Annotated in this window: 54 protein-coding genes (2 of these 54 running past the window's edge); 30 read left to right on the top strand and 24 right to left on the bottom strand. The window is 70.8% G+C overall.

Annotated features, from left to right (window positions below):
* The 3 genes in view from AC3RX1_RS00530 to AC3RX1_RS00520 are tightly spaced (each overlapping or abutting the next) and all read left to right on the top strand, a layout consistent with a single transcriptional unit that may run on beyond the window.
* Positions 1-673, top strand: the 3' portion of a protein-coding gene (locus tag AC3RX1_RS00530; RefSeq protein WP_491499276.1) for a helix-turn-helix transcriptional regulator. Its footprint begins 5 nt before the window's first position; only the last 673 of its 678 coding nucleotides appear in the window; its start codon lies off the left edge, out of view; the stop codon is at positions 671-673.
* On the top strand, positions 670-1,839 hold the full coding sequence (locus AC3RX1_RS00525; protein ID WP_491499275.1) for a DUF8744 domain-containing protein: 1,170 nt from the start codon (positions 670-672) through the stop codon (positions 1,837-1,839). Before AC3RX1_RS00530 ends, AC3RX1_RS00525 begins: the two co-directional genes overlap by 4 nt.
* On the top strand, positions 1,836-4,481 hold the full coding sequence (locus AC3RX1_RS00520) for a multicopper oxidase domain-containing protein (RefSeq protein WP_491499274.1): 2,646 nt from the start codon (positions 1,836-1,838) through the stop codon (positions 4,479-4,481). Before AC3RX1_RS00525 ends, AC3RX1_RS00520 begins: the two co-directional genes overlap by 4 nt.
* A gap of 104 nt (positions 4,482-4,585) precedes the next feature.
* On the opposite strand, the gene AC3RX1_RS00515 is transcribed toward AC3RX1_RS00520, so the two are convergent.
* Genes AC3RX1_RS00515 through AC3RX1_RS00505 form a run of 3 tightly spaced genes read right to left on the bottom strand, consistent with a single transcriptional unit; the run spans position 4,586 to position 6,227 of the window.
* Positions 4,586-5,254, bottom strand: coding sequence for an FtsX-like permease family protein (locus AC3RX1_RS00515; protein ID WP_491499273.1), 669 nt, complete (start codon positions 5,252-5,254; stop codon positions 4,586-4,588).
* Positions 5,255-5,283: 29 nt separating this feature from the next.
* A complete protein-coding gene (locus tag AC3RX1_RS00510) occupies positions 5,284-5,595 on the bottom strand; it encodes an ATP-binding cassette domain-containing protein (RefSeq protein WP_491499272.1) in 312 nt (103 codons plus the stop codon).
* A complete protein-coding gene (locus tag AC3RX1_RS00505; RefSeq protein WP_491499271.1) occupies positions 5,592-6,227 on the bottom strand; it encodes a PadR family transcriptional regulator in 636 nt (211 codons plus the stop codon). The genes AC3RX1_RS00510 and AC3RX1_RS00505 overlap by 4 nt, the downstream gene beginning before the upstream one ends.
* Positions 6,228-6,577: 350 nt before the next feature.
* Between AC3RX1_RS00505 and AC3RX1_RS00500 the strand changes: the two genes are divergently transcribed.
* The 3 genes from AC3RX1_RS00500 (at position 6,578) to AC3RX1_RS00490 (ending at position 11,376) form a co-directional block, all read left to right on the top strand.
* On the top strand, positions 6,578-7,114 hold the full coding sequence (locus AC3RX1_RS00500) for a hypothetical protein (RefSeq protein ID WP_491499270.1): 537 nt from the start codon (positions 6,578-6,580) through the stop codon (positions 7,112-7,114).
* Positions 7,115-7,270: 156 nt separating this feature from the next.
* Positions 7,271-10,099 (top strand): preprotein translocase subunit SecA, encoded by a 2,829-nt coding sequence (gene secA / locus AC3RX1_RS00495; protein WP_491499269.1) that lies wholly within the window; start codon positions 7,271-7,273, stop codon positions 10,097-10,099.
* 53 nt (positions 10,100-10,152) lie between these two features.
* Positions 10,153-11,376: a pyridoxal phosphate-dependent aminotransferase gene (locus AC3RX1_RS00490; RefSeq protein ID WP_491499268.1), complete on the top strand. Its 1,224-nt coding sequence runs from the start codon at positions 10,153-10,155 to the stop codon at positions 11,374-11,376.
* Positions 11,377-11,379: 3 nt separating this feature from the next.
* Here the strand turns inward: AC3RX1_RS00490 and AC3RX1_RS00485 are convergent, their stop codons facing one another.
* The gene (locus AC3RX1_RS00485) at positions 11,380-11,805 is read right to left on the bottom strand and encodes an Rv3235 family protein (RefSeq protein WP_491499267.1); all 426 of its coding nucleotides are present in this window, start codon (positions 11,803-11,805) and stop codon (positions 11,380-11,382) included.
* 168 nt (positions 11,806-11,973) lie between these two features.
* Between AC3RX1_RS00485 and AC3RX1_RS00480 the strand changes: the two genes are divergently transcribed.
* Positions 11,974-12,579 (top strand): hypothetical protein, encoded by a 606-nt coding sequence (locus AC3RX1_RS00480; protein ID WP_491499266.1) that lies wholly within the window; start codon positions 11,974-11,976, stop codon positions 12,577-12,579.
* A gap of 33 nt (positions 12,580-12,612) precedes the next feature.
* On the opposite strand, the gene AC3RX1_RS00475 is transcribed toward AC3RX1_RS00480, so the two are convergent.
* Positions 12,613-12,894, bottom strand: a complete 282-nt coding sequence (locus AC3RX1_RS00475; protein WP_491499265.1) for a helix-turn-helix domain-containing protein — start codon at positions 12,892-12,894, stop codon at positions 12,613-12,615.
* A 98-nt stretch (positions 12,895-12,992) separates the two neighbouring features.
* On the opposite strand from AC3RX1_RS00475, the gene AC3RX1_RS00470 reads away from it, so the two are divergent.
* The 3 genes from AC3RX1_RS00470 to AC3RX1_RS00460 are packed head-to-tail and all read left to right on the top strand — an operon-like array spanning position 12,993 to position 16,555.
* Complete coding sequence (locus tag AC3RX1_RS00470) at positions 12,993-13,787, top strand: SAF domain-containing protein (RefSeq protein WP_491499264.1); 795 nt, start codon at positions 12,993-12,995, stop codon at positions 13,785-13,787.
* Complete coding sequence (locus tag AC3RX1_RS00465; protein WP_491499263.1) at positions 13,784-15,052, top strand: CpaE/TadZ family protein; 1,269 nt, start codon at positions 13,784-13,786, stop codon at positions 15,050-15,052. The genes AC3RX1_RS00470 and AC3RX1_RS00465 overlap by 4 nt, the downstream gene beginning before the upstream one ends.
* Before the next feature lie 9 nt (positions 15,053-15,061).
* The gene (locus AC3RX1_RS00460) at positions 15,062-16,555 is read left to right on the top strand and encodes a sensor histidine kinase (protein ID WP_491499262.1); all 1,494 of its coding nucleotides are present in this window, start codon (positions 15,062-15,064) and stop codon (positions 16,553-16,555) included.
* A gap of 49 nt (positions 16,556-16,604) precedes the next feature.
* Here the strand turns inward: AC3RX1_RS00460 and AC3RX1_RS00455 are convergent, their stop codons facing one another.
* On the bottom strand, positions 16,605-16,853 hold the full coding sequence (locus AC3RX1_RS00455) for a WhiB family transcriptional regulator (protein WP_039397845.1): 249 nt from the start codon (positions 16,851-16,853) through the stop codon (positions 16,605-16,607).
* A gap of 265 nt (positions 16,854-17,118) precedes the next feature.
* Here AC3RX1_RS00455 and AC3RX1_RS00450 point away from each other — a divergent pair, with 265 nt between their 5' ends.
* Positions 17,119-17,520, top strand: a complete 402-nt coding sequence (locus tag AC3RX1_RS00450; RefSeq protein WP_491499261.1) for a histidine kinase — start codon at positions 17,119-17,121, stop codon at positions 17,518-17,520.
* 30 nt (positions 17,521-17,550) lie between these two features.
* Here the strand turns inward: AC3RX1_RS00450 and bcp are convergent, their stop codons facing one another.
* The 3 genes from bcp to aroA form a co-directional block, all read right to left on the bottom strand.
* Positions 17,551-18,018 carry a thioredoxin-dependent thiol peroxidase gene (gene bcp / locus AC3RX1_RS00445; RefSeq protein ID WP_491499260.1) on the bottom strand — a complete coding sequence of 156 codons (468 nt, stop codon included), beginning with the start codon at positions 18,016-18,018 and terminating at the stop codon, positions 17,551-17,553.
* Between the two features lie 169 nt (positions 18,019-18,187).
* Positions 18,188-19,228: a ribosome small subunit-dependent GTPase A gene (rsgA, locus tag AC3RX1_RS00440; RefSeq protein ID WP_491499259.1), complete on the bottom strand. Its 1,041-nt coding sequence runs from the start codon at positions 19,226-19,228 to the stop codon at positions 18,188-18,190.
* Positions 19,229-19,240: 12 nt separating this feature from the next.
* Positions 19,241-20,599 (bottom strand): 3-phosphoshikimate 1-carboxyvinyltransferase, encoded by a 1,359-nt coding sequence (aroA, locus tag AC3RX1_RS00435; protein ID WP_491499258.1) that lies wholly within the window; start codon positions 20,597-20,599, stop codon positions 19,241-19,243.
* 36 nt (positions 20,600-20,635) lie between these two features.
* On the opposite strand from aroA, the gene AC3RX1_RS00430 reads away from it, so the two are divergent.
* Positions 20,636-21,301: a sigma-70 family RNA polymerase sigma factor gene (locus AC3RX1_RS00430; protein ID WP_491499257.1), complete on the top strand. Its 666-nt coding sequence runs from the start codon at positions 20,636-20,638 to the stop codon at positions 21,299-21,301.
* Positions 21,298-21,543 carry a zf-HC2 domain-containing protein gene (locus AC3RX1_RS00425; protein WP_491499256.1) on the top strand — a complete coding sequence of 82 codons (246 nt, stop codon included), beginning with the start codon at positions 21,298-21,300 and terminating at the stop codon, positions 21,541-21,543. The genes AC3RX1_RS00430 and AC3RX1_RS00425 overlap by 4 nt, the downstream gene beginning before the upstream one ends.
* Before the next feature lie 247 nt (positions 21,544-21,790).
* On the opposite strand, the gene AC3RX1_RS00420 is transcribed toward AC3RX1_RS00425, so the two are convergent.
* Positions 21,791-25,498 (bottom strand): multifunctional oxoglutarate decarboxylase/oxoglutarate dehydrogenase thiamine pyrophosphate-binding subunit/dihydrolipoyllysine-residue succinyltransferase subunit, encoded by a 3,708-nt coding sequence (locus AC3RX1_RS00420; RefSeq protein ID WP_491499255.1) that lies wholly within the window; start codon positions 25,496-25,498, stop codon positions 21,791-21,793.
* Between the two features lie 174 nt (positions 25,499-25,672).
* On the opposite strand from AC3RX1_RS00420, the gene guaB1 reads away from it, so the two are divergent.
* A complete protein-coding gene (guaB1, locus tag AC3RX1_RS00415) occupies positions 25,673-27,130 on the top strand; it encodes a GMP reductase (protein ID WP_491499254.1) in 1,458 nt (485 codons plus the stop codon).
* Positions 27,131-27,381: 251 nt separating this feature from the next.
* On the opposite strand, the gene AC3RX1_RS00410 is transcribed toward guaB1, so the two are convergent.
* Complete coding sequence (locus AC3RX1_RS00410) at positions 27,382-28,341, bottom strand: hypothetical protein (protein ID WP_491499253.1); 960 nt, start codon at positions 28,339-28,341, stop codon at positions 27,382-27,384.
* A 470-nt stretch (positions 28,342-28,811) separates the two neighbouring features.
* On the opposite strand from AC3RX1_RS00410, the gene AC3RX1_RS00405 reads away from it, so the two are divergent.
* Positions 28,812-30,128, top strand: coding sequence for a hemolysin family protein (locus AC3RX1_RS00405; RefSeq protein ID WP_491499613.1), 1,317 nt, complete (start codon positions 28,812-28,814; stop codon positions 30,126-30,128).
* Positions 30,125-31,195, top strand: a complete 1,071-nt coding sequence (locus tag AC3RX1_RS00400; RefSeq protein WP_491499252.1) for a hemolysin family protein — start codon at positions 30,125-30,127, stop codon at positions 31,193-31,195. The genes AC3RX1_RS00405 and AC3RX1_RS00400 overlap by 4 nt, the downstream gene beginning before the upstream one ends.
* An 85-nt stretch (positions 31,196-31,280) precedes the next feature.
* Here AC3RX1_RS00400 and AC3RX1_RS00395 read toward each other — a convergent pair whose 3' ends face one another.
* Positions 31,281-32,351, bottom strand: coding sequence for an NADH:flavin oxidoreductase/NADH oxidase (locus tag AC3RX1_RS00395; RefSeq protein ID WP_491499251.1), 1,071 nt, complete (start codon positions 32,349-32,351; stop codon positions 31,281-31,283).
* Between the two features lie 44 nt (positions 32,352-32,395).
* On the opposite strand from AC3RX1_RS00395, the gene AC3RX1_RS00390 reads away from it, so the two are divergent.
* From AC3RX1_RS00390 to AC3RX1_RS00370, 5 genes are all read left to right on the top strand, one after another.
* Entirely contained in the window at positions 32,396-33,298 is a 903-nt protein-coding gene (locus tag AC3RX1_RS00390; RefSeq protein ID WP_491499250.1) for an ADP-dependent NAD(P)H-hydrate dehydratase, read from the top strand.
* A gap of 70 nt (positions 33,299-33,368) precedes the next feature.
* The gene (locus AC3RX1_RS00385; RefSeq protein WP_491499249.1) at positions 33,369-34,607 is read left to right on the top strand and encodes a glycosyltransferase 87 family protein; all 1,239 of its coding nucleotides are present in this window, start codon (positions 33,369-33,371) and stop codon (positions 34,605-34,607) included.
* A 24-nt stretch (positions 34,608-34,631) separates the two neighbouring features.
* Complete coding sequence (locus AC3RX1_RS00380; protein ID WP_491499248.1) at positions 34,632-34,946, top strand: thiamine-binding protein; 315 nt, start codon at positions 34,632-34,634, stop codon at positions 34,944-34,946.
* 30 nt (positions 34,947-34,976) lie between these two features.
* Positions 34,977-35,723 (top strand): NUDIX domain-containing protein, encoded by a 747-nt coding sequence (locus AC3RX1_RS00375; protein WP_491499247.1) that lies wholly within the window; start codon positions 34,977-34,979, stop codon positions 35,721-35,723.
* Positions 35,723-36,475, top strand: coding sequence for a class I SAM-dependent methyltransferase (locus AC3RX1_RS00370; RefSeq protein ID WP_491499246.1), 753 nt, complete (start codon positions 35,723-35,725; stop codon positions 36,473-36,475). The genes AC3RX1_RS00375 and AC3RX1_RS00370 overlap by 1 nt, the downstream gene beginning before the upstream one ends.
* Here the strand turns inward: AC3RX1_RS00370 and metX are convergent.
* Positions 36,472-37,680 carry a homoserine O-acetyltransferase MetX gene (gene metX, locus AC3RX1_RS00365; RefSeq protein ID WP_491499245.1) on the bottom strand — a complete coding sequence of 403 codons (1,209 nt, stop codon included), beginning with the start codon at positions 37,678-37,680 and terminating at the stop codon, positions 36,472-36,474. The genes AC3RX1_RS00370 and metX overlap by 4 nt on opposite strands.
* Before the next feature lie 107 nt (positions 37,681-37,787).
* On the bottom strand, positions 37,788-38,684 hold the full coding sequence (locus AC3RX1_RS00360) for a glucose 1-dehydrogenase (protein ID WP_491499244.1): 897 nt from the start codon (positions 38,682-38,684) through the stop codon (positions 37,788-37,790).
* 173 nt (positions 38,685-38,857) lie between these two features.
* On the opposite strand from AC3RX1_RS00360, the gene AC3RX1_RS00355 reads away from it, so the two are divergent.
* Positions 38,858-39,826, top strand: coding sequence for a hypothetical protein (locus tag AC3RX1_RS00355; RefSeq protein ID WP_491499243.1), 969 nt, complete (start codon positions 38,858-38,860; stop codon positions 39,824-39,826).
* A 110-nt stretch (positions 39,827-39,936) separates the two neighbouring features.
* On the opposite strand, the gene AC3RX1_RS00350 is transcribed toward AC3RX1_RS00355, so the two are convergent.
* Entirely contained in the window at positions 39,937-41,259 is a 1,323-nt protein-coding gene (locus AC3RX1_RS00350; RefSeq protein WP_491499242.1) for a bifunctional o-acetylhomoserine/o-acetylserine sulfhydrylase, read from the bottom strand.
* Between the two features lie 154 nt (positions 41,260-41,413).
* Between AC3RX1_RS00350 and AC3RX1_RS00345 the strand changes: the two genes are divergently transcribed.
* From AC3RX1_RS00345 to AC3RX1_RS00325, 5 genes are all read left to right on the top strand, one after another.
* Complete coding sequence (locus AC3RX1_RS00345; RefSeq protein WP_491499241.1) at positions 41,414-42,187, top strand: SDR family oxidoreductase; 774 nt, start codon at positions 41,414-41,416, stop codon at positions 42,185-42,187.
* Positions 42,184-42,903, top strand: a complete 720-nt coding sequence (locus AC3RX1_RS00340; protein ID WP_491499240.1) for a type 1 glutamine amidotransferase family protein — start codon at positions 42,184-42,186, stop codon at positions 42,901-42,903. The genes AC3RX1_RS00345 and AC3RX1_RS00340 overlap by 4 nt, the downstream gene beginning before the upstream one ends.
* 78 nt (positions 42,904-42,981) lie before the next feature.
* Positions 42,982-44,886 carry a transketolase gene (locus AC3RX1_RS00335; RefSeq protein WP_491499239.1) on the top strand — a complete coding sequence of 635 codons (1,905 nt, stop codon included), beginning with the start codon at positions 42,982-42,984 and terminating at the stop codon, positions 44,884-44,886.
* The gene (locus AC3RX1_RS00330; protein ID WP_491499238.1) at positions 44,883-45,209 is read left to right on the top strand and encodes a hypothetical protein; all 327 of its coding nucleotides are present in this window, start codon (positions 44,883-44,885) and stop codon (positions 45,207-45,209) included. The genes AC3RX1_RS00335 and AC3RX1_RS00330 overlap by 4 nt, the downstream gene beginning before the upstream one ends.
* A gap of 22 nt (positions 45,210-45,231) precedes the next feature.
* On the top strand, positions 45,232-45,924 hold the full coding sequence (locus AC3RX1_RS00325; protein WP_491499237.1) for a uracil-DNA glycosylase: 693 nt from the start codon (positions 45,232-45,234) through the stop codon (positions 45,922-45,924).
* Positions 45,925-45,928: 4 nt separating this feature from the next.
* On the opposite strand, the gene AC3RX1_RS00320 is transcribed toward AC3RX1_RS00325, so the two are convergent.
* The 8 genes from AC3RX1_RS00320 to AC3RX1_RS00285 form a co-directional block, all read right to left on the bottom strand.
* On the bottom strand, positions 45,929-46,201 hold the full coding sequence (locus AC3RX1_RS00320) for a protealysin inhibitor emfourin (protein WP_491499236.1): 273 nt from the start codon (positions 46,199-46,201) through the stop codon (positions 45,929-45,931).
* 34 nt (positions 46,202-46,235) lie between these two features.
* On the bottom strand, positions 46,236-47,333 hold the full coding sequence (locus AC3RX1_RS00315) for a M4 family metallopeptidase (RefSeq protein WP_491499235.1): 1,098 nt from the start codon (positions 47,331-47,333) through the stop codon (positions 46,236-46,238).
* Positions 47,334-47,394: 61 nt separating this feature from the next.
* Positions 47,395-48,228, bottom strand: coding sequence for an ABC transporter ATP-binding protein (locus AC3RX1_RS00310; RefSeq protein WP_491499234.1), 834 nt, complete (start codon positions 48,226-48,228; stop codon positions 47,395-47,397).
* On the bottom strand, positions 48,225-49,013 hold the full coding sequence (locus tag AC3RX1_RS00305) for an ATP-binding cassette domain-containing protein (RefSeq protein ID WP_491499233.1): 789 nt from the start codon (positions 49,011-49,013) through the stop codon (positions 48,225-48,227). Before AC3RX1_RS00305 ends, AC3RX1_RS00310 begins: the two co-directional genes overlap by 4 nt.
* The gene (locus AC3RX1_RS00300; protein WP_491499232.1) at positions 49,010-49,903 is read right to left on the bottom strand and encodes an ABC transporter permease; all 894 of its coding nucleotides are present in this window, start codon (positions 49,901-49,903) and stop codon (positions 49,010-49,012) included. Before AC3RX1_RS00300 ends, AC3RX1_RS00305 begins: the two co-directional genes overlap by 4 nt.
* A complete protein-coding gene (locus tag AC3RX1_RS00295; protein WP_491499231.1) occupies positions 49,900-50,850 on the bottom strand; it encodes an ABC transporter permease in 951 nt (316 codons plus the stop codon). Before AC3RX1_RS00295 ends, AC3RX1_RS00300 begins: the two co-directional genes overlap by 4 nt.
* Positions 50,847-52,352 (bottom strand): ABC transporter substrate-binding protein, encoded by a 1,506-nt coding sequence (locus AC3RX1_RS00290; protein ID WP_491499230.1) that lies wholly within the window; start codon positions 52,350-52,352, stop codon positions 50,847-50,849. Before AC3RX1_RS00290 ends, AC3RX1_RS00295 begins: the two co-directional genes overlap by 4 nt.
* Before the next feature lie 98 nt (positions 52,353-52,450).
* Positions 52,451-53,398 carry an alpha/beta fold hydrolase gene (locus AC3RX1_RS00285; RefSeq protein WP_491499612.1) on the bottom strand — a complete coding sequence of 316 codons (948 nt, stop codon included), beginning with the start codon at positions 53,396-53,398 and terminating at the stop codon, positions 52,451-52,453.
* A 95-nt stretch (positions 53,399-53,493) separates the two neighbouring features.
* Here AC3RX1_RS00285 and AC3RX1_RS00280 point away from each other — a divergent pair, with 95 nt between their 5' ends.
* The 3 genes from AC3RX1_RS00280 to AC3RX1_RS00270 are packed head-to-tail and all read left to right on the top strand — an operon-like array spanning position 53,494 to position 55,173.
* Positions 53,494-53,964 (top strand): carboxymuconolactone decarboxylase family protein, encoded by a 471-nt coding sequence (locus AC3RX1_RS00280; RefSeq protein ID WP_491499229.1) that lies wholly within the window; start codon positions 53,494-53,496, stop codon positions 53,962-53,964.
* Positions 53,961-54,674 (top strand): tyrosine-protein phosphatase, encoded by a 714-nt coding sequence (locus tag AC3RX1_RS00275; RefSeq protein ID WP_491499228.1) that lies wholly within the window; start codon positions 53,961-53,963, stop codon positions 54,672-54,674. The genes AC3RX1_RS00280 and AC3RX1_RS00275 overlap by 4 nt, the downstream gene beginning before the upstream one ends.
* Before the next feature lie 34 nt (positions 54,675-54,708).
* The gene (locus AC3RX1_RS00270; protein WP_491499227.1) at positions 54,709-55,173 is read left to right on the top strand and encodes an SIP domain-containing protein; all 465 of its coding nucleotides are present in this window, start codon (positions 54,709-54,711) and stop codon (positions 55,171-55,173) included.
* A gap of 3 nt (positions 55,174-55,176) precedes the next feature.
* Here AC3RX1_RS00270 and AC3RX1_RS00265 read toward each other — a convergent pair whose 3' ends face one another.
* A protein-coding gene (locus tag AC3RX1_RS00265) for a Fe-S oxidoreductase (RefSeq protein ID WP_491499226.1) crosses the window boundary here: on the bottom strand, positions 55,177-55,340 show its 3' end. Its footprint extends 295 nt past the window's final position; only the last 164 of its 459 coding nucleotides appear in the window; the start codon falls outside the window, past its right edge; it ends in the stop codon at positions 55,177-55,179.

Below are 55,340 nucleotides of genomic sequence, written 5' to 3'. Positions count from 1 at the left end.
AAATCGCGCGGTGCGCCCGGAGAGCAGGATCCGTCCCGGCGACCGTCGGCGTACCGCGGCCGGCCGGCGCCACTCGTCGACCCGGGAGATGCTGCTGCGCATGGTGGAGGCGCAGACGGCGCCGGTGTCGACGGCCGCGCTGGTCACCGCATCCGGTCTGCACGAGAACACCGTCCGCGCGCACCTCGAGCAGCTGCGCGACGATGGGTACCTGCACCGCGAGCGCCAGCAGATCTCGGGCCGAGGCCGGCCCGCCTGGCTCTGGCAGGCCGTGCGGCCTGATGCCGTCAACCCGTACGCCGGTCTCGCCTCCGCTCTCGCCGAGACCCTCGCCCGCTCCGGCGACGACGCGATCGCGCACGCCCGGGCAGCCGGAGCCGAATGGGGTGCGCAGATCGCGGCATCCCGCATCGACGAGGCGGGAACGGCGAACCAGACCGTCATCGGCGTGATGGAGGAGCAGGGCTTCGCGCCGACCGCCGCCGGCGACGTCGTGCTGCTGCGACGCTGCCCGCTCATCGAGGCTGCGACGCGGCATCCCGAGATCGTGTGCGCGGTGCACCGCGGCATGATCGACGGGGTTCTGCGCGCCCGCGGCGACGACTCCGAGAGCGATCTCGTGCCGTTCACCGGGCCGGGGGAGTGCACTCTGCGCCTGCGGGCAGCACGGTGAGCGCCGCGTCGCGCCGGCGTCCCTCGTGGCGTCTGGTCTGGATCCTGCCAGCGGGCCTCTCGCTGCTCGCGGGACTCGACGCGGCGCTCCTGCTGCTCGCGCTCCCGGCTCCCGTCACGACCGTGCGTCTGCCCGAGGTGCACGGCCCGCTTATGGTGCTGGGGTTCGTCGGCACGCTCATCGCCCTCGAGCGGGCGACGGCGCTGGGGAGATGGTTCGGTTTCACGGCGCCGGCACTGCTCGGCCTCGGCGGCATCGCTCTGCTGGCGGACGCGGTTCCGCTCCTGGCGGCGAAGGCCCTTCTCACCGCGGGCATGGCGGCCTTCGTGCTGGTCTACGTGCCGCTGTGGCGCCGCCAGTACGACGCGGCGCTGCTCGTGCAGCTGCTCGGGGCGGGCGTCGGCCTCGCCGGCGCCGTGATCTGGCTCGGCCAGAGCAGCCTCGACCGCGTGCTGCCGTGGCTCATCGGCTTCGTCGTGCTCACGATCGCGGCCGAGCGGGTCGAGCTCGCACGCATCACGATGGGTCCGCGGGCGGGCACCCGGCTGCTCGTGCACGGGTGGACGATCGCCGGGGCGCTTGTCGTGGGGATCCCCTTCCCGGATGCCGGCGCGATCCTCCTCGGGCTCGCTCTTCTCGCGCTCGTCGGCTGGCTCCTCGAGCACGATGTCGCCCGGCGTACGATCCGGGCGCAGGGGGCGAGCAGGTACATGGCGGCGTGCATCCTCGCCGGTTATGCGTGGCTCGCGGTCGCCGGTGTCGCGCTGCTGTTCGGCGAGCCGGCGGCGCAGCCGGTCTACGACGCCGTGGTGCATGCCGTGTTCCTCGGGTACACGATCTCGATGATCATGGCGCACGCGACGACGATCCTCCCCGCCGTGCTGCACATCGCGCTGCCGTATCGCGCGGCGTTCTGGGTGCCGGCCGCGCTCGTCCAGCTCAGCCTCGTCGTGCGCCTGTGGATCGGCGACGCGCTCGGCCGGCCCGCCGGATGGCAGATCGGCGGCGTGCTCGGCGTCGCCGGGCTGCTGCTGTTCGTCGTCGTCGCCGTGGCGAGTGCCGTCCTCGGCCCCGTGAAGCGCCCGGCGAGGGCCGCCGCCACAGCTCCGTCGAATGACCGCGCCGCTGCCCGTGTCCGCACGATCCCCACCCGAGGAGACGAATGACCGCCCCGACAGTCCGCCCCGACGACAAGGCGCCGAATCGCGGATTCTGGGCGCTGCGCGACATCCCGACCCTCGTCTGGCTGCTGCTCGTCGTCGCGGCGGTGATCGCCCATCGTGCGCTTCCCGAGCCGCGGTGGCTCATGATCCACCTACTGCTGCTCGGTGCGATCACGCACGCGATCCTCGTGTGGAGTCAGTACTTCTCGTATGCGCTGCTGCGCAGTGCACCCACCGTGCGCGATCGCAGGCGGCAGACGATCCGGCTGCTGCTGTCGAACGGCGGAGCGCTCCTCGTGATCCTCGGGGTGCCGACTCGTGTCTGGGTGCTCACGGCGGTGGGCGCCGCATCCCTCATCCTCGCCGTCATCTGGCATGGCGCCAGCCTCTATGCCCGGTCGCGGCGGAGCCTGCCCGGCCGGTTCGGTCGGACGATCCGCTATTACATCGCCGCCGCGGCGATGCTGCCGCTCGGTGCGGCGCTCGGGGCGTGGCTCGCGCACGACGACGCGTCGGCGAACCTCGTCCTCGCGCACGCGCTGCTGAACGTGCTGGGGTGGGTCGGCCTGACCGTCGCCGGGACGCTCGTGACGCTCTGGCCGACGATCCTGCGCACGCGTGCCGACGAGCACGCTGCGGCCGGAGCCGCCCGCGCGCTACCGGTGCTCGCCACCGGGGTGCTCGTCGCGGCGGTCGGCGCGGCGGGAGGATGGCTGCCGGTTCTCGCCGTCGGCCTCGTCGGCTACGCCGCGGGCCTCGGGATCATCGCGGTCTCACTCGCGCGCGCTGCGCGGCAGTCGCCGCCGCGCAGCTTCGCCGCGATGTCGGTCGGCACGGCGTTCCTGTGGTGGGTCGGATGCGTCGTCGCCTTCATCGTCGGAATCGTGGCGAGCGTCCTGAACGGCGCCGGGCTCGCCGGGGTGCAGGAGTCGCTCGACGCCATCGTGCCGTTCCTCGCGGCGGGATTCGCCGCGCAGGTGCTCATCGGCGCGCTGAGCTACCTCATCCCCGTCGTGCTCGCCGGCGGTCCGACACCGGTGCGCATCGGGACGGCGGCATTCGACCGGCTCGGCCCGCTGCGGGTGACGACGGCGAACGCGGCGCTCGTGGTGTGCGCGCTGCCGGTCACGAGCCTCATGCGCGTGGTGGCGTCGCTGCTGTACTTCGTGGCCGTCGCGTCGTTCCTCGTGATGATGCTGCTCGGGATGCGCGCGCAGCGGCGCGGAAAGGCGGCCGGCGCGACCCTCGCCGAGCACGGCCACGGGCCCATCGTGCCCGAGGGCACCGGACGAGGGCGGGCCGGGCAGGCGGTCGCGGGGCTGCTCGCGGTCGTGCTCGCCGTCGCGGTCTGCGTCGCCGTGGATCCGCTCCCGCTCGGCGGGGGAGCTCCTGCGGCGGGCGACCCGAACGCGCCGGTGAAGGTCGTGCAGGTGAGCGCGGCGAACATGAGGTTCGCGCCGAACCGCATCGAGGTGCCCTCCGGCACGCGGCTGAAGATCGAGCTCACGAACACCGACGTCAGCCAGGTGCACGACCTCGTGCTCGCGAACGGCGTGGCGGGCGCTCGGCTCGCCCCGGGCAGGAGCGAGACGATCGACGCCGGCGTGATCACGAGCGACGTCGACGGGTGGTGCTCGGTCGTCGGACACCGGCAGATGGGGATGACCCTGACGATCGTCGTGACGGGCGCCCCGGGTGGGGCGGCTGCGCCGGCGCCGAGCGCGAGCGCCATGCCCTCGATGCCGGGGATGCCGGGGATGGATGACGGCGCGAGCGCGACGCCGAGCGCGGGGTTCCGTCCGTACGACGCCACGCTCGCACCGCTGGCAGAGGCCGGTCGTCCGGTGACCCGTCGCGTCACGATGACGGTGACGGATAAGAAGATCGAGGTCGCCCCCGGCGTCACGCAGACGCTGTGGGTGTACAACGGCACGGCACCCGGGCCGGTGCTGCACGGGCGGGTGGGCGACACGTTCGTCGTGACGCTCGTGAACAAGGGCACGATGGGCCACTCGATCGACTTCCACGCCGGGGAGGTCGCGCCGGACGAGCCGATGCGGACGATCGCGCCGGGCGAGAGACTCACCTACACGTTCACGGCCGGCCGCGCCGGGATCTGGATGTACCACTGCTCGACGATGCCGATGACGGCGCACATCGCGAACGGCATGTACGGGGCCGTCGTGATCGAGCCGAAGGATCTGCCCGCGGTGGATCGCTCATACGTGCTGGTGCAGGGGGAGTACTACCTGGGCTCGCACGACGGCGGGGAGGTCGACACCGGCAAGATCGCTGACGACAAGCCCGATCTCGTCGTGTTCAACGGATACGCCGACCAGTACGACCACGCGCCGTTGACGGCGGCCGTGGGGGAGCGGGTGCGCGTGTGGGTGCTGGATGCCGGGCCCGACCGCGCGTCGAGCTTCCATGTGGTGGGCGGGCAGTTCGACACGGTGTGGAGCGAGGGACGATACCTGCTGAACCGCTCGGAGACGACGGGTTCGCAGGCCCTCGCGCTCGCACCGGCGCAGGGCGGGTTCGTCGAGCTGACGTTCCCCGAGGCTGGCCACTACCCGTTCGTGTCGCACTACATGATCGACGCCGAGCGCGGCGCCCACGGTCTGTTCGCCGTGACCGCGAAGTAAGGGCTGCGGCGCCCGCGGCCTCGCGAAGGACGGAGATCTCGCGAAAGGCGGAGCGAATCCGGCCGAAGGCTCCGCCTTTCCGCAGGTCTCCGCCCCTCGTCCGGCTACGCGATCGCGGTGCGGCGGGTGAGGTCCGGCTTCCGGGGAGGCACGAGCCAGGCCACCAGTGCGATGGCGACGGGAAGCCCGATCGCGAGGAGCGTGAGCCACGGCCACGGGACGTCGGCGAAGTACATGTAGTCCTGGCTCGTCTGCGTGATCCCCCAGGCCGGGATGAGCGCGGCCGCCGTTCCCACGACGGTGCCGATGCCCACCACGATCAGTGCCTGCCACGCGTTGATGCCGCGCCGGACGGAGTCGTTCGCGCCGACGGCAGCGAGTGTCGCGTCGTCGGGCCGTCGTTCGAACCGCGCCAAGCCGAGACATACGGCGCCGGCGCCGAGCACGAGCACCATCGCGCCCGCGGAGATCGCCCACAGGACGGGACTGATCGGATCCGGCCCCTTCTCGATCGCGACTGAAAGGGAGCCTCCCCCCACCCGCGTGTTGTCGGCAGCGAGCGTGAGCGCATCCATGGTGGCCGTGGACGGCGGCTCGGAATAGGCGCCGTACAGCATCTGCGGGACGAGCGGCATGCCGAGCGTTCGGGCGGTCGCCGGCGTGATCACCAACTGGATCTGGGACTGGGCGTGCGTGCCGGTGAAGACGGCGACCGGCAGCTCGTGCGATCGCACCGGCGTCGGCAGGTCCGCGGCATTCCCGCTCCCGGACATGTACGCGCTGGATGCGTCGCTGTACGCTGTCAGACCCGCATACGTCCACTCGCTGATCCGGATGTCCCGCCCGCCAGGGAACGCCGCCGCAGCAACGCGAGTTCGCGCGGCGACACGGTGGAGAGGTGACGCCCCTCGACGATGACCTCGCCGGAGGTGGGATGCTGCAGCCCGCCGGCGATCGACAGCAGCGTCGACTTGCCCGACCCCGACGCGCCCATGATCGCGACGAGTTCGCCGCGCGCCACCTCGAGGTCGACGCCGGACAGGGCCGACACGGATGTCTCACCGACGCCGTACTGCTGCGTGACGCCGACCAGGCGCAGCACCGATTCGCTCATCGTGAGACTCCCGTCGGCTCGACCCGCTGCGCTCGCCCGGCGGCCGGGGCCGCCGCCGGCCGGCCTCGCTTCGGCCTCTCGGTCGACAGCTCCAATGCCAGGGCGTGCCGGGGATGCAGCGCCAGCCGCTGCTCGGTGTGGTCGAGCCAGCGCACCTCGGCCTCCGCCGCGAAGATCATCGAATCGACCACGAGCGACCACGCCAGCTCCTCAGGCCCGTCGGGATCGGAGCCGGCGTACTTCGCGCGGTTCAGCTCCTGCAGCTGCGCGAGCGACGCTCGGCGCTGCCGTTGGATCACCTCGGCGACGTCCACGCCGGGAAGCGTCGCGGCGAGGGCGAGCTTGATCGCGAGCTCGTCGCGGGTTCCCTGACCGCGCTCGACGGGGGAGTCGAGCCAGGAACGGACCTCCGCCATCCCGGCATCCGTGATCTCGAAGAACACGTGCCCCTGCTCGTCGACCTCGCCCTTCGCGACGAGCCCGTCGCGCTCGAGGCGCTCGAGCGTGTTGTAGATCTGCCCGACGTTGAGGGGCCACGTCGAGCCGGTGCGCCGGTCGAACTCGTGCCGCAGCTGGTATCCGTAGCACGGACCCTGATCCAGGATCGCCAGCAGGCTCTGTTTGACCGACATCCGCGTCTCCTTCGGTGCATTCCGAGTATGTAATTGCCGAGTATATACATACTGAGAAACGCGGATGCGTCAGCCGTCGCTGGCGTGTCGCGAATTCAGGCGTCGGCGCGGCTCAGAGCCGGCACCGAGGGAGGAGACGGCACGGAGGCAGGTGAAAATCACCACGCTCGTCCTCCCTCGGAGTTTTCGCCTCCGCTGGACCGGCGGAGGACGGCACGAGCCGATAACGTGACGGCATGGATGCTCCTGCTCCAGAGTCGCAGTCGCCTCGCGTCGTCCGTCCGACCTGGGTGTGGGGCGGCATCTGCCTGACGGCCAGCGTGGTGCCCGGGCTCCTCTGGCAATCCACGGTGGCGATCGGCCTGTCCGTCGCGCTGGGCTATCTGGAGAAACTGCTGTGGTGCGCAGCGCTCGTGTTGTTCGCATTCGGGCGCGACAGCGTCGTCGCGCGCCGTGGGCTCGGTGTCGTGGCGCTCTGCGCGCTTGGCGTGTGGCCCTTGGTCGCCACTGTCGCGGTACCGGCGCTTCCGGTCTTCGCGGACGGCGATGGGCCCGGTGACCTCGCCGGCGCGGTTCTCACCTCGGTGGCGATCGGGCTGATCCCAGTCGTATTTTCGCTGGTGGCGGTCGTGCAGGTGTGGCGGGCCGATGCGATCCCGCGCGCGTTCCGCTGGGCACCGACGGCGGCGCTCGTGCTGTGCGTCGTGCCGGCAGCGCTGCAGTACATGCCATTCGTCTTCTCAACCCCGGCTGGTGCTTCGATCATCATGAGCGTGACGCCGTTGTTCCGTGTGGCTGCCGTCATCGGACTCGGTGTGATCGCGATCATCGCCGGGATGCAGCCACGGGCGGCCGAACCCATCTCGGTGTATTCGTCGGGGGAGTGAGCAGCGCGGGGTCGAGGCATCCGTCGTCGCCTTCCCTCCGCACGGCGGCTGAGGAGCCGATCTGCCAGCCACCTCAAAGGCGGCCGATGGATAACATGGGTGGATGTGCCCGGGCGCGAGCCCGCCGCACGCTGACCCGATAGATGGAGATCCTCCGTGGCCAACCCCCTCGAGAAACTGCTTCGCGCCGGTGAGGGCCGCCTCCTACGGCGGCTCGGCCAGGTCGTGAAGGCCGTGAACGCCCTCGAAGACGAGTACGCGGCGCTCACGGACGACGACCTGCGAGGCGAGACGGCGCACTTCCGCGAGCGCTACGAGAACGGCGAGTCGCTCGACAAGCTCATGCCGGAGGCGTTCGCCGCCGTGCGCGAGGCAGCCAAACGCACCCTCGGCCAGCGCCCGTACGACGTGCAGCTCATGGGTGGCGCCGCCCTCCACCTCGGGAACATCGCCGAGATGAAGACGGGTGAGGGCAAGACCCTCGTCGCGACCCTCCCCGCCTACCTCAACGCGATCGCAGGCAAGGGCGTCCACGTCGTCACCGTGAACGACTACCTCGCGAGCTACCAGTCGGAGCTGATGGGCCGCGTGTTCCGCGCGCTCGGCATGACGACCGGCACGATCGTCTCCGGGCAGACGCCCGAGGTGCGGCGGGAGCAGTACAACGCCGACATCACGTACGGCACGAACAACGAGTTCGGCTTCGACTACCTGCGCGACAACATGGCGTGGCAGAAGCAGGACCTCGTGCAGCGCGGCCACTTCTATGCGATCGTCGACGAGGTCGACTCCATCCTCATCGACGAGGCGCGCACCCCGCTCATCATCTCCGGTCCGTCGTCGGGCGAGGCGAACCGCTGGTTCACCGAGTTCGCCAAGATCGCTCGCACCCTCGAGGCCGGCGTCGACTACGAGGTCGATGAGAAGAAGCGCACCGTCGGCGTGCTCGAGCCGGGCATCGAGAAGGTCGAGGACTACCTCGGCATCGACAACCTCTACGAGTCGGCCAACACCCCGCTGATCTCGTTCCTCAACAACTCGATCAAGGCGAACGCCCTGTTCAAGCGCGACACGGACTACGTCGTCATGAACGACGAGGTCATGATCGTCGACGAGCACACCGGCCGCATCCTCGTCGGCCGCCGCTACAACGAGGGCATCCACCAGGCCATCGAGGCCAAGGAGGGGGTGCCGGTCAAGGCCGAGAACCAGACGCTCGCCACCGTCACGCTGCAGAACTACTTCCGCCTGTACGACAAGCTCTCCGGCATGACCGGCACCGCCGAGACCGAGGCCGCCGAGTTCATGTCGACGTACAAGCTCGGCGTCGTGCCGATCCCGACGAACAAGCCGATGATCCGCAAGGACCAGCCCGACCTCGTCTACAAGAACGAGCAGGCCAAGTTCGTGCAGGTCGTCGAGGACATCGCCGAACGCCACGCCACCGGACAGCCGGTGCTCGTCGGCACGGTGAGCGTCGAGAAGAGCGAGTACCTCTCGCGCATGCTCGCGAAGAAGGGCATCAAGCACGAGGTCCTGAACGCGAAGAACAACGCGCGCGAGGCCGAGATCGTCGCCCGTGCGGGTCGCCTCGGCGCCGTCACCGTCGCCACGAACATGGCCGGCCGCGGCACCGACATCATGCTCGGCGGCAACGCCGAGTTCATGGCGGTGCAGGAGATGAAGGCCAAGGGTCTCGACCCCGAGGAGACTCCCGAGGAGTACGAGGCGGAGTGGGATGCCGTCTACGCCGCCGTCAAGGAGAAGGTGGATGCCGAGGCCTCGACGGTCGTCGAAGCCGGCGGCCTCTACGTCCTCGGCACCGAGCGTCACGAGTCGCGCCGCATCGACAACCAGCTGCGCGGCCGGTCGGGCCGTCAGGGCGACCCGGGCGAGAGCCGCTTCTACCTGTCGCTGACCGATGACCTCATGCGGCTGTTCCAGTCCGGCGCCGCCGAGGCCATCCTGTCTCGCACGAACTTCCCCGACGACGTGGCGATCGAGTCGAAGATGGTCTCGCGCGCGATCAAGAGCGCGCAGTCGCAGGTCGAGGCGCGCAACGCCGAGATCCGCAAGAACGTCCTGAAGTACGACGACGTGCTGAACCGCCAGCGCGAGGCGATCTACACCGACCGCCGTCACATGCTCGAAGGCGACGACATCGCCGACCGCGTGCAGCACTTCATCGAAGACACGGTCAACACGATCATCGACGACCACACCTCGGTCGGCCACACCGAGAGCTGGGACTTCGACGCACTCTGGACCGAGCTGAAGACGCTCTACCCGGTCAGCGTGACGATCGACGAGGTCGTCGCCGAGGCGGGGACCAAGGGGCGCATCACCTCGGAGGGCCTCAAGCGCGAGATCCTCTCCGACGCCAAGATCGCCTACGACCGCCGCGAGGAGTCGCTCGGCGAGCCTGCCATGCGCGAGCTCGAGCGCCGCGTCGTGCTGCAGGTGCTCGATCGCCGCTGGCGCGACCACCTCTATGAGATGGACTATCTCAAGGACGGCATCGGCCTGCGCGCGATGGCGCAGCGCGACCCCCTCGTCGAGTACCAGCGCGAGGGCTTCCAGATGTTCCAGACCATGATGGGGCAGATCAAGGAGGAGTCGATCGGCTACCTCTACAACCTCGAGGTCGAGGTGCGTCGCGAGGCGGAGGGTGAGCTGGATGTCGAGGCAAAGGGCCTCGTCGCGCCGGCGCAGGACAACCAGCGGCTCGAGTACTCCGCGTCGAACGACATCGGCGAGGTCGAGGTGCGCAACGACCGCGGACAGGTGCAGCAGGCGGCCACGAACCGCCTTCGCCAGGCGGCCGCCGCCGCTGCTGCGGCCAGCGAGCAGGCTCCGCAGCAGGCACCGGCCGAACCGGTCGCCCGCGGGGCGTTCGGTCAGCCGACCTCTGCCCCGTCCGGCCAGAACAACGGCCCCGCGCCGCAGAACCGTGCGGAGCGCCGCGCTGCCGGCAAGCGCAAGTAGCCGCATCCGACGCGTGCGACGAGGCGGGGTCGTCCGGGCAGTATTCTGAACGGATGACCCCGCGCCCGCTCGACCAGTCGTCCAAGCTCAAAGACGTCCTCTACGAGATCCGCGGGGCAGCACTCGTCGAGGCAGGCCGCCTGGAGGCCGACGGCCACAAGATCCTGAAGCTCAACACCGGCAACCCCGCGATCTTCGGTTTCGACGCCCCGTACCAGATCGTCCGCGACATGATCGAGGCGGTGCCGTACGCGCACGGGTACAGCGACAGCCGCGGCATCATGTCCGCGCGCCGCGCCGTCGTCTCGCGCTACGAGCAGATCCCGGGTTTCCCCCACTTCGACCCCGACGACGTGTTCCTCGGCAACGGGGTGTCCGAGCTCATCACGATGACGATGCAGGCCCTGCTCGACACGGGCGACGAGGTCCTCATCCCGTCGCCCGACTACCCGCTCTGGACGGCGATGACGAGCCTCGGCGGTGGCACGCCCGTGCACTACCGCTGCGACCCCGACGGCGACTGGCAGCCCGACCTCGACGACATCCGCAGCAAGGTCACCGAGCGCACCAAGGCGATCGTCGTGATCAACCCGAACAATCCGACCGGCTCGGTGTACACGCGCGAGACGCTGCAGGGCATCGTCGACATCGCCCGCGAGCACTCACTGCTGCTGCTCGCCGACGAGATCTACGACCGCATCCTTTACGACGGGGCCGAGCACATCAGCCTCGCCACGCTCGCCCCCGATCTGCTGTGCCTGACCTTCAACGGCCTCTCGAAGACGTACCGGGTGGCCGGGTACCGCAGCGGCTGGCTCGTGATCACCGGTCCCAAGGAGCACGCGCGCGGGTTCCTCGAGGGGATCACGCTGCTCGCGTCGACGCGCCTCTGCCCGAACGTGCCGGCGCAGCACGCCGTGGCGGCCGCGCTCGGCGGCGTGCAGTCCATCGATGCGCTGATCGGTCCGACCGGGCGGCTGCACGAGCAGCGTGACGTGGCGTGGGAGGGGCTGGAAGCGATCCCCGGCGTCACCTGCTACAAGCCGCAGGGGGCGCTGTACGCGTTCCCCCGGCTCGACCCGAACGTGTACGAGATCCACGACGACGCCAAGCTCATCTACGACCTGCTCGTCGCCGAACACGTGCTGGTCGTGCAGGGCACCGGGTTCAACTGGCCGACGCCCGACCACTTCCGGATCGTGACGCTGCCTGAATCGCGCGTGCTCGCCGACGCCGTGGAGCGCATCGGGAACTTCCTGAGCTCGTACAAGCAGTAGGAGTCACAGCAGGGCGATGGAGGTCGCCCGCCAGCGGTGATCCATGCCCTCGAGCCGGATCGCGGCGGCGCGAGTGCGAGCGGGACCGCCGATGACCACGACGGCCTCGACGACGCCGTCCGCCGGGTTGGTGCGATGCACCGAGCGGATGGCGTGCACAGGCCGCACCGCGGTCACGCCGCGTGCACTCCGGGCGCGCGTGGCGAGCGCTGCCCGCATGGCGAGGGAGCGGAACGCATCCTCCGTCATCCACCGCGCCAGCTGATTGACATCGCGCACCCCGGCGAGCACCTCCAGCACTCCCTGCGTGAGATTTCGCAGCAGCGGATCAGGATCAGGGAGGCAACTGGCCGACGTGTGTTCCGGCGCTGTCAGATCGCTGTCACGGTCGTCGTGTTCGGGCCGCCATGCGCCCTGTGCCATCGCCATCGAACCGCCTCTTCCCGTCTCCCGGCCCCACAGCCCGGCGCATCCTCGCGCCGGTGGCCGTCAGGTCCCGCGAATCAGTAGAGCACACAGCCAACTCTCAGCCTCATGAGAAGCCTCTCACTGTGGATAACTCCTGACGGCGAGAGGTGATCGCGTACTGTCACCGGAGTGCGATGGGATCGCTTCTTCGAAGACCTCGAGGATCAGCTCGACTCCGAGTGGGAGGCCGAGCGTGCTGCCCTCGATTCCGAGGCGGAGCGGCTGCGTCTCGCCCGCCTGCCGCTGAGCGAACGACTGCGTGCGCTCGCCGTCGACGACACGCCCGCGCTCGTCGTGGAGCTTGTCGACGGCAGCGCACTGTCGGGCAGGATCAGCGCGGTCGGCGCCGACTGGTTCGGGGTCAGCCTCGCCGACGTCCGCGGCGGAGTGGCGGTGGTGCCGAGCGATGCGCTCGTGGCGATCGGGATGCCGGAGGCAGACGTGCTGCGCAGCGCCCGGGCGGGTGCGGGCACCGCGACGCGTGGGCTCAGCGAACGGATGACCCTGGGCTTCGTGCTGCGCGACCTCGCCCGGCGCCGGCTGCCGGTGACCGTGTGCACGCGGTCGGGCCGTGCCCTCGCCGGAACGATCGACCGTGCCCTCGCCAACCATCTCGATCTCGCGCTCCACGACGTGGGTACGCCACGACGGGCGGGAGCAATCACGGGGCTGCGCATCCTGCCGTTCGCCGCTCTCGCGTGGGTGCGGCTGGAAGACCCGATCGCCACGCTCTGACGGGTCCGTTCGCCGGAACCAGGTTCACGGCTGTCAGTCGGGCCGGCGGACGTTCCCCCTGCCCCACAGCTCGGGGAAGCTCGCCGCGTTCGACTGGCGCCACAACGCCATGAGGCGCGTCTGCTCGGTCTGCTCGTCGAGGTAGGCGGTGACGCTGTCCTCGGCGATCCGCCACTGCGGCGGCGTGCCCACGCGCACCCCGCGCAGCTGTCCCTCCATCGCCAGGGCGATCACCTCGTCGACGGAGACGCCGAGGGCCTCCGCGACCTGGGCAGGGGCGACGAGACGTGCCTCGGGAACGGGGGAATCGGGCATGACTCGATTATGACGGGGATGCCTCGGCCCGACGCCGTTCCACGCACCCTGTGGATAACTTCCGACGCCGATGCGGCAGGTGGGCCACGATGGAGGGCATGACTGCACTCCACGGTGCTCACTCCGGCGGCGCCGACCGTGCTCACTTCGGCGGCGCCGATCGCGCTCACTCCGTCCGCGCCGACCGTGCCGCCGGCGGCTGGGACGATCGGGCCGGCGCGACGGCCGGCGGCGCCGGTGGTGCGGACGGCCCGTACGGCGCGGGAAGCGACCGCAGACCGGCGACCCGTCCGCGCCGCCGCGGCTTCTGGACCGACACGCGGTTCTTCCTCGGGATCGTGCTCATCGCCGCATCCGTCGCGGGTGTGTGGGCCGTCGTCGCGCTGTCGCGGCAGACCGCTCCGATCTACGCGGCCGCCCACACGATCGTGCCCGGCCAGGCGATCACCGCGGGCGATCTCACCGTCGTCGACGTCGCCCTCGGCCACAGCGCCGAGGCGTACCTCGCAGCCGGTGGCGCGCTCGACGACACCGTGGCGACCCGCACGATTGAGGCGGGCGAACTCGTGCCGGCTTCGGCCACGATCGCCGCGGCCGACTCGGAGGTGACGACCGTCGTCGTGCACAGCAGCGTCGACGTGCCGAGCAGTGTGAAAGCCGGCGCCGTCGTCGAGCTCTGGGCCGCCGCGCAGAAGGACCGCGGGGTGTACGACGCTCCGCGCATCCTCATCCCGAATGCCACGGTGGTGACGGTCACGCGCGACGATTCGATGATCGGCGGGGGACAGGCGGCGCTCGAGCTCGTGATTCCGCGCGCGGATGTCGCGGCGACCCTTGCGGCGATCTCGGCGGAGTCGGCGCTGTCGGTCGTGCCCGGAGGAGGGAACGGATGAGCGGGGTCGTCGTCGCCGTCGCGTCGCCCCGCGGGGCGGCCCTCGGCGAGCACCTCGCACGCGCCGGGGTCGCGGTGGCCGCTGTCGTACCGCCCGAGGCACCGGTCGACGGCACCGTGAGCGCCCTCCTCGACGCCGCCGACGCGCTCGTGCTCGAGGTGACGCGGCGCACCCTGACCGCCGAACTCGTCGCCGGATGCGACGCGAACGGCGTGCGCATCGTTCCGCTGTGCGCCGGCGACGCAGACGTGCGCCTCGCCGCGGCGTTCGGCATCGGACCGGAGCTGCCGGTCGACGCCGACGCCTGGGCAGTCGTCGACGCCCTCGCGGCCCCGGCAGCCCCGGCGGCCGCGCGCCCCGGACCGGCGGACGACTCCGCTTCCGGCCCCCGCATCATCGCGGTGTGGGGCACGGCCGGAGCACCGGGGCGCTCCACACTCGCGATCGAACTCGCCGCCGAGCTCAGCCGGGGCGGCAGGCACGTGTGCCTCGCGGATGCCGACACCCGCGCACCGTCGGTCGCGCTCATGCTCGGGCTCGCCGACGAGGGCCCGGGGTTCGCCGCAGCATGCCGACAGGCCGAGCGCGGCAGCCTTGACATTGCCGAGCTCGACCGCATCAGCACACCTGTCGGCGTCGGCGACGGACGCATCGACGTCCTCACCGGACTGAATCGTCCCTCCCGATGGCCGGAGCTCAGCGAGCGGCGGGTCACGGCGGCCCTCGCCGTCTGCCGGGACTGGGCCGCACACACGGTCGTCGACGTCGCCGACAGCATGGAACGCGACGAGGAGATCGTGAGCGACCTGGTCGACGGTCCGCGCCGCAACGCCGCCACCCTCGGGACGCTGCGCGCCGCCGATCTCATCGTCGCCGTGGTCGGGGCGGACCCCGTCGGCATCGCGCGCTTCCTGCGCGCACACGCCGAACTGCGCGCGACCGTCGGCGCGACGCCGGTCGCCGTGGTGGCGAACCGGCTTCGCCCCGGCACCCTCGGCATCGACGCGCACGGTCAGGTGCGGCGCACGCTCGAGCGTTTCGCCGGCATCCGCGATGTCTGGTTCGTCCCGCAGGATCCGCGCAGCGTCGACGCGGCCCTGCTCGCGGGTCGCCCGGTGGCCGACACGGCGCCGAAGTCGCCGCTCACGCTCGCCGTGCGGCGACTGGCGGCGGAGGCGGTCTCACCGCCGCCGTCGGCGAAGCGGACGGCCCGGCGGCGGGCCCGGGCCCGTGGTGTCACGGTCGACGCCGCAGTCGCCCCGTAGGCTGAGGGGGTGTCGACCCTCACCGATCTCGTCTACGCCCAGGGCCTCTCGAACGAGGACGACGTCGAGTGGCTCCATCGCCTCGCCGGCGACGCCCAGCTGCTCGCCGATCTCGCCTTCGCCGACGTCGTGATGTGGGTGCCGACCGGCGACGACTCGTTCACCGCCGTGTCGCACACCCGGCCCGGGGGAGCGGCGACGCTGTTCTACCGCGACATCGTCGGCGAGAAGGTGCGTCCGCAGTGGCGCGCGCAGGTCCGCGCGGCGTTCACCGGGGGCCAGATCGTCGACTCGGCCTCACCCGACTGGTTCGAGGAGACGCCCACCCGCGTGCGCGCCGTGCCGATCGTGCGCGAGCATGCGCGTGCGGGGGAGAAGCCGCACGTGATCGGCGTGCTGACCCGGCACACCAACCTCGGCGAGACCCGCACTCCGTCGCGTCAGCAGATCACGTTCAACGACTGCGCCGACGATCTGTTCGGGATGGTCGCCTCCGGCGACTTCCCCGACCTGTCCGCTCCGACGGGCCCGCGGCGCGGGGCGCCGCGGGCCTCCGACGGGCTCATCCGCCTCGACGTCGACGGGATGACGACGTTCGCGAGTCCCAACGCGCTGTCCGCGTTCAACCGGCTCGGGTTCGACGACGAACTGGAGGGGGTGCCGCTGGTCGAGGTGGTCACCGCGATCCTGCCGGAGAAGCGCCAGTTCGACGAATCCCTGCCTCTCGTGGTGACCGGCCGTGCACCCTGGCGGGCCGACATCGACGCCCGGGGCGTCACGATCTCGCTGCGCACGATTCCGCTGCGCGATCACGGCACGCGCATCGGCGCGATCGTGCTGTGCCGCGACGTCACCGAGATGCGCCACCAGGAGCAGGAGCTCATCACCAAGGACGCGACGATCCGCGAGATCCACCATCGCGTCAAGAACAACCTCCAGACGGTGGCCTCACTGCTGCGCATCCAGGCCCGCCGTACCCACTCCGAGGAGGCGCGCGAAGCGCTCACCCAGGCGATGCGGCGTGTGTCGGCGATCGCCGTCGTGCACGACACCCTCGCCCAGGGGCTCGCACAGAACGTCGACTTCGACGAGGTGTTCCAGCGCGTGCTGAAGCTCGTCGCCGAGGTCGCCGCGGGCGCCGGCACCCACGCGCGCACGCACACGACGGGATCGTTCGGCACGCTGCCCAGCGAGTACGCGACACCGCTCGCGCTGGCGCTCACCGAGCTCGTCACGAACGCCGTCGAGCATGGGCTGGCGGGCAAGGAGGGCGACGTCGAGATCGACGCGTCGCGCACCGACGAGCGCCTCGAGGTGAGCGTCCGCGACAGCGGCGTGGGGCTTCCCGAGGGTCAGGTCGGACGGGGGCTGGGCACGCAGATCGTGCGCACCCTCATCCAGGGTGAGCTCAGCGGCTCGATCGACTGGCACACGCTGGCGGGCCAGGGCACCGAGGTGACGATCGAGATCCCGCTGCGCTACATCGAGCGCGAGGCCGGCTGACGCGGAAAGACCCGGCGGGCGCCGGGTCTTTCTCCAGGGTGCGGGACCATCAGGAGGCGCGGCGCGCGCGAGCGGCGCGCCGCTTGAGGGCGCGGCGCTCGTCCTCGCTCAGACCGCCCCAGACGCCCGAGTCCTGACCGGTCTCGAGGGCGTACTGCAGGCAGATCTCGGTCACCGTGCAGCGTGCGCAGACGGCCTTCGCCTTCTCGATCTGGTCGACGGCCGGCCCGGTGTTCCCCACGGGGAAGAAGAGTTCCGGGTCGACGGTAAGGCAAGCGGCTTTGTCGCGCCAATCCATTGCAGAGTGCTCCTTGACTGAGAGATGTCAACGTCGTGTCGGGTAGTTTCCGGGTCGGATTCGGGTTCCGGTAGCCTGGAGATCGTGCGAGCGGATGCTCGCCCCACGCCGCTGTGGGAGCACACAACGTGTTCAATGGTTCCACAGCACAGCGGTCGAATCAAGGGTTTCCCGTGAAGAATCCTGGTCATTGTGCTGATAAAGCGCCCAGGAACGCGCAGATCGACAACGCGGCGCCCCGCACGCGGAAAGGACCGGATCGCCGATGAACACCCCCGCCCGCGTGGCGTCGCTCGTACTCGGGATCGAGGCCCTCGGCGTCGTGGCGCTGGTGGCCTGGCAGATCGTCGCCCTCGCCGCCGGCGACACCGATTCGGCGGTCAGTGCGATCGCGCTCATCGTGCTCACCGCGATCGGCGCGGCGGCGCTCACGGCGTTCGCCGTCGGGGTGGCACGGCGGATCTCCTGGGGACGCAGCGGCGGAACCGTGGCTCAGCTGCTGATCCTCGCCGTGGCGCTCGGCGCCGTGACGGGGCAGTATGCGCACCCGCTCATCGGGCTCGCGCTGGCCATCGTCGGCGTGCTCGGACTCGTGCCGCTCGTGCTCGACGTGCGCCGCGCGAACCGGGAGCGCAAGCAGGCCGAGAAGGACGACGCTGCCCGATAGAGCCGCGGCGGCCGCCGCATCCGGTGCCGCTCAGTCGATGCCGAGCTGCTTGCGCAGCCGCGCGACGTGCCCGGTGGCCTTCACGTTGTACTGGGCGAGCGTGATCGCGCCGTTCTCGTCGATCACGAACGTCGAGCGCAGCACGCCCTCGACCTTCTTGCCGTAGTTCATCTTCTCGCCCCACGCACCGTACGAGTCGTGCACGGCGTGGTCGGGGTCGCTCAGCAGCGGGAACGTGAGCCCGTCGCGCTCACGGAACTCGCGCAGCTTCTCCGGCTCGTCGCGCGACACCCCGATCACGGTGTAGCCGGCGCCCGCGAGCGAGGAGATGCTGTCGCGGAAGTCGCAGGCCTCGGTGGTGCAGCCCGGCGTCATCGCGGCGGGGTAGAAGTAGAGCACGACCTTGCCGCCGCGCAGATCGTCGAGCGACACCTCCGCGCCGTCCTGGTCGGTGAGCGTGAAATCGGGGGCGATGTCGCCCGGTACGAGCTGCGTCATACCCCCAGCCTACGGCCGTCCGCGCGGCTCACAGCCTCTGCATCGAAGTCGTACGATCTCGCCGACGGAACATCATCCCGCGCGAAACCTCGTGTTCACTCGGCGAAATCGTACGATCTCGCGCCACAGCTGGGCCGCGTCAGCGTGCTCTCAAGGGGGCGGGGCGGGCTCAGCGGTCGGCGAAGGTCGCGAGCAGGCGCTGCAGGGAGTCGAGGCGGCCGGCGGCGGTGGGGCCGAGCCGCCCCGACTCGACGGCCTCGATGATCGCGCAGTCGGGGGCGTCCGGCAGATGCGTGCAGCCCCGCGGGCACTCCTTCGCGACCTCGGCGAGGTCAGTGAACGCGTCGAGGATGTGGTCGGGATCGACGTGGCCGAGCCCGAACGACCGCACCCCGGGAGTGTCGATCACCCAGCCCGCCCCATCGGGTCCGCGGTAGCGCAGCGACACCGTCGAGCTCGAGGTGTGCCGTCCGCGGCCGGTGACTTCGTTGACGTGCCCAGTCGCACGGCCGGCGTCGGGCACGAGGGCGTTGACGAGCGTCGACTTGCCGACGCCGGAGTGCCCCACGAACACCGTGGAGTGGCCGACGAGCGCGGCCCCGATCTCATCGACCGGCATGTGGCCGCGGGCGCTCGTGAACACGCGCAGGTCGAGCCCCTGGAAGTGGCCGAGGAACGCGCGCGGGTCGGCGAGGTCGGTCTTCGTCACGACGAGCAGGGGGCGGATGCCTGCGTCGAGCGCCGCCACGAGGTAGCGGTCGACGAGGCGCTCGCGCGGCTCGGGATCGGCGGCTGCGACCACGATGAGCATCTGGTCAGCGTTGGCCACGATGATGCGCTCCACCTGGTCGGTGTCGTCGGCGCTGCGGCGCAGAAGCGTCGTGCGCTCCTCGATGCCCACGATGCGCGCGAGGGTCCCCTCCCCGCCCGAGACGTCGCCCACCAGGCGTGCGCGGTCTCCCGTGACGATCGGCTGCTTGCGCAGCTCCCGCGCGCGGCTGGCGAGAACCGTGTGCTCGTCGGGCGCGTCCTCGTCGACGAGCACGGTGTACCGGCCCCGGTCGACACCGAGCACCCGGCCGATGACGGCGTCGGCGTGCGCGGGCCGGCGTTTGGTGCGCGGGCGGTTCGCCTTCGGATTCGGCCGCACCCGCACGTCCGACTCGTCGAACTCCGGTTCGTCGTCGTCGCTGTCGTCGAGCCAGCTCATCGGCGTGCGCGGCTAGGCCGCCGCATCCCCTGATTCATCGCCCAGCATGCGCGCCCACAGCTGCGGGAACTCGGGCATGGTCTTCGCCGTCGTGCCGATGTCGTCGACCTCGACGCCCGGCACCGCCAGGCCCAGCAGCGCGCCCGTCGTCGCCATGCGGTGGTCGTGGCGCGCCTTCCACAGCCCGCCGTGCAGCGGACGGGGGACGACGCGGATGCCGTCGTCGAGCTCTTCGGCCTCACCGCCGAGCGCACGCAGGTTCTCCACGAGGGCCGCGAGGCGGTCGGTCTCGTGACGACGGATGTGCCCGATGCCGTGGATCGTCGACGGCGCGTCGGCGAGCGCGGCGAGCCCCACCAGCGTGGGAGCCAGCTCACCGGCTGCCGACAGGTCGAGGTCGACGCCGGTGATGTGCTGACCGGCGCTCACGTGCAGCGCGCCGCCGCGGCGGTGCGTGCGGGCGCCCATGAGCCCGAGGATCTCGGGCAGCAGCGCGCCCGGCTGGGTGGAGTGGGTCGGCCATCCGGTCACCGACACGCGGCCCCCGGCGACCATCGCGGCGGCGAGGAACGGCGCGGCGTTCGAGAGGTCGGGCTCGACATGCACATCCTTGCCGCGGATGGAGCCCGCCGGCACGACCCACTCGGTCGGGCTGGGCCGCTCCACGATCACCCCGCGGCGGCCGAGGGCCTCGATCGTCATGTCGATGTGAGGCAGGCTCGGCAGCCGTGCGCCCTCGTGGATGAGGTGCAGGCCGACGTCGAACCGGGTCGCCGCGAGCAGCAGTCCCGACACGAACTGACTCGACGCGCTCGCGTCCATCGTGATCTCGCCGCCGCGGATGTGCCCGCGACCGCGCACCGTGAACGGCAGGGCCCAGTGACCGCCATCGTCGATGTCGACGCCCAGGTCGCGCAGGGCCTTGATCATCGCGCCCATCGGGCGGTGCAGAGCGCTCGGATGCGCCGTGAGCGTCACTTCGCCGTCGACCAGACCCGCGAGCGGCGCGACGAAGCGCATCACCGTCCCGGCCTGGCCGCAGTCGACGTCGCCCGAGGCGGTGAACGGAGACACCGGTGTGACGACGATGTCGTCGCCGAACTCGCCGTCGCCCGGCTCGGCCTCGATCGCCACTCCCAGGGCGCGGAGCGCCTCGATCATGCGCACGGAATCGTCGGAGTGCAGGGGGGCTCTCAGCCGGCTCGGTCCGTCGGCGAGGGCCGACAGCACGAGCTCGCGATTCGTCAGCGACTTGGAGCCGGGCACGCTCACCGTCGCGTCGAGCGCCCCCGTGGCCAGCGGAGCTGTCCACGCGGCAGACGCGGTCGGTGTCGATCCGGTGGGATCGGGGGAATACCGGTGGTCGGTCATCGGGTTCTACCCTAACGAACACCCGAGAGGAGCCGGATGATCGCCACTCTGGAGCGCCCTGACCTGTGGGCGACGGCGCACGTAGACTTGCCGTCGATGGACGAGACTCCCACCACAGACGACGCGGCCGCACCCGACGCGAGTGCCCAGTTCGAGGAGCAGGCGCTCCCGTTCATGGACCAGTTGTATGCGGCGGCGATGCGGATGACCCGCAACCCCGCCGATGCGTCGGATCTCGTGCAGGAGACGTTCGTCAAGGCGTTCGCGTCGTGGCACACGTTCCGCCAGGGCACGAACCTCAAGGCGTGGCTGTACCGCATCCTCACGAACACGTACATCAACACGTACCGCAAGAAGCAGCGCGAGCCCTACCAGAGCCACATCGACGACCTGGAGGACTGGCAGCTGGGCGGCGCGGAGTCGACGACGTCGACCAGCGCGCGGTCGGCAGAGGCCGAGGCGATCGACCACATGCCGGCGAGCGTCGTGAAGGACGCGCTGCAGGCGATCCCCGAGGACTTCCGGCTGGCGGTGTACCTGGCCGACGTCGAGGGGTTCGCCTACCAGGAGATCGCCGACATCATGAAGACCCCCATCGGCACGGTCATGAGCCGTCTGCACCGTGGCAGACGCATGCTTCGTGAACGACTTGCCGGGTACGCACAGGAACGCGGAATCACCGCATCAGGGAGCAAGAAATGACGGACTGTGGCTGCGAGAAGGCCAGGAAGGACCTCGAGGAGTACCTCCGCAACGAGGTGTGCAAGACGGCTGCCGCCGATATCAAGGAGCACCTGGACGGGTGCCCGGGATGCCAGGACGAGGCGATCGTGGCGCGCACCCTGACGGAGGTCGTGGCGCGCTCGTGCAAGGAGGCTGCCCCGGAGGAGCTGCGCGAGCTCGTGCTGGCGAAGCTGCGCGACGCGCACACCGTCTCGGCGTGAGGTCGTCGGTCTCGGCCTGACGTCGAGCGCCACGGCACAGGACCCGCCGACGGACTCAGACGGATGCGTCGCATGCGATGCACGGTCACATCGTCGAGCGCCGCAGCGGCCTCGGGTTCGTCACGGCCGATCGCGACGACTCCGCGGCGGCCGCGGCATCCGTATTCGACCGCGCCGGCGTCGAGCCCGTGTGACTCGATGCCGGCGCAGTCGCACGGCGCCGTCCCGGAGGACGACGACCCCGACGTTACAGTGTCGTGGCCTGCTGGAGGATCGCGGCGGCCTCGGCGGCGTGCACCTTCGGCGAACCGGTCGCGGTGGATGCCGCGGCGGCGCGCGAGATGCGACGCACCGGCCGGTCGAGCTGCGCGGCGACCTCCAGCGCGATGAACGGCCAGGCGCCCTGGTTCTCCGGCTCGTCCTGGACCCACACCAGCTCGGCGTCGGGGTACTGGGACAGCACGGCGTTCAGCTCGTCGATCGGCGCCGGGTAGAACTGCTCCAGGCGCACCAGCGCAATCGCCGGGTTCGGGTTCTTGTCGAGCTCGGCCTTCAGATCCCAGTGGATCTTGCCGGAGTGCAGGAGCACGCGCTTGACCGCCGCCTTGTCGCCGCCGTCGTCGAGCACCGGCTCGAACTTGCCGGTGAGGAAGTCCTCGACCTGGCTCGTCGCCCCGCGCAGGCGCAGCATCGCCTTGGGCGTGAACACGATGAGCGGGCGGCGCGGACGCGCGTACGCGTGCCGGCGCAGCAGGTGAAAGTACGACGCGGGCGTCGACGGACGCGCGACCGTCATGTTGTCCTGCGCGCACAGCTGCAGATAGCGCTCGATGCGGGCCGAGGAGTGGTCGGGGCCCTGCCCCTCGTAGCCGTGCGGCAGCAGCAGCACGACGCCCGACTGCTGGCCCCACTTCTGCTCGGCCGACGAGATGAACTCGTCGACGACCGACTGCGCGCCGTTCGCGAAGTCGCCGAACTGGGCCTCCCACAGCACCAGCGCGTCGGGTCGCTCCACGGAGTAGCCGTACTCGAACGCCATCGCCGCGTATTCGCTGAGCAGCGAGTTGTACACCCAGAAGCGGCCCTGGTTCGCCGACAGGTTCGTCAGCGGGATCCACTCCTGGCCGTTCTCCCGGTCGTGGAGCACGGAGTGGCGCTGCACGAACGTGCCGCGTTGCGTGTCCTGCCCGGCCAAGCGCACCGCCGTGCCCTCGAGCAGCAGCGAGCCGAACGCCAGCAGTTCGCCGAAGCCCCAGTCGATGTCGCCGGTGCGGCTCATCTCGAGGCGCTTCTGCAGCAGCTTGTCGAGCTTGGGGTGAACCGTGAACCCGTCGGGCTTGTTCACGAAGGCGTCGCCGATCGACTCGATGACCTCGCGCGAGACGCCGGTGGTGTCGGGCTCGCCGGAGAAGGCCATGACGCCCGCGTCGCCCGGCGACACGACAGGGGAGGTGCCGGTCTCAGCTGCGTGCGTCTCCGCGAAGGCGATCTCCAGGCGGTCCTGGAAGTCCTTCTTCGCGGTGTCGTACTCCTCCTCCGTGATGTCACCGCGGCCGACGAGCGACTCGGTGTACAGCCGGCGCACGGAGCGCTTCGCCTCGATGAGGTTCGTCATCAGCGGCTGGGTCATCGACGGGTCGTCGCCCTCGTTGTGGCCGCGACGGCGGTAGCAGACGATGTCGATGACGACGTCGCGGTGGAACTCCTGGCGGTAGCGGAACGCGACCTCGGCGGCGTGCACGACGGCCTCCGGGTCGTCGCCGTTCACGTGCAGGATCGGCGCCTGGATGGTCTTGGCGACATCCGTCGCGTACACCGAGGTGAAGCCGTCGTTGGGCAGCGTCGTGAAGCCGACCTGGTTGTTCACCACGATGTGGATCGTGCCGCCGGTGCGGTAGCCGCGCAGCTGCGACATCTGCAGCGTCTCGACGACGACGCCCTGGCCGGCGAACGCGGCGTCGCCGTGCACGAGGATCGGCAGGTACGTGAACGAGCCGATCGGCTTGCGGTCCTGCTTCGCACGGACGATGCCCTCGAGCACCCCGTCCACCGTCTCGAGGTGCGACGGGTTCGCGGCGAGGTGGATCGGCAGCTGCTCGCCGCCGTCGGCGACGAACGTGCCATCCATTCCGAGGTGGTACTTCACGTCGCCGGAGCCGCTCTTGTTGCCGACGGCGACCGAGCCCTCGAACTCGCGGAACACCTGACCGTAGGTCTTGCCCGCGATGTTGGTGAGGACGTTGAGGCGACCGCGGTGCGCCATGCCGATCGCGGCCCCGTCCATCCCCGCCGTCGCCGCGCCCTGCAGGATCTGGTCGAGCAGCGGGATGAGCGACTCGCCGCCCTCGAGGCTGAAGCGCTTCTGCCCGACGTACTTCGTCTGCAGGAAGGTCTCGAACGCCTCGGCCTGGTTGAGCTTGCTGAGGATGCGCAGCTGCTCGTCGTGGCTCGGCTTCTGGTACTTGACCTCCATGTTGTCCTGGAACCACTTGCGCTGGATCGGGTCCTGGATGTGCATGTACTCGATGCCGAGCGTGCGGCAGTAGGAGTCGCGCAGCACGCCGAGGATGTCGCGCAGCTTCATGACGCGCTTGCCGCCGAAGCCACCGGTGACGAACTCGCGGTCGAGGTCCCAGAACGTGAGCCCGTGGCTCTCGATCTCGAGGTCGGGGTGGGTGTGCTGGCGGTACTCGAGCGGGTCGATGTCGGCCATCAGGTGACCGCGCACGCGGAACGAGTTGATGAGCTCCTGCACGCGGGCGGTCTTGTCGACGCGCTCGGCGACGTCGACGTTGATGTCCTGCGCCCAGCGGATGGGGGCGTACGGGATGCGGAGGGCGGCGAAGATGTCGTCGTAGAAGCCGCGCTGTCCGACGAGCAGCTCGTGCACCTTCTTCAGGAACTCGCCCGAGCCGGCGCCCTGGATGACGCGGTGGTCGTAGGTGCTCGTCAGCGTGATGGTCTTGCCGATGCCGAGCTCGTTGAGGGTCTTGTCGGAGGAGCCTTGGAACTCGGCCGGGTACTCCAGCGCACCGGCGCCGATGATGCAGCCCTGGCCGTTCATGAGCCGCGGCACCGAGTGCACGGTGCCGATGCCGCCGGGGTTGGTCAGCGAGATCGTGGTGCCGGCGAAGTCGCCCGCGGTGAGCTTGTTCGCGCGGGCGCGCTTGACGAGGTCCTCGTACGACGCCAGGTACTCGCCGAACGTGAGCTGGTCGGCGCGCTTGACGCTCGGCACCATGAGCGCGCGGGTGCCGTCGGGCTTCGGCAGGTCGATCGCGATGCCGAGGTTGATGTGCGCGGGGGCGACGACGGAGGGCTTGCCGTCGACCTCGGCGTAATAGACGTTCTGGCTCGGGAACTCCTGCAGCGCCTTGATGATCGCCCAGCCGATGAGGTGGGTGAAGCTCACCTTGCCGCCGCGGGTGCGCGACATGTGGTTGTTGATCACGATGCGGTTGTCGATCATGAGCTTCGCCGGGATGGTGCGCACGCTCGTCGCCGTCGGCACCGTGAGCGAGCGGTCCATGTTCGCCGCGAGCGTCTTCGTCATGCCGCGCAGCGGCGTGACGACATCCTGATCGCCGTCGCCGGCCGGCGCCTCCTCGGCGGCGGACGGCTTGACCTTCGGCGCCTGCGCCGGGATCGGCTGCGGCGCCGCCGGCTTGGCGGTAGTCCGGGCCACAGGCGCCTGGCCGATGACCGGAACGGGCGCTGTCACCGGGTGCGCGTCGGCGGAGGGAGTGGTCACCGCGGGTGCCGTGGTGGCGGTGTCGCCTGTTCCGCTCGGTGCGGCGGCGTCGACGGGGTGATAGTCCTCGAGGATCGGCCACCATGACTTGTCGACGGAGTTGCGGTCCTTCTTGAACTGCTCGTAGAGCTCATCGACGAGCCATTCGTTGGCCCCGAATTCTCCCTCGCTCGAAGTCCCGACGCCGCTGGACTGGCTCGACACGCTCGCTCGCCTGCTTTCCTCGCTCAGATCTGGGATGTGCGGGGACGTTCGCGGCCCTTGCGCACGTCGATCAAGCCTAGTCCAGACACCTGGCGAGTGCTCCGCATCCGCGGGCGCGGCGGCCACGATTCAGCATCATCTTCGCGCTCGGAAGGAATGGCTAGCCTTGACAGCATGGAGTTCTACGGAGAGCAGCCCACGGTCGATCTGACCTACTCGGATGTGTTCCTCGTGCCGCGGCGGTCCGACGTCACGAGCCGACTCGATGTGGACCTCTCGCCGGGCGACGGGACGACCGCGACGATCCCCCTGGTCTCCGCGAACATGAACTCCGTGACCGGGGCCCGCCTCGCCGCCACGCTCGCCCGCCGCGGGGGCCTCGGCGTACTGCCGCAGGACATGCCGCTGCAGGAGCTCGACGCCGCGATCCGCTGGGTGAAGGCGCAGCCCGTGCCGTGGGACACCCCGCTCGTGCTGCCGTCGCACGCCACCGTCGTCGACGCCGCGCGCATCCTCCCGCCGCTCGAGGGCTACGGGATCGTCGTGGCCGACGCCCCGGTCGAGGGGATGTCCATCGACGACGTGCGCGGGGTGGTCCCCGCGTCGCGACTGGCGACGGCGCTGCCCGACGCACGCCTCGGCGACCTCGTGCGGGCGCGGCCGACGGCGATCGACGCGGACGATGTGACGGATGCGCGGCACGCGTTCGACCTCATGGTCGACAGCGGCGCGGAGACGGTGTGCGTGATCCGGCACGGCGTGCTGATCGGCACGCTCTCGCGGCGCAGCGCGCTGCGGGCGACGCTGTACCGGCCCGCCGTCGACGCCGACGGGCGGCTCATCGTGGCTGCCGCGATCGGCATCAACGGCGACGTCCAGGCGAAGGCGCAGGCGCTGGTCGCCGCAGGCGTCGACGTTCTGGTCGTCGACACGGCCCACGGGCATCAGGACGGCATGCTCCGCGCGATCGAGGCCGTCGCCGAGCTCGGCACCGGCATCCCGATCGTCGCGGGCAACGTCGTCACCCCCGAGGGAGTCCACGATCTCGTGACGGTCGGCGCCTCGATCATCAAGGTCGGCGTGGGCCCGGGCGCGATGTGCACCACCCGGATGATGACCGCGGTCGGACGTCCACAGTTCTCGGCGGTGCTCGAGACGGCGCAGGCCGCGCGGCTCATGGGCGCGCACGTGTGGGCCGACGGGGGGGTGCGCTACCCCCGCGACGTGGCGCTGGCGCTCGCCGCCGGCGCGGCATCCGTGATGATCGGCTCGTGGTTCGCCGGCACCGTCGAGGCGCCGGGCGAGCTGCAGAAGGATGCGTCGGGGCGGGTCTACAAGGAGTCGTGGGGGATGGCCTCGACGAAGGCCGTGCGCGAGCGGTTCGGGCGACTCGAGGCGTATGAGCTCGCGCGCAAGGAGCTGTTCGCCGAGGGGATCTCGTCGTCGAAGATCTACCTCGATCCGCTGCGCCCCGGCGTCGAGGACCTCGTCGACATGATCACGTCGGGCGTGCGGTCGTCGTTCACCTACGCCGGCGCGCGCACCGTGCCCGAGTTCCACGAGCACGCCCGCGTCGGCCTGCAGTCCGCCGCCGGCTACGACGAGGGCAAGGCGCTCCCCGTCAGCTGGTAGCGCCGCGGCGCGGCGCGGCGCGGCGCGCCCTTCGTCGTTCGCTCTGCGTCGTTCGATCTTCGTCGTTCGATCTTCGTAATGCTGCAACATCCTGCTAATGCGGCATCGTCTTCCCTCGTGCGGCAGTTTCCTGCAGATGCGGCACGGTTTTCCTGGCGCATTCGCCGAAGACTGCAGCACCAGAGCAAACGGAGGCCTCAGAGTCATTGCCGCCGGAACCTCAGAGCCGGCGGCCGGCGACATCCGCAGCGCTACGGGCGCGGCTTGGAGCAGGGCATGCCGTCGCCGGTCAGGATGTCCCAGATCGCCCGCGGGTCATCGGCCTGTTTCGCGGCCCAGCGAGAGAACCCCCGTACTTCTCGTCGGATCTCGTTCTCGCGATCCTTCTCGTCGATCACGATCTCGGTGATGTCGCGCCGGGAGTCGAACTCCGGCTTGACGTACTTCACCCGCCCGTCGACCTCGCACCAATGATCGTGCTGCTCGAAGTAGAGGTCACCGTACGCGACGCGACCACTACGCAGGACGCGGCGCTCCTGCAGACGTGGACGGGGGAAGCCGAGCTGCACCACGACGACTCGACTCTGGCTCTCACGGACGTTCGCCGCGAGCGGCTCGGCGAATGCGAGAACACGCCGAGCGCGTGCGTTGGACCGCCGTTCAGGTGTGCTGCGCGTGAGCGCGAGGATCTCCTCGATCGTGGTCAGAGGGCCGCCGCTCCGCCCGGTCCAGATCGCCTGGTCCACGGCGCTGACAGCGCGCACGAAGGGCAGGTCACGCGCCAGATCGAGCGCTGTCTGCGTCGGGCTGGTGATGCGGTGCCGCTCGAACTCCGCCGTCTCCACATGGTCCAGTCCGAGCGTGTGTCGGCGGACGGTGCCGCTGGATCGCCCACCCTCCGTGCGTTCGGTCGTGACGTCGACCCGGTTCGGCCACGCGCCGAGGACGTCGATGCCGTGTTCGGCAGCGGCCGCCATATGCGACACGACGGCTGGACCCTTCAGCCGCCGCAGCACTTCACGGACGAAGACTCGATGCTTCTCGATCGGCTTGAGTGCAGCCCACATCGGCGTGGGTGAATATGCGCCGGTCGCGATCCGGGTCCACTCGCCCGACGCGATCGCCGCATACAGACGACGGTCGTCGATGAGTTCGAGGGGACGATCGCTTCGTCGCGTGATGACGAGGTTGCGCACAGCGGTCGAGGCCATACGAGGAGCTTGCTGCGCCGGCGCCGTGCGCGGGGCGACGCACCCCCATCCGTGGAAAACGAAGCCGATGAGGCCGATTTCCCCCGTCTCGGGAGGCCGCGACGGTGGAGATGCGTTATCTATCGGGCGCCGACGCGACCGCCGTCGGCCCTGCGCCAACGGGCGAAGTCCCAGGGCTGCACCTTTCCGCTGATGCGCCTGGAATTATCTGGCGCAATAGCGGGAATCTGCAGCCCTGGGGAGAACTCTGCAGCATGAGCATGATGCTGCAGCACTGGGCGAAACGCTGCAGCACGAGCCTGATGCTTAGCACTCGGTCTCGAAACACGGCCGGGACGCCGCCGCGCCGCGGCGCACCGCCGCTCGTGGAGCACGACAGTGGGCTGTCGTAGAATTGTGCGCACGATGGACGACCCGCCGAGTTGCAGACGCCCGCCCCACGAACCCGCCCCCGCAGGGGGTGATGCGTGATGGACTACGTCATGATCGCCGTGGGGCTTCTTCTCACCGTGGGCACCGGACTCTTCGTCGCCAGCGAGTTCGCCCTCGTCAACCTCGATCGCGCCGACCTCGAGGCGCGCCAAGCGCGGGGTGAGACCCGGCTGCGCATCACGATCGCCGCGCTCATGCGCACGTCGACGCACCTCTCGAGCGCGCAGCTCGGCATCACGCTGACGACTCTGCTCACCGGCTACACGATGGAGCCGGCGATCTCGAACCTGCTGCGTCCGCTGTTCGCGGGATGGGGCATCCCCGCCGCCGCGGCATCGCCGGTCGCCGTCATCATCGGCGTCACCATCGCCACGATCGTCTCGATGATCCTCGGCGAACTCGTGCCGAAGAACTTCGCCCTCGCGTTGCCGCGCCAGACCGCCAAGCTCGTCCTCCCGTTCCAGGTCGCGTTCACCGCGGTGTTCCGCCCCGCCGTCGTCGCGCTCAACGGCTCCGCGAACGGCGTGCTGCGCGCCATGGGCTTCGAGCCGAAGGAGGAGCTCTCGGGCGCCCGCACCGCGTCCGAGCTCTCGAGCCTCGTGCGCCGCTCCGCGAGCGCCGGCGTGCTCGAGCAGGACACCGCGACGCTCCTCGACCGCAGCCTCACCTTCTCGCGCCTCACGGCGGCCGACGTCATGACGCCCCGGCCCAGCCTGCGCGCGGTCGGAGCCGACGACTCCGCCGAAGACGTCGTGCAGCTCGCCCGGCGCACCGGGCACAGTCGCTTTCCGGTCACCGGCGAGTCGATGGACGACATCGTCGGCGTCGTGCACCTGAAGGCCGCGGTCAGCGTCCCCAGGGACCGGCGAGCGGATGTCCCGGCCGCCGCGCTCGCCTCGGAACCGCTGCGCGTGCCCGAGGCCGTCCACCTCGACGGCCTGCTGGCCGAGCTGCGCGCCCGCGGGTACCAGCTCGCGATCGTGCTCGACGAGTACGGCGGCACCGCCGGCATCGTCACCCTGGAGGACCTCGTCGAGGAGATCGTCGGCGAGGTGCTCGACGAGCACGACCGCCGCCGCGCCGAGATCGTCCGCGGCGGCCAGACCGTGTCGTTCCCTGGTGACTGGCGCCCCGACGAGGTGCGCGACCGCGCGGGCGTGCGCGTCCCCGAAGGCGATGTCTACGACACCGTCGGCGGGTACATCATGAGCCTCCTGGAACGCATCCCGAGCGTCGGCGACACCGTCGCCGTCGACGACGGCACCCTCACGGTGGCCCGGATGGACGGCCGCCGCATCGACCGCGTCACCTTCACACCGGCCCCGCCGGTCGACGAGAACGGGGGCGAGCGATGAACGACTGGGCCGGAATCGTGTGGCTCGTCATCCTGCTGGCCGTCAACGCGTTCTTCGTCGGCGCCGAGTTCGCCGTCGTCACCGCCCGGCGTTCGCAGATCGAGCCGCTCGCCGAGCGCGGCTCCCGGTCGGCGAAGACCGCGCTGTTCGCGATGGAGCATGCGACCCTCATGCTCGCGACGACGCAGCTCGGCATCACGATCTGCTCGCTGCTGATCCTGAACGTGTCGGAGCCCGCGATCCATCACCTGCTGGCGGCCCCGCTCGGCCTCACCGGCGCGGGCGAGGCCGCGGTGGACGTCATCGCGTTCGTGATCACGCTCGTACTGGTCTCGTACCTGCACGTCGTGTTCGGCGAGATGGTCCCGAAGAACCTCGCGTTCTCGGTTCCCGACCGGGCGGTGCTCCTGCTGGCGACGCCGCTCGTGTGGGTGTCGAAGGTCTTCCACCCCGTCATCGTCGCGCTGAACTGGCTCGCGAACGGCGTGCTGCTGGCATTCCGCGTGGAGCCCAAGGATGAGGCGGCGTCGACGTTCACTCTCGATGAGGTCGCGACGATCGTGAACCGCTCTCGCCGGGAGGGAGTGCTCGAGGACACCTCCGGCACCGTCGCGGCGGTCGTGGAGTTCACCGACAAGAAGGCCGGCGACATCGCCGTGCCCCTCGCCGACCTCGTGACGCTGCCCCGCTCCTCGACGCCGCTGGAGATCGAGCGCGCCGTCGCCCAGCACGGCTTCTCGCGCTACGTGATCGTCGACGAGACCGGCGCCGCGGTCGGCTACGTCCACCTGAAGGACGTGCTGCGGGCGGCGGAGGATCCGGATGCGCCGGCCGACGTGGAGAAGACGATCCCGGCCAAGCGCATCCATCACATGGTGCCGGTGCTCGCCACGACCGACCTCGAGGACGCCCTCGCGCTCATGCGCCGAGCCGGCCGCCACCTCGCGCAGGTGCGCGCGGCCGACGGGAGCACCGTCGGCGTGCTGTTCCTCGAGGACGTGATCGAGGAGCTCATCGGCGAGGTGCAGGATGCGACGCGGCGCGGTCACCGCGCGAACGGGCGCTGACGCTCCTCGACACCGCTGCCGACGACTGCGCGACCTTCTCGTGCGGTCGCCGAGCGGTCGCTGCGCCGAGCGGCGCTGACGCGGCTCAGCGCCGCGGCCGCGCCCGCAGGTACTGGGCCGGCCAGTAGTCGATGTCGACGCCGAGCTCGCTCGCCGCGCGCAGCGCGAAGTGCGGGTCGCGCAGCCATTCGCGCCCGGCCATGATCGCGTCGGCGTCGCCCGCGGCGAGGATCTGCTCCGCCTGAGCGGCGTCGTCGATCATCCCCACGGCGCTGACGGCGACGCCCGCCTCGCGGCGCACGCGGGCGGCGTAGCCAACCTGGTATCCCGGTCCCACGGTGATGCGCTGGTGGGCGACGAGCCCGCCGCTGGAGATGTCGAACATATCGGCGCCGTGCTGGGCGGCCATCCGGGCGACCGCCACGGTGTCGGCGACATCCCATCCGTCGTCCGCGGCATCGGTCGCCGAGAGCCGCACCAGCAGCCCGGCGTCGGGGGCCGCCGCCCGCACCGCGTCGACCACGCGCAGCAGCAGCCGGGCGCGGTTCTCGAGCGGCCCGCCGTACTCGTCGTCGCGCCGGTTGCTGAGCGGCGAGAGGAACTGGTGCAGCAGGTAGCCGTGCGCACCGTGCACCTCGAGGACGGCGAATCCGGCCTCGACGGCGCGCCGCGCGGCGTCGCCGAACGCCGTGACGATCTCGTCGATCCCGCCGGCGTCGAGTTCCCGCGGTGCGGCGAACCCGTCGTACGCGATCGCCGACGGCGCGACCGTCGGCCAGCCGCCGTCGTCGGCGGGCACCGATCCCGACCGCGGATCGAAGGGGCGCCAGGTGGACGCCTTGCGGCCGGCGTGGGCGAGCTGGATGCCGGGGACGGCGCCGCGGGCGCGGATCGCGGCGGCGAGAGGAGCCCAGGCGTCGCGATGCGCATCGCTGTAGATGCCGGTGTCCTCGGGTGAGATGCGGCCGTCGGGGAGCACGGCGGTCGCCTCGGCCATGACGAGACCCGCTCCGCCGCCGGCGAACTGCGCGAGATGAACGTGGTGCCATTCCTGCGGCATCCCGTCGACCGCGCTGTACTGGCACATCGGTGACACCCACAGCCGGTTGCGGAACACGATGTCGCGGATCTGCAGGGGCGAGAAGAGGACGCTCATTCGGCTGCTCCTGGATGTGACGAGGGCGGGGGTAGGGTGGCGCCATGGTCGACGCGGGCGATGCACGGGAATGGTCGGCGGCCGATGCGGCGGCGTGGCTGTACGCGCCGAACTCCGACGATGACAAGTATTCCCGAGGAGTCGTGGGTGTGCGCACCGGGTCGGACACGTACCCCGGAGCGGCAGTGCTCGGGGTGGAGGCGGCGTGCCGAGCGGGCGCCGGCATGGTGCGCTACCTCGGCCCGCGGCGCGCGGCGGAGTTCGTGCTCCACCGTCGACCCGAGATGGTCACCGCCCACGGACGGGTGCAGTCGTGGGTGACGGGTTCGGGGATGGATGCCGCGGCACGCCCCGCTCCGGTCACCGCGGCGCTGCATCACGTCCTCGCCAGTGAGGTCCCCGTGGTCGTCGACGCGGGGGCGCTCGACCTGGCTCCCGCTGCCACAGCGCCCGTCGTCGTCACGCCGCACGCGAGCGAGCATGCCGCCCTGCGGCGCCGGATCGGCCTCGACGATACGACGCCGCAGGGCGATGCCGCGCGGGCGGCGCAGGCAGCCGAGACCGCCGCGGCGATCGGGGTCACGGTGCTGCTGAAGGGCGCCGTCACGATCGTCGCGACCCCCTCCGGCTGGACGACGCGGATCTCTTCCGGGACGGCGTGGCTCGCGACGGCCGGCACCGGCGACGTGCTCGCCGGTGCGCTCGGCGCCGTGGTCGCCGCGGCGCAGGCGCGCCGCGAGGTCGACGGCGGGGGACTGGACGCCGAAGCCCTCGGCCCGCTCGCGGCGACAGCGGCGTGGGTGCACGGCCGCGCGGGCGTCATCGCGGCCGCGCGCAACGGTGGCGGCGGAGGCGCCGGTCCGATCACGGCGCTCGATGTCGCCGACGCGCTGCCCGCGGCGATCGCGGAAGTCCTCGCCACGGCCGGGCGCACCGCGACGGACTGAGCATCCCACCGGGCAGGTGCTCGCCGCGATCCCACAGCCGGCGCTGAACGCGCCACTCTAGACTTGCCGGATGTCGAGGCGGGCGATTCTCTGGGCGGCGTTCGCCCTCGTGCACGTCGTCGTCGCTGCGCTCGGCTTCGTGCTTCCCAACCAGCCCATGGGCGATGTCTACCTCGTGTACGAGCCCTGGTCGACGAAGGCGATCGACGGCGCCGGCATCGTCGGCATCACCGAGGGGTGGGTGTACCCGCAGCTCGCTCTCGTCCCGATGGTGCTCGCGCACGGGCTCTCGTGGATCGGCGGCTACACGCTCGGCTGGGCGCTCCTCGTCACGCTGTGCGACGCGCTCGCCTTCGCGCTGCTGGTCGGACGGGCACGCTCGCGCGGTCGCCGCGTCGCCGCGTGGTTCTGGCTCGCGTCGATCGCGCTGCTCGGTCCCATCGCGCTGTACCGCATCGACGCGATCACGATCCCGCTCGCCATCGCCGGGTGTCTGTGGCTCGTCGGCCGGCCGTGGCTCGGCTCGATCCTGCTCGCCGCCGCGACCTGGATCAAGGTCTGGCCGGCGGCGCTCCTCGCCGCCGCGGTGATCGCCGTGCGGCGCCGGCTCGCCGTCGTCGGCGGAGCCCTCGTGGTGTCGGCGCTGACGCTCGCGGCGGTGGTCGCCGCCGGGGGAGCGGCATACGCGTTCGGATTCATCGGCGATCAGACGGGTCGCGGCCTTCAGCTCGAGGCGCCGGTCAGCACCGTCTACCTGTGGCGGGCCGTCGCCCACATCCACGGATCGTTCATCTACTACGACCCCGACATGCTGACGTTCCAGGTGACGGGACCGAACGTCGACGTCGTGATCGCGCTCATGACGCCGCTGCTCGTGATCGCCGTCGGCGCCGTCGCTGTCCTGGGTGTAGTCAAAGCGCGCCGGGGCGCATCCTTCGCCGCGCTGTTCGCGGACCTCGCGCTCGGGCTCGTGACAGCGTTCATCCTCTTCAACAAGGTCGGATCGCCCCAGTACCTCACCTGGATCGCCGTGCCCGTCGTGATCGGCCTCGTGATCGACCGCCGCCGCTGGCGGGGACCCGCGCTGCTGGCGCTGGCGATCGCGGTGCTCACCCAGGCCGTGTATCCGCTCGCCTACTCGGAGCTGCTGGCCGCGCACCCGATGGGCGCCGCCCTGGTCACGGCGCGCAACGCGCTCGTGCTCGCGCTGTTCGTGTGGAGTGTCGTGCGGCTGGCGCGCACGCCCGTCCCCGAGCGGGCGCCGCGTTCCGTCGCCGTGGGGGCTGCCGACAGCGCGGTTGCGCGCTGAGCACGAATTGGTAGCGTTTCAGGCATGCTGATCGCCTTCTCCGTCGCACCGAGCGGTACCGGTCGCTCGGACGGAGCCGTGCACGACGCCGTCGCCGCCGCCGTCCGCATCGTGCGCGACTCCGGTCTGCCGCACCGCACGACGTCGATGTTCACCGAGCTCGAGGGCGAGTGGGACGAGGTCATGGATGTCGTCAAGCGCGCCACCGAAGCGGTGATGCCGTTCGGATCGCGCGTCTCCCTCGTGCTGAAGGCCGACATCCGCCCCGGATACACCCGAGAGCTGGACGGCAAGATCGAACGGCTCGAGGACGCGATCGCCGAGTCCGAGGTCGGCTGATCCGCGAAGAGCGGGTCGTAGGCTGGCGTGGTGAGTGAGACCGACCCGGCGCTGCGCGACCTGCGCTCGGCCCTCGAGGCCGCGGACGCGGAGTCAGGAACCGCCGCCGGCCCGCCGTCCGCCGACGTCCTCCCGGTGGCGGGGACCGCCGTGCTGATGCGCGACGGCCACGCCGGACCGGAGGTGCTGATGATGCAGCGGCCCGAACGCGGGTCGTTCGCGGGGGCATGGGTGTTCCCGGGCGGACGCGTCGAGCCCGCCGATCTCGTCAGCGGCCAGACCGAGGCCGACGACGCGCGCCGGGCCGCGGCCCGCGAGACGGCGGAAGAGGTGGGCCTCGTCGTCGACCCCGCCGCCCTCCATCCGATCAGCTGCTGGACCCCGCCGGCCGGCATCCCCAAGCGCATCCGCACGTGGTTCTTCCTCGGCACCGCTGCAGAAGCCGTCGAGCTGACGCTGTCGGCGGCCGAAGTCGTGTCGGCGGAGTGGGCGGCCCCGGCCGACGTGCTCGACCGTCACGCGCGCGGCGAGCTGACGCTGTATCCGCCGACCTGGGTGACGCTGCACGGGATGGTCGGCTTCGCCGACGCGGCCGCCGCGGTCGCCGGCGCGCGAGTGCAGGGTCTGCAGGAGTTCGCCACCGTCATCCGGCGGCGCGCGGTCTTCGCGTGGGCGCCGGACGTCGCCCACGACCGCGACGCCGACCTCGACGCATCCGGACCCCGCCACCGACTGCTCACCGACTCGCTGCCCTGGCGTTACCTGAAGACGGCGTGATGCGGCCGTTCGAGGAGCTCGTCGCGGAGGCCGAAGCGGCACCCGTCGACGGGTGGGGCTTCGCCTGGCTCGACGGCCGCGCCACCGAGGAACGGCCGGGATGGAGCTACGCGCGTCTGCTCGCGCGCCGATTCGCGGAGGTCGAGTCCGCCCTCGACATCGATACGGGCGGCGGCGAGGTCGTCGCGGAGGCCGAACGACTGCCGCCGCGGATGGCGGTCACCGAATCGTGGGCGCCGAATCTGCGCCGTGCGCGTGCGCTCCTGGGCCCGCGCGGGGTCGAGGTCGCCGCGTCCGTCCCGGGGGAGCCGCTGCCGTTCGGCGACGGCGGCTTCGCGCTGGTCTCGTCGCGGCACCCGGTGGCCCCCGACTGGGCGGAGATCCGGCGCGTGCTCGCGCCCGGCGGCTGCTACATGGCCCAGCACGTGGGACCGCGCTCGGCGGCCGAGCTCAGCGAGTACTTCATCGGACAGTGGCACGGCGAAGACGGTCGCGATCCGCGACGCGAGGCGGCCGCCGCCGAAGCCGCCGGTCTCGTCGTCGACGACGTGCGCACGGCCCGTTGCCGGATGGAGTTCTTCGATGTCGGCGCCGTCGTGTGGATCCTCCGCAAGTGCGTCTGGTGGGTGCCCGGCTTCTCCGTCGACCGGTACCGGGACAAGCTGCGCGCGCTCGACGCGCAGCTCAGAGGAGGCCAGCCGTTCGTGACATCGTCGGCACGCCACCTCTTCGAGATGCACCGGCCCGGCTAGGCCGCAAGGAGCCGGCGCAGGTGCGCGCCGACGAGGTCGGTCTCGATGAGGAACCCGTCGTGGCCGAAGTCGCTCGTGAGCACGACCGCCTCGTTGCAGTCCAGAGTGTGCGGGATGCTGCGGGCGATCCGATGCTGACCCTCGACGGGGAACAGCCGGTCGGTGTCGATGCCGAGCACGAGCGTCGTTGCCGTCACGCGTGCCAGCGCATCCTCGATCCCTCCGCGGTCGCGTCCGACATCGTGCGAGTCCATCGCCTCGACGAGCCGGATGTAGCTGTTCGCGTCGAATCGGCGCGTGAACTTGTTGCCGTGGAAATCGAGATACGACTCGACCGCGAACCGTCCGCCGTTTCCGAGCGGACTCACCCCCGACTGCCACGACCGGCCGAACCGCATGTTGAGCTCAGCGGGGCTGCGGTAGTTCAGCAGCGCCATGCGTCGCGCGAGCGCGAGACCGCGATGGGGTCCGTCGCCGTCACCGGCGTCGTAGTACTCCCCGCCCGCGAAGCGCGGGTCGATCTGGATCGCCTCCAGCTGCACCGAGTTCAGCGCGATCTGGTCGGCGGTGTTGAACGGGGGAGAGCTCAGCACCGCGAGCCGCTCGACGCGCTCGGGCTGGCCGACCGCCCATTCGAGGGCGTGCATCCCGCCCATCGATCCGCCGATGACGGCGGCCCAGCGGTCGATGCCGAGCGCGTCGGCCAGCATCCGCTGCGCCGCGACCTGATCGCGGATCGTGAGGTACGGGAAGCGCGACGCCCACTCCCGCCCGGTCGGTCCGATGCTCGCCGGCCCGGTCGAGCCCTGGCAGCCGCCGAGCATGTTCGGGGCGATCACGCACCACCGGTCGGTGTCGATCGCCAGTCCCGGTCCGACGATGTCCTCCCACCAGCCGGCAGTCGGATGCCCGGGCCCGGCAGGTCCTGCCACGTGACTGTCGCCGGTGAGCGCGTGCAGGATGAGCACGGCGTTGTCGCGAGCGGGGGCGAGCTCACCCCACGTCTCGTACGCCATGCGCACGAACGGCAGTTCGGCGCCGTTCTCGGTGCGGAACGCGCCGAGCCCCGCGAACACGCGGTTCCCGACGGGGTCGCCGTCGCGCCACGCGCCGGTCGCCGGCGGCCGGCCGAGGAGCGATCGGGCGTCGGCCTCCGTCACCGGTGCGCTGGGCACCGTGTCCTCGGAGGTCTGCTGCCAATCCATTCCTCCATTCTCCCGTGTCGAGACGTACGCCCGAGGAGCGTTACGTCGCGGCGGGAGCGCGACCGGCCGTGGACGGGCCGGGCGCCCGAGCCGTCACGCGGGGAGCGTCACGGTGTGGGCTCACCGCCGTTGACGTTCAGCGTCTCGCCCGAGACGTAGCTCGATTCCGCCGACGCGAGGAAGACGTACGCCGGGGCGAGCTCGGCCGGCTGCCCGGCACGGCCGAGCGGAACCTGCTGCCCGAACGACTCGATCTTCGGCTGCGGCTGCCCTTCGCTGACCTGCAGCGGGGTCCAGATCGGGCCCGGTGCGACGGCGTTCACGCGGATGCCCTTGGGAGCGAGCTGCTGCGCCATGGACTTCGTGAAGTTGTTGATCGCGGCCTTCGTGATGGAGTAGTCGACGAGGATCTTGCTGGGGCTGTACGCGTTGATCGACGTGGTGTTGACGATGGTGGCCCCTGCCGGAAGATGCGGAAGCGCGGCCTTCGTGATCCAGAACATCGCGTAGATGTTGGTCTTCATCGTGTCGTCGAACTGCTCGTCGTCGATGTCGGTGAGGCTCTCGGCGAACACCTGCTTGCCCCCGTTGTTGACGAGGATGTCGAGACCGCCGAGCTCTTCGACCGCCTTCGCCACCAGGTCGCGGCAGTGCTGCGCGTCGCGGAGATCGCCGGGGAGCATCACGGCGTTGCGGCCGGCGTCGCGGATGAGGGCCGCGATGCGCTGGGCATCCTCTTCCTCCTCCGGCAGATACGACATCGCGACGTCGGCGCCTTCTCGCGCGAACGCGATCGCCACCGCTGCGCCGATTCCCGAGTCGGCGCCGGTGATCAGGGCCTTGCGTCCGTTCAGCCGCTCGCTGCCGCGGTAGGTGTCCTCGCCGTGGTCGGCCTGCGGCTCGAGATCGGCATCCAGTCCGGGCTCGGGCTGGTGCTGCTCGGGCGGCGAGATCTTCGGGTAGAGGGTCGTGGGGTCGCTGAACGAGTACTGGTCCTGTGCCATGGGTGTCTCCTCTGCTGAATCCGAACTGATCTCTTCGCAAGCGGCGGATGCGCGTGCATCGACGGTTGCCCGGCACGTTACGCGGGTCGCGGCCGAGACGAATGAGGGTTGCGCTCCGGGGCCTGGTGCGCAAGCGCCCGGCGATGTCGGATGCCGCGGGTAGCGTCACCGTCATGGACGACGACGTCATCGACTACCTCCTGACCGGCGATCCGGCGATCCGCTGGCAGGTGCTGACGGACCTCGGTCGGGCGAGTCCCGAGGAGGTGGCGGCCGAGCGTGCGCGCGTGGCGGCGGAGGGCTGGGGCGCGCGGCTCCTCGCCGAGCAGGACGCCGACGGATTGTGGGACGGCGGCGTCTATCGGCCGGGCTGGGCGGATGAGTCGCGGCCGTTCTTCGATGCCTGGACGGCGACCCACTTCAGCCTGCAGCAGCTCGTCGACTTCGGCGTCGAACCCGACGACGAACGCGTGAAGGCCGCCGTCGCCCGCGTGCGGCAGCGCGTGCGGTGGGATCACGCCGGCGAGCCGTACTTCGACGGCGAGACCGAGCCGTGCATCAACGGCGTCGTGCTGACGATCGGCGCGTACGTCGGCGAGCCGACCGACCCGGTGCTCGCGACGGTCCTCGACACGCAGCTGCCGGACGGCGGATGGAACTGCTGGGACGAAGACGGGACGAGCCCTGCGTCGTTCCACTCCACGATCTGCGTCCTGGAGGGACTCCTGGCCTACGAGCGCTCGCATGAGGGAACGGATGCGGCGGCCGCCGCATCCGTCGCCCGTCGGCGCGGCGAGGAGTATCTGCTGGAGCGACGGCTGCTGTGGCGCGCGTCGGACGGCGAGCTCGTCGACCCTCGCTTCGCGATGCTCTCGTACCCGACGCGCTGGTTCTACGACGTGCTGCGTGCCCTCGACCACTTCCGGCTGGCGCGGCCGGAACGCGATCCACGGTGCGCGGACGCCATCGAGGTGCTGCGACGGAAGCGGCTGCCGTCGGGCATGTGGAAGCTGGACAACCCCCATGAGGGGCCGAGGCTGTTCGACATGGAGGGGGAGGGGGAAGGCTTCCCGAGCCGCTGGGTCACGCTGCGCGCCCTCCGCGTCCTGCGGTGGTGGGACGCGGGGTCGCCGGCCGACTGATCCGGCAGGCTGGGGCGTCGACGCGCACGGGAACGGATGCCGGGAACGACGGATGCCCCGGCCGCCACCCGGGACGGGCCGGCGGTCGGGGCATCGTGTCCCTGAGGAGGTCAGACGCGAGCGGCCTCGCCGACGGCACGCGCGGCGGTGAGGGCGTTCTCGAGGTCGTCCTTGAGGTCGTCGATGTTCTCGAGGCCGACCGACAGACGCACGAGACCCGGGGTCACCCCGCTCGACAGCTGCTCCTCGGGCGACAGCTGCGAGTGCGTCGTCGAAGCCGGGTGGATCACGAGCGACCGCACATCGCCGATGTTCGCGAGGTGGCTGAACAGCTTGAGGTTGTCGACGAACGCGCGGCCCACGTCGACGCCGCCCTTGAGCTCGAACGACAGCACCGCGCCCACGCCCTTCGGCGCGTACTTGTTGGCGTTCGCGTACCACGGCGAGCTGGGCAGCCCGGCGTAGCTCACCGACGCGACGTCATCGTGGTTCTCGAGCCACTCCGCGATCTCCTGCGCGTTCTGCACGTGACGCTCGACGCGCAGCGACAGCGTCTCGATGCCCTGGATGAGCTGCCAGGCGCTGTTCGGCGAGATCGCCGGTCCGATGTCGCGCAGCAGCTGCACGCGCGCCTTGATGATGTAGGCGATCCCGTCGCCCAGCACGCCGGTGTAGCTCACGCCGTGGTACGAGGGGTCGGGCTCGGTGAGGCCCGGGAACTTGTCGGCGTGCTGCGACCAGGCGAACGTGCCGCCGTCGACGATGGCTCCTGCGATCACCGTGCCGTGACCGCCGAGGAACTTCGTCGCCGCGTGGATCACGACGTCGGCGCCGTGCTCGAACGGACGGATCAGGTACGGCGTGGCGATCGTGTTGTCCACGACGAGTGGGATTCCGTTCTCGTGCGCGATGCCGGCGACCGTCTCGATGTCGAGCACGTTGATCTTCGGATTGCCGATCGACTCGGCGAAGAACAGCTTCGTGTTCGGCCGCACCGCCGAGCGCCACGCCTCGGGGTCGTCCTGGTTCTCGACGAACGTCGTGGTGATGCCGAGCTTCTCGAGGGTGTACCGCAGCAGGTTGTACGTGCCGCCGTAGATGGCCGAAGAGGCGACGACGTGGTCGCCGGCTCCCGCGATGTTGAGGATCGCCAGCGTCGCCGCCGACATCCCCGATGCCGTGAGGAGAGCGCCGGTGCCCCCCTCGAGGGCGGCGAGGCGCTGCTCGACGACATCCTGTGTCGGGTTCTGGATGCGGGTGTAGATGTTGCCGGTCTCGGCGAGCGAGAACAGGTTCGCCGCGTGCTCGGTGTCCTTGAACACGTACGACGTGGTCTGGTAGATCGGCGTCGCCCGCGCCCCGGTGACCGGGTCGGGCTGAGCACCGGCGTGGATCTGCGCGGTCTCGAACCGCCAGTTCTCGGTTGCTGACATGGGATGCTCCTCGGGTGGGAATCAGATCGGGCTGTCGGAGGGCCGCGAACCCCCTCGCGGCTTGTGTCGACACTACGGACGGCGCCGGTTGTCAACAACGCCCGAGAAATATGACGTAACCCACGGGCGCCGGGCCGATCGTTACGCTGAGTCCATGACCAGACGAGCAGTCGTGACAGGGGCCAGCACCGGCATCGGCGAGGCGACGGTCCACGCCCTGAGAGCGGCGGGATGGGATGTCGTCGCCGTCGCCCGGCGAGCGGAGCGGCTCGCGGCGGTCGAGGCGGAGACCGGAGCCACCGCGTTCGCCGCCGATCTCACCCGCCAGGCCGACGTCGACGCGCTCGCCGGCTGGCTCGGCGAGACCGGCCCGGTACACGCCCTCGTCCAGGTGGCCGGCGGCGCCCGCGGCACCGACAGCGTCGAGAACGGCAGGCCCGAGGACTGGCAGTGGATGTTCGACGCGAACGTCATGGGGGCCCAGCGGCTCGTCGCCGCGCTCCTGCCGCAGCTGCGCCGGGCCGCCGCCGCAGACAGTCACGCCGACACGCTGTTCGTGACGTCCACCGCCGCGACGACGCCCTATCCGGGCGGCGCCGGCTACAACGCCGCCAAGGCGGGGGAGTCCATGCTCGTCCACGTGCTGCGGCTCGAGCTCAACGGCGAACCGATCCGCGTCATCGAGGTCGCCCCCGGCATGGTGCACACCGAGGAGTTCTCGCTCAAGCGCCTGGGCGGCGATCAGGATGCGGCCGCCAAGGTGTACGCCGGCGTCGAAGCACCGCTCACCGCGGCCGATGTCGCCGACGTCATCGCCTACGCGCTCGGTGTTCCCGGCCACGTCAACCTCGACCTCATCGAGATGCGCCCGGTCGCCCAGTCGGCCCAGCACCTGCTTGCCCGCGGTCCCCTGAAGGTCCGCGAGTGAGCGTCCACCTCGTCGGCGGCGGCTGGCAGGACGAGCCCGACGGGGTCGCCTACCGCGCGTTCGTCGCCGAAGCCGCTGCACGAGCCGCCGCCGCGGGCCGCGACATCCCGCGCGTCGCCGTGATCGCCGTCCGCGACGGCGACGCCGACGACCATGCCGCGCGGCTGCTGGCGGCGGCGGCCCCCGCCGGCCCGATCGACGCGATGGTCACGGCCGTCGGCGAGACCGGGACGGTGCCGGAGATCGCATTCGACGGTGTGGACGGCATCATCGTCGGGGGAGGGTTGACCCCCGCGTACCGCGACGTCCTCGAGCCGCGCTTCGACCTCATCCGGGCACTCGTTCTCGCCGGGGCGCCGTACCTCGGCTTCTCCGCCGGTTCGGCGATCGCCGCCACCCGCGCGCTCGTCGGCGGATGGCGCATCGGCGGGGTCGAGATCGCGCCCGAAGACGTCGCGGAAGACCTCGATGAGGTGACCGTCGCACCCGGCATCGGGCTCATCGACATCAGCGTCGACGTGCACGTCGCGCAGTGGGGCGCCCTGTCGCGGCTGGTCGCCGCCGTGGAGGCCGGTCTCGTGGAGTCGGGCGTCGGGATCGACGAGAACACCGTGCTCATCGCGGGCGACGGGGCGCTGCGCGTCGACGGCGCGGGCAGCGTTTGGACGGTCAGCGGATCGGAACAGGGAGTCCTCGTCCGGACCCTCGGCGCCTGACCTGGAGCGCCCTAACGTGCGCTTCTCGTTCCCGCAAGGGGGTGTCTCCGACGCATCCGCCCGACCTACCGTCGGACCATGTCGGAGACACTCACAGCACCTCTGGGCACCGGATTCGACGACATCGCCGACCTCGCCGCGCAGCTGCGCGTCGACTCGCTGAGGGCGACGGAGTCAGCCGGGTCGGGCCACGCGACCTCGAGCCTCTCGGCCGCGGATCTCATGGCAGTGCTCATGACGCGGCATCTCGACTACGACTGGCATGCCCCGAACGACCGGGACAACGACCACCTGATCTTCTCGAAGGGCCACGCCTCACCGCTGCTCTACTCGATGTTCAAGGCCGCCGGCGTGATCGACGACGACGAGCTCGTGCAGACCTACCGCCGCGCCGGTTCACGCCTGCAGGGTCACCCCACTCCCGTGCTCCCGTGGGTCGACGTGGCGACCGGCTCGCTCGGCCAGGGCCTGCCGATCGGGGCGGGGCTGGCCTGGGTGAGCCGCCGGCTGGAGGAGGAGCGCGACTACCACGTGTGGGTGCTCTGCGGCGACGGCGAGTTCGCCGAGGGCTCGATCTGGGAGGCGCTGGAGCTCGCCGGCAGCAAACGGCTCGGCAACCTCACCGCGATCGTCGACGTCAACCGGCTGCGGCAGTCGACGTCCACCGAGCTCGAGTGGGACATGGAGGCGTACGCCCGTCGCGTGCGCGGGTTCGACGTCGACGCCGTCGTGATCGACGGGCACGATCTCGAGCAGATCGACCGCGCGCTCGCCGATGCGCGCTCGAGCGAGAGCCCCACCGTCATCCTCGCCCGCACGATCAAGGGCAAGGGCGTGCCGGAGGTGGAGGACCTCAACGGGTGGCACGGCAAGGCCCTCCCGGAAGACATGGCGGATCGCGCCATCGACGCCCTCGGCGGGATGCACGATCGCGTCGTGCACCGGGTCAGCCCGCACCACGAGGCACCGCGATCAGACGCCGAGCGGGCCGCCGCCGGCGGCATGCCGCGCCCCGACGTGCAGCCGCCGCAGTACAAGCTGGGCGACAAGGTCGCCACCCGCACGGCGTTCGGCGAGACCCTCGCGGCCCTCGCCGCCGTGCCCGACGTCACCGTCGTCGACGGCGACGTCGGCAACTCGACGCACTCCGGCATGTTCGCCGAGGCCGCCCCGGAGCGGTTCTTCGAAGTCGGCATCGCCGAGCAGCAGATGATCTCCACCGCCGTCGCACTCTCGGTGCGCGGATACATCCCGTTCGCCGCGACGTTCGCGGCGTTCTTCGCGCGCGCGTACGACTTCATCCGGATGGCGGCGATCTCGCGGGCCGATCTGCGGCTGTGCGGATCGCACGCCGGCGTCGAGATCGGGGAGGACGGGCCGTCGCAGATGGCGCTCGAGGACATCGCCGAGATGCGGGCGATCCTCGGCTCCACCGTGCTCTACCCGTCGGACGCCACAAGTGCCGCCGCGCTCACCACCGAGATGCTCGACGTGGCGGGGATCTCGTATCTGCGCACGACCCGGGGCGCCTACCCGGTGCTGTACGAGCCCGACGAGAAGTTTCCGATCGGCGGCAGCAAGACGCTCCGCGCGAGCGGCCACGACAGCGTGGTGCTGGTGGGAGCGGGCGTCACCGTGCACACGTGCCTGGGAGCGGCCGACGAGCTGGAGGAACAGGGCATCTCGGCGCGCGTGCTCGACCTGTACTCGATCAAGCCCGTTGACCGTGACGCCCTCATCGGCGCCTCACGGGACTGCGGCGCGCGCATGGTCGTCGTCGAGGATCACCACGTGCAGGGCGGTGTCGGGTCGGCGGTGCTCGAGGCGTTCGAAGACGTCAGCGCGCACCCCGCCGTCACCGTCCTCGGCGTCCGCGGCCTCCCGGGCTCGGGCACCGCGACGCAGCTGATGGATGCCGCGGGCATCGGCGTCGACGACGTCGTGCGCGCGGCGCGGATGCTCGGGGCGGCGATGCACCCATGACGGTCGGCGGCCCCGACGATCCCACCCGGGTCACCGCACAGCCCGCGCTGACCCGGTCGAGCGGCCGGCGCTGGCTCGTGTGGGGCGGCGCGCTCGGCGGCGTCGCAGTCGTGGTGCTGGCGTTCCTCGTGCCCGTCGTTCCGGTCGTCGCGATCATCGGGGTCGCGGTCCAGGTGGCGCTGTACGCGGCGATGGTCATCGTGCGCTTCGCCGTCCACACCCGCCGCACGCGGCTGCGCGCACTCGCCTGGCTGCTCGCGCTCATGGCGGTCGCCGCCGTGGTCGCCATCCTGTGGGTGGGGGCGGTCGCCGGCAGCCTCTGACCGCCGCGTCTACCCTGGAGAGGTGGCGATGACTCTCCCCGAACTGGCCGACGCGGGACTGATGGATGCCGGATGGGCGCAGCAGCTCGAGCCGGTCGCGGGCGACATCGCCGCGCTCGGTGACCGGCTGCGGGCAGAGACGCAGGCGGGGCGGCACTACCTTCCGGAGGGTGCTCGCGTGCTGCGCGCGTTCTCTCGTCCGCTCGCCGACGTGAAGGTGCTCATCGTCGGGCAGGACCCCTACCCGACGCCCGGTCATCCGATCGGGCTGTCGTTCGCGGTCGACCGGCATGTGCGCCCGCTGCCGCGCAGCCTCGTCAACATCTACCAGGAGATGCAGACCGACCTCGGGATCCCACCGGCTCCGCACGGCGACCTCTCGGCGTGGAGCGATCAGGGCGTGATGCTGCTCAACCGGGTGCTCACGGTATCCCCGGGCTCGCCCGCCTCGCACCGCAACTGGGGATGGGAGAAGGTCACCGAGCACGCGATCCGCTCACTCGTCGACCGCGGCGGCCCGCTCGTGGCGATCCTGTGGGGGAGGGACGCGCAGAACCTGGCTCCGCTGCTGGGGTCGACGCCGATCATCGCGTCGGCCCATCCGTCGCCGCTGTCCGCACATCGCGGCTTCTTCGGGTCGCGGCCCTTCTCGCGCGCGAACGCCCTGCTCGCGGCACAGGGTGCCGACCCGGTCGACTGGCGGCTTCCGGCGTGATGCGTCAGTCGTCGTAGGACTGCACCTCGGCGACGAGGGTCCGCCAAGGACCGTGCAGGTGCGACTCGGGCAGCTCCGTGCGGTGAGCCGTATCGCCCAGCCGGGCGTCGATGCGCCAGACGAACCTGTCGGGCTGCGCCGGTGGGCACTGCGCGTCCTCGGCGTCCCACGGACATTCCCGGATGAGCGCGATCCACCGCTGCGCCTCGTCCGCCGGCGGCTGCGCCCGCCACTCTCGTCGGATGCCGGCGAAGCCGCCGGTGCGTACGACCGTCACCGAGACGGTGGTACCGCTCGCAGCGCCACCGCCGTCACTCTTCTCGGGATCCGTGCGTCGGGGATCCCTGCTCTGCTGATTCTCCATCCGAGAGCACGCCGACCTCGCTCCAGGCCGAGCGCAGTGCGGCGACCTCCTTCGAGTTCTCACCGTACTCCGCTGCGGCAGTGGTGACGGTGGCGTTCGCGAAGGTCGCGAAGTCGGTGCTCGGCTTCAGGGCGCCGCCCGTGAGCGTCTTGTACCAGACAAGGCCAGCCTGCTCCCAGGCGCGGCCGCCGAGCGCGACGGCGTAGAGGTAGAACGCGTGGTTGGGGATCCCGGAATTGATGTGCACTCCACCGTTGTCGTCGGTCGTCTGCACATACCCGGCCATCGTCGCCGGCTGCGGGTCCTTGCCCAGCGTGGGGTCGTCGTACGCCGTGCCCGGCGCCTTCATCGATCGCAGCGCCACCCCGTGGATGCCCGGCGCGAGGATGCCTGCGCCGATGAGCCACGACGCCTCGTCGGCGGTCTGGTCCAGGTGGTACTGCTCGGTCAGGACGCCGAACACGTCGGAGATCGACTCGTTGAGCGCGCCCGACTGTCCCTGATACGTCAGTCCTCCCGACGCCTCGGTCACGCCGTGCGTCAGCTCGTGGGCGATGACGGTGATGGATCCGGTGAACCCGGTGAAGACGTCGCCATCACCGTCGCCGAAGACCATCCGCTCGCCGTTCCAGAACGCGTTGTCGTAGTCCTGGCCGTAGTGCACTGTCGCATCCAGGGGCAGGCCGCGCCCGTCGATCGAGTCGCGGCCGTAGACGTCCTCGTAAAAGTCGAACGTGTCGCCGAGACCGTCGAACGCCTGGTTCACGGCGGCGTCGGCGACCGGTCCCTGGTCTTCGGTGCGCACCGTGGTCCCGGGAAGGTCCTCCGTGTTCTTCGCGTCGGCGATCGTGCGGTCGGGGGAGGGCTCGGTGCGGGCGACGAGGGCGCCGTCCTCGATGCTCAGCTCCAGCTGCAGCCGCTCCGGCCGGTAGTCGCGCGGCGCGATGAGCGTGTGCGCGGCGGCCTTCGCCGCATGCGCGAGGTGCGGCTCGTCGGTCTGCGCGACGCGGGCCAGCATGTACGGCGGCACGATCCCGTATCTCATAACCGAAGAGTATCCCCGGGCGCCGACGTCCGGGCGGGCTCTCGCGGCGGGTCCCGCCGGCTCAGCCGCGCGACCCGCCGTCGGGATCGATCACCGGAATGGACGCCAGCAGCCGCCGGGTGTAGGCGACCTGCGGCTCGAGCAGCACCTTCTCGGTCGGCCCCTCCTCGACGATGCGGCCGTCCTTCATCACCACGACCTCGTCGCACAGGCTCTGCACGACGCCGATGTCGTGCGACACCATGACGATCGTCATCCCGTCGCGCGCGCGCAGCGCGGCGAGCACGTCGAGGATCTGGGCGCGCACGGTGACATCGAGCGCCGACAGCGGCTCATCGCCGACGAGCAGCCGCGGCCGGTGCGCGATCGCGCGGGCGAGGGCGATGCGCTGCCGCTGCCCGCCGGAGAACTCGTGCGGGTAGCGGTTCGCCATCTCGGGCTCGAGCCCCACGTCGACGAGGACCTCGCGCACCCGCTCGCGGCGCCCGGTGTTCCCCGGGCCGCCGTCGCCGCCGAGGCCGAGCGCCCACAGCGGTTCGCCGACGATCCTCCCGACGCTCATCCGCGGATCGAGTGACGCGTACGGATCCTGGAACACGATCCCCGTCTGGCGGCGCAGCCAGTGCAGGGAGCGGGCGCCGGATGTCGCGTCCACGCGCCGTCCGTCGAAGGCGACGCTGCCCGCGGTCGGGGTGTCGAGGGCGAGCAGCAGCCGCACGAGGGTCGATTTGCCCGAGCCCGACTCGCCGATGATGCCGACCGCCGACCCCTCCCGCACATCGATGTCGGCGTCCGCGAGAGCCGTGGTGGACGAGCGGCGCTCGAACAGCCCGGTTCGGGGCGCGGCGAACCGGCGGGTCAGTCCGCGACCGCTCAGCAGGAACGCGTCGGTCATGACCGGCCCTCCGGCTTCCACAGCGTGGCGGTCGCATCGCGCAGCAGCCCCTGCGTGACGGGGGACGCGGGGGAGGTCAGCAGCGACCGCACGGGCGCCGCCTCGACCACCCGGCCGTGCTCGAGCACGACCCCGTCCGTGGCGATCTGCGACAGCACGGCGAGGTCGTGCGTGATGAAGATCAGCGACATCCCGTCGTCGTCCACGAGACCGTGCAGCAGCTCGAGGATCTCGGCCTGGATCGTGACGTCGAGAGCGGTGGTCGGCTCGTCGGCGATGAGCAGCTTCGGCCGGCAGGCGAGCGCCATCGCGATCGCGACGCGCTGCCGCTGTCCGCCGCTCAGTTGATGCGGATAGCGGTCGACGATGCGCTCAGGATCGGGAAGGCGCACACGCTCCGCTTCGGCGATGGCCCGGGCCCGGGCCTCCCGCCGGGGGACGCGCTCATGGATGCGGATGGCCTCGGCGATCTGCCGGCCCACGGTGCGGATGGGGTTCAGCGCAGTCCGCGGCTCCTGGAACACGATGCCGATCTCGTCGCCGCGGAGCTGGGCGAGCTGCCGGTCGGGAAGGCCGATGAGCTCGGTGTCGTTCCACCGGATCGAGCCGGTGACGGTGGCTGCCTCGGGCAGGAGACCGAGGACCGCGAGCGCGGTGAGCGACTTCCCGGAACCCGACTCGCCGATGAGGCCCATCCGCTGTCCGTCGGCGACGTCGAACGAGACGCCGTCGACGACCGGTCGTCCGCCGATCGAGATGCACAGGTCGCGCACGCGCAGACTCATGCGACCACTTCCGGCTGCGGCATCCGTCCGCCGCCCTCCGGGGGCATCGGCCCCTCCCGTCGGGCGAGCGTCGGGTCGGTGGCCTCGCGCAGCGCGTCGCCGAGCAGGTTCAGCCCGAGCACGGTGAACGTGATCGCGAGACCCGGCCACAGCACCGACGTCGGGTGCACCGTGAGGAACTGCTGGAGCTCCGCCAGAAGCAGTCCCCAGCTGGGCTGGGTCGGCGGGGCGCCGACCCCGAGGTACGACAGTCCCGCTTCGGCGAGCACGGCGACGGCCATCCCCCAGGAGAGCTGCACGATGAACACGGGGGCGACGTTCGGCAGCAGGTGCCGGTAGAGGTTCTGTGCGGGGGTGAGGCCCGACGCCTGGCCGGCGAGCACGAAGTCGCTGTGCAGCACTCGGCGCAGCTCGGGCCGGGTGACACGGGCGATGTTCACGCCGAAGCCGATGCCCACCGCCCAGATCACGACCCACAGCGACCGGCCGAAGATCGCCGAGATCATCAGGGCGATCAGCAGGACGGGGAACGCGATGAGGATGTCGACGAAGACGGCCACCGACTCGCGCATCCAGCGGGTGGTGAGCGCGCCGAGCGCGGCGAGGGCGATGCCGACGATCGTCGCGATCACGGCCGACCCGACGGCGACGAACACCGTCGTCTGTCCGCCGGCCATGATCAGGCTCAGGATGTCGCGGCCCGAGCCGTCGGTCCCGAGGAGGTGCGGCCAGCCGGGCCCGAGCCAGCGCTCGGAGATCTCCACGTGCTGGGGATCGAAGGGCGTCCAGAAGAGGGAGACCCCGGCGGCGAGCAGGATGACGAGCGCGACGATCACGCCGAAGCGCCCCGTGGAGAGGCGCCAGAGCCGGCGCAGCCAGGAGCCGTTCATGCCGCCTCCCGCTGGCGCGGGTCGATCGCGCGGTGGAACAGGTCGACGAGGAAGCCGACGATGAGGACGAATCCGGTGAGCACGAGCAGCTCGCCCTGCACCTTGATGAGATCGCGGTTGCCGACATCCGTCACCAGCATCCGCCCGATTCCGGGGAGGGAGAACAGTTGCTCGATCACGACCGATCCCACGATGATGCCGGCCACCTGCAGGCCGAGGACCGTGACGACCGACAGGGCCATGGTCGGCAGCCCGTGGCGGATCAGCGCCTGCGTGCGGGTGAGGCCCTTGGCGGCGGCGGTGCGCACGAAGTCCTGGCCGACCGCCTGCAGTGTCGCGCTGCGCACGAAGCGCATGAGCATCGCGCCCTCGACGACCCCGATCGTGAGGGCCGGCAGCAGCAGCGACCGCAGCGCGAACCCCGGCTGCTGCCATCCGGCGCGGGGAAAGCCCTGCGCGGGCAGCCATCCCAGCCACACCGCGAAGAGCACGACGAGCATCATGCCCGCCCAGACGACGGGGACGGCGGCGACGGCCTGGGCGCCGACGTTCAGCGCCGTGCCGCCGGCCCGCCCGCGCAGGAGCGCGGACGCGACCCCGAGCGGCACCGCGAGCACGAGCGCGATGACCATCGCCATGAGCCCCAGGGGCACCGTGACCTGGGCCTTCTGGCCCAGCTCGGCGAGCACCGGCGTGCCGGTCAGCAGGGAGGCGCCGAAGTCTCCGCGCAGCACCCCGGTGATCCACGTGATGTACTGCGCCGGAAGCGGTTCGCCGAGGTGGAGCTGGTCGCGGATGGCCGCGATCTGCTCGGGCGTGCTGTTGGTGCCGGCGATGAGCTGGGCGACGTCTCCGGGCAGCACCCGGAGCGTCAGGAAGATCAGCACGCTGGCGACGAACAGCCCGACGACCAGGAGGGCCAGTCGCGTCAGCGCGTAGCGGATCACCCCTTGCTCTTGGCGAGTTCGGCGAGATTCAGGCGCTCGTTGACGCTGTCCTTCGGCATACCCGTGATGTTAGTGCCGACCGCCACCACCGATGCGCCGTTGTAGACCCAGTCGGCCGCCATGTCCTCCGAGACGATCTTCGCCGCCTTCTTCAGGTCGGCCGCCGCCTCGTCCTCGCTCGTCGCGCTCAGCGAGTCCTGGTAGAGCTTCTGCACCGTCGGGTTGTCGTAGGTGAAGTAGTAGTCGGGATTGGCCCAGTTCTCGAAGTCGCGCGCCTCGGTGTGCAGCACGAAGCTCAGCTCGTAGTTCTTGTTGACGTAGACGTCGTTGATCCAGGTGGGGAACTCGACGGCGTTGACCTTCAGCGTGATGCCGACGTTGTTGAGGTCGGAGACGAGGATCTGCGGGATCGTCGTGCCGTAGCCGTTGTAGATCGTGAGGGTCAGCGTGATGTCCTGGGCGCCGGCGGCCTTGAGCAGGGCCTTCGCCTTCTCCGGATCGTACGGGGCGACGGCGGAGAGGTCCTCGTATCCCGGGTCGAGTTCGGGGATGGGGCCGAACAGGGTCTGTCCCGCTCCCAGCGCGGTGATGACGGCCTTGTGGTCGATCGCCTGGCGGATCGCCTGGCGCACGCGCTTGTCGCTCAGCCACTTGTTGTGGCTGTTCATCGCGAGCGTGCCCTTGTCGGTCGACTTGCCGAGCACCAGCTTGTAGTCGCCGTTCGCCTCGATCTGGTCCTTGAGGTTCGCGTCGAAGCCGGTCACCACGTCGACCTCGCCGGCCTGGGCGGCGTTGAGCGCGGCCTGGTTGTCGGGGATGTAGTCGAAGACCACTTCCTTGACCTTCGCCTTGTCGCCCCAGTACTTGTCATTGCGCTCGAACGTGATCGAGTCGCCCTGCTTCCAGCTGGCGAGAGTGAACGGGCCGGTGCCGTTCGCCTTCGTCTTGTAGTCGACCTTGTCGTCCTTCTTCAGGATGACTCCCGCGCGACCGGAGAGGTTCCACAGCAGCTGCGAGTCGGGCTGGGTCATCGTGATCGTGATCTTCTGGCCCTCGGCCGTGATCGACTTCACCCGCGCGAGCGTGTCGGAGTCGGTCCACCCCGCCTGCGTCTTGTGCTGCGTGAGCGACCAGACGACGTCATCGGGGGTGAGCGCCTGGCCGTCCTGGAACGTGACGCCCTCGCGGAGCGTGAACGTGTACGTCAGTCCGTCGTCCGACATCGTGTAGTCGCTGGCCAGCGCGGGGACGATCTTCTGGTCCGGGGTGTGCGAGACGAGCCCCTGGTAGACGTTGTCGAGGAGGATCTGGTCGAGAGCGGCGCCGGCGGTCTGACGGATGTCGAGGTTGCCGGGCTCGAGCACCAGACGGATCGCGACCGACGCGTTGGGATCGGGCGTGCCCGCGGCGGTCGGCGCCGGGCCGGAGCCGGTGCAGCCGGTCAGGGCGAGCGAGGCGGCGGCGACGAGGGCGGCGGCCGCCAGGATGGTGCGACGAAGCATGGGGGTCCTTTCGCGGGCTGCGGACAAGCCTAGAGTGCACGCGGTGGCGGCGCCGAACCGCGTCATCGGATTGCAACACAACGGCGCGCGGCGCGCGCTCATTCCACCCGGGCGCGCAGCATCCGTCCGAGTTCCACGGGGATCTCCTCCTGCACGTTGTGTCCGGTCGGCACCACGACAGTGCGCGAGCCCGGCACCCGGCGGGCGAACTCCTCGGCCTCGGCATCCGTCACATAGCCGTGGTCGCCGCGGATGAGCGTGACCGGTGCCGTGACGGCGCGCAGGTCCTCCCACCCGCTGTCGGCGAGGACGCCGGCCACGGCATCCTGCCGGGCAGCCGCCTGGCGAGCGGCGTCGGGGTTCGCCGCGAGCGCCGCCGCGACGTGGGCGAAGTGGTGCTTCCACTCCACGCGCCCGTCGTCGCGCACCCGCGAGTTCAGGTAGACCCCGCGCGTCGCCGCCTCCCGCGAGCCCCCGAGCCCGAAGCTCAGGGCGCGCTCGACGAGCTCGTCGCGGCTGGCCCAGTCGGTGGGTCCGGAGAAGAACTGCGAGATCTGCTGCGCGTTGCCGTTCGGGTCGATGCCGGGCGTGATGTCGATCACGACGAGCTCGCGGACGAGGTCGGGGGCGGATGCGGCGACGGCGGCGCCGGTGAGGCCGCCGAGGGACTGGCCGACGAGAAGCTGAGGCCGGTCGGTGAACGCCCGCAGGCCCGCGACCACGTCGGGCGCGAGCGTCGACGCGACGTACGCGGCATCGTCGCGCCACGAGGAATCGCCGTGACCCGGCAGATCGATCGCCAGCGCCGGCAGGCCGAGCGCGAGGATCGTGGTGTCCCACGTGTGGGCGTTCAGACCCGCGCCGTGCAGGAACGTGACGACCGGGCCCGCGTCGGGGTCGGATGCGGGGGCGTAGCGCAGCGCGCTCAGCGTGCGGCCGTCGGGCAGCGTCAGCGACACCCGGCGTCCGATCGGCACGGGCCCGCTGACGCCGGACTCTTCGGCCTGGACAGGGAGGAACGAGAACTCGTCGAAATCGTCGTCGATCACGCGCTCATTCTCCCAGGCCCGGGACGCTGTCGTGTCGGCCCCGCCTTGTGCAAGACCCGAGGGGCACCGACGGCCGCCGCTAGGCTGGCGCCATGAGCGAGCAGACCCGCGTGCACCTGTCCCGTTCCGCGAAGCCCGCGTACCAGGCGCTGGACGCCCTGTCGAAGACCGTCAAGCAGCGCGCCGACGAGGCCGGCATCGACGACCGGCTCGCCGAGATCGTGCAGCTCCACACGTCGCAGCTGAACGGCTGCGCGTTCTGCGTACGGGTGCACGTCGACCGCGCCCTCGAAGCCGGGCTCGACGCCGACGTGATCGCCCAGATCGCGACGTGGCGCGAGTCGGGAGTGTTCAGCGAACGTGAACGCGCGGGCCTGGAGCTGGCCGAGGCGTACGTCTACATCCACGAGGGCGGGGTGTCCGACGACCTCTACAACCGCGTCGGGAGCATCTTCTCGGAGCAGGAGTATGTCGCCCTCAGCTGGCTGCTCGTGTCGATCAACTCGTTCAATCGCGTGGCGATCGCGGGGCGCTACCCCGTGCCGCCGCGAGGCGGGAAGTGACCGCGGCGGTCCCCGGCGCCCTCAACTTCCGCGACGTCGGGGGCCTTCCCGCGGCCGGCGGCCGCACCCGTTCCGGAGTGCTCTACCGCTCCGGGGACCTGTCACGGCTTGATGACGACGGCCGCGCCGCGCTGGAGGGGCTCGGAGTGCGGCACGTCATCGATCTGCGCAGCGACGACGAGGTCGCGCGGGCGCCGAGCCGCCTCGAGGGCGTCGGCATCGCGGTGCACCGGGTGCCGCTGTTCCTCGGCTCGGCGGCATCCTTCTTCGTCGACGACGTGTCGCTCACCGAGCTGTACCGCCACCTCGTCGACGGGGCGCAGGGCCGCATCGTCGAGGTCGTGCGGGGAGTGCTCGGCGGGGCGCCCGTCGTCGTGCACTGCACGGTGGGGAAGGATCGCACCGGCGTGACCGTCGCGCTGACGCTCGCCGCAGCGGGTGTCGACCTCGACGCGATCGTCGCCGACTATGCGCGCACCGAGACGCTGCTGCCCGCGCAGTACACGAGTGCGGTGGTGTCGTTCCTGCGGGCGCAGCATCCGGAGGCGGTGCATCTCGAGGAGCTCGCGGCGCGCTCGCCGGCGACCGCGATGCGGGAGCTGCTCGACGACCTCTCGCGGCGGTTCGGCTCGCCCACCGACTACCTGCGCGCCGGGGGCCTGCGCGACGACGAGATCACCGCATTGCGGAGCGTGCTCATCGAAGGTTAGGCATGCCTATCCTGTGCGGTAGACTCATCGTGACATGAGCACTTCGACCACCGCCGCGCCGACGAGCGCCGTCGCCCGCCGCCTTGCGCGCCGTGGCCTCGTGCAGCACCTCGTGGCGGCCGACGAGGGGTCGCTCGTCGAGCTGCAGGCGCTTCTCGCGACGCTGCCGATGTGCGCCACCGGCCGCGTCTTCGTCGAGGTGCCGGATGCGTCGTGGATCGGTCCGCTCGACGCACCGGGACGCATGACCGTGACATGGCTCGATCGCTCCGCCCGCTCCGGTGCCGCCGGCACCGGCCGTTCGTGCGGGCGCGGCACGGCGCTCGCACGCGCCGTCACGGCGTGGGCCGACGAGATGATGTGCGCATCCGACGACCGCACCCGCGTGTTCCTGCTCGGCGGCTACCTCGGCACGGCCGAGATCGTCGACCACCTCGCCGAGCGACTGGGTCGTGCGCCGGAGAGCCTCCACACGCCAGCGGAGTACCGGCTCGGCTGAGACTCAGCCACCACCGCGCGGCACGTAGTTGCCGTCCTCGAGTCCCGCTTCGATCTCGAACCTGTTGCGCAGCGGGTCGCGCCCGGCGAGCAGGTACAGCAGCGGCATGAGCAGGCCGTAGCGCCGCCACTGCGCCGCGTGCACGGCCTCGTGCCGCAGCACCTCAG

It is taken from the genome of Microbacterium altimontanum, from assembly GCF_058349865.2.
The sequence above is the reverse complement of the archived record's forward strand: the minus strand, read 5'-3'. Positions and strand labels throughout refer to the sequence as shown.

What these genes read in the sequence shown, in the direction of transcription:
- AC3RX1_RS00520 (WP_491499274.1), top strand. Translation starts at nt 1,836, where the DNA reads ATGACCGCCCCGACAGTCCGCCCCGACGACAAGGCGCCGAATCGCGGA.
- AC3RX1_RS00515 (WP_491499273.1), bottom strand. Translation starts at nt 5,254, where the DNA reads ATGTCCGGGAGCGGGAATGCCGCGGACCTGCCGACGCCGGTGCGATCG.
- AC3RX1_RS00510 (WP_491499272.1), bottom strand. Translation starts at nt 5,595, where the DNA reads ATGAGCGAATCGGTGCTGCGCCTGGTCGGCGTCACGCAGCAGTACGGC.
- AC3RX1_RS00505 (WP_491499271.1), bottom strand. Translation starts at nt 6,227, where the DNA reads ATGTCGGTCAAACAGAGCCTGCTGGCGATCCTGGATCAGGGTCCGTGC.
- AC3RX1_RS00490 (WP_491499268.1), top strand. Translation starts at nt 10,153, where the DNA reads ATGACCCCGCGCCCGCTCGACCAGTCGTCCAAGCTCAAAGACGTCCTC.
- AC3RX1_RS00485 (WP_491499267.1), bottom strand. Translation starts at nt 11,805, where the DNA reads ATGGCGATGGCACAGGGCGCATGGCGGCCCGAACACGACGACCGTGAC.
- AC3RX1_RS00475 (WP_491499265.1), bottom strand. Translation starts at nt 12,894, where the DNA reads ATGCCCGATTCCCCCGTTCCCGAGGCACGTCTCGTCGCCCCTGCCCAG.
- AC3RX1_RS00470 (WP_491499264.1), top strand. Translation starts at nt 12,993, where the DNA reads ATGACTGCACTCCACGGTGCTCACTCCGGCGGCGCCGACCGTGCTCAC.
- AC3RX1_RS00465 (WP_491499263.1), top strand. Translation starts at nt 13,784, where the DNA reads ATGAGCGGGGTCGTCGTCGCCGTCGCGTCGCCCCGCGGGGCGGCCCTC.
- AC3RX1_RS00455 (WP_039397845.1), bottom strand. Translation starts at nt 16,853, where the DNA reads ATGGATTGGCGCGACAAAGCCGCTTGCCTTACCGTCGACCCGGAACTC.
- AC3RX1_RS00450 (WP_491499261.1), top strand. Translation starts at nt 17,119, where the DNA reads ATGAACACCCCCGCCCGCGTGGCGTCGCTCGTACTCGGGATCGAGGCC.
- bcp (WP_491499260.1), bottom strand. Translation starts at nt 18,018, where the DNA reads ATGACGCAGCTCGTACCGGGCGACATCGCCCCCGATTTCACGCTCACC.
- rsgA (WP_491499259.1), bottom strand. Translation starts at nt 19,228, where the DNA reads ATGAGCTGGCTCGACGACAGCGACGACGACGAACCGGAGTTCGACGAG.
- aroA (WP_491499258.1), bottom strand. Translation starts at nt 20,599, where the DNA reads ATGACCGACCACCGGTATTCCCCCGATCCCACCGGATCGACACCGACC.
- AC3RX1_RS00430 (WP_491499257.1), top strand. Translation starts at nt 20,636, where the DNA reads ATGATCGCCACTCTGGAGCGCCCTGACCTGTGGGCGACGGCGCACGTA.
- AC3RX1_RS00425 (WP_491499256.1), top strand. Translation starts at nt 21,298, where the DNA reads ATGACGGACTGTGGCTGCGAGAAGGCCAGGAAGGACCTCGAGGAGTAC.
- guaB1 (WP_491499254.1), top strand. Translation starts at nt 25,673, where the DNA reads ATGGAGTTCTACGGAGAGCAGCCCACGGTCGATCTGACCTACTCGGAT.
- AC3RX1_RS00410 (WP_491499253.1), bottom strand. Translation starts at nt 28,341, where the DNA reads ATGGCCTCGACCGCTGTGCGCAACCTCGTCATCACGCGACGAAGCGAT.
- AC3RX1_RS00405 (WP_491499613.1), top strand. Translation starts at nt 28,812, where the DNA reads ATGGACTACGTCATGATCGCCGTGGGGCTTCTTCTCACCGTGGGCACC.
- AC3RX1_RS00400 (WP_491499252.1), top strand. Translation starts at nt 30,125, where the DNA reads ATGAACGACTGGGCCGGAATCGTGTGGCTCGTCATCCTGCTGGCCGTC.
- AC3RX1_RS00395 (WP_491499251.1), bottom strand. Translation starts at nt 32,351, where the DNA reads ATGAGCGTCCTCTTCTCGCCCCTGCAGATCCGCGACATCGTGTTCCGC.
- AC3RX1_RS00390 (WP_491499250.1), top strand. Translation starts at nt 32,396, where the DNA reads ATGGTCGACGCGGGCGATGCACGGGAATGGTCGGCGGCCGATGCGGCG.
- AC3RX1_RS00385 (WP_491499249.1), top strand. Translation starts at nt 33,369, where the DNA reads ATGTCGAGGCGGGCGATTCTCTGGGCGGCGTTCGCCCTCGTGCACGTC.
- AC3RX1_RS00380 (WP_491499248.1), top strand. Translation starts at nt 34,632, where the DNA reads ATGCTGATCGCCTTCTCCGTCGCACCGAGCGGTACCGGTCGCTCGGAC.
- AC3RX1_RS00370 (WP_491499246.1), top strand. Translation starts at nt 35,723, where the DNA reads ATGCGGCCGTTCGAGGAGCTCGTCGCGGAGGCCGAAGCGGCACCCGTC.
- metX (WP_491499245.1), bottom strand. Translation starts at nt 37,680, where the DNA reads ATGGATTGGCAGCAGACCTCCGAGGACACGGTGCCCAGCGCACCGGTG.
- AC3RX1_RS00360 (WP_491499244.1), bottom strand. Translation starts at nt 38,684, where the DNA reads ATGGCACAGGACCAGTACTCGTTCAGCGACCCCACGACCCTCTACCCG.
- AC3RX1_RS00355 (WP_491499243.1), top strand. Translation starts at nt 38,858, where the DNA reads ATGGACGACGACGTCATCGACTACCTCCTGACCGGCGATCCGGCGATC.
- AC3RX1_RS00350 (WP_491499242.1), bottom strand. Translation starts at nt 41,259, where the DNA reads ATGTCAGCAACCGAGAACTGGCGGTTCGAGACCGCGCAGATCCACGCC.
- AC3RX1_RS00345 (WP_491499241.1), top strand. Translation starts at nt 41,414, where the DNA reads ATGACCAGACGAGCAGTCGTGACAGGGGCCAGCACCGGCATCGGCGAG.
- AC3RX1_RS00335 (WP_491499239.1), top strand. Translation starts at nt 42,982, where the DNA reads ATGTCGGAGACACTCACAGCACCTCTGGGCACCGGATTCGACGACATC.
- AC3RX1_RS00330 (WP_491499238.1), top strand. Translation starts at nt 44,883, where the DNA reads ATGACGGTCGGCGGCCCCGACGATCCCACCCGGGTCACCGCACAGCCC.
- AC3RX1_RS00315 (WP_491499235.1), bottom strand. Translation starts at nt 47,333, where the DNA reads ATGAGATACGGGATCGTGCCGCCGTACATGCTGGCCCGCGTCGCGCAG.
- AC3RX1_RS00310 (WP_491499234.1), bottom strand. Translation starts at nt 48,228, where the DNA reads ATGACCGACGCGTTCCTGCTGAGCGGTCGCGGACTGACCCGCCGGTTC.
- AC3RX1_RS00305 (WP_491499233.1), bottom strand. Translation starts at nt 49,013, where the DNA reads ATGAGTCTGCGCGTGCGCGACCTGTGCATCTCGATCGGCGGACGACCG.
- AC3RX1_RS00300 (WP_491499232.1), bottom strand. Translation starts at nt 49,903, where the DNA reads ATGAACGGCTCCTGGCTGCGCCGGCTCTGGCGCCTCTCCACGGGGCGC.
- AC3RX1_RS00290 (WP_491499230.1), bottom strand. Translation starts at nt 52,352, where the DNA reads ATGCTTCGTCGCACCATCCTGGCGGCCGCCGCCCTCGTCGCCGCCGCC.
- AC3RX1_RS00280 (WP_491499229.1), top strand. Translation starts at nt 53,494, where the DNA reads ATGAGCGAGCAGACCCGCGTGCACCTGTCCCGTTCCGCGAAGCCCGCG.
- AC3RX1_RS00270 (WP_491499227.1), top strand. Translation starts at nt 54,709, where the DNA reads ATGAGCACTTCGACCACCGCCGCGCCGACGAGCGCCGTCGCCCGCCGC.